General features: G+C 68.9%; 50 protein-coding genes (1 of these 50 only partly in view). 21 read left to right on the top strand and 29 right to left on the bottom strand.

From position 1 onward, the window contains the following. Positions 1-379: the beginning of an HNH endonuclease family protein gene (locus tag ACEN2M_RS03980; protein WP_441646835.1), read on the bottom strand. 479 nt of this gene lie to the left of the window's left edge; only the first 379 of its 858 coding nucleotides appear in the window; it begins with the start codon at positions 377-379; its stop codon lies off the left edge, out of view. Between the two features lie 89 nt (positions 380-468). Between ACEN2M_RS03980 and clpS the strand changes: the two genes are divergently transcribed. Both clpS and ACEN2M_RS03970 read left to right on the top strand, forming a co-directional pair. Next, the gene (gene clpS / locus ACEN2M_RS03975; protein ID WP_441646834.1) at positions 469-753 is read left to right on the top strand and encodes an ATP-dependent Clp protease adapter ClpS; all 285 of its coding nucleotides are present in this window, start codon (positions 469-471) and stop codon (positions 751-753) included. A gap of 24 nt (positions 754-777) precedes the next feature. Further along, the gene (locus ACEN2M_RS03970) at positions 778-1,329 is read left to right on the top strand and encodes a DUF2017 domain-containing protein (protein WP_441646833.1); all 552 of its coding nucleotides are present in this window, start codon (positions 778-780) and stop codon (positions 1,327-1,329) included. Between the two features lie 17 nt (positions 1,330-1,346). Here ACEN2M_RS03970 and ACEN2M_RS03965 read toward each other — a convergent pair whose 3' ends face one another. From ACEN2M_RS03965 to ACEN2M_RS03955, 3 genes are all read right to left on the bottom strand, one after another. Next, positions 1,347-2,675, bottom strand: coding sequence for a nucleotide disphospho-sugar-binding domain-containing protein (locus ACEN2M_RS03965; RefSeq protein ID WP_441646832.1), 1,329 nt, complete (start codon positions 2,673-2,675; stop codon positions 1,347-1,349). Continuing rightward, entirely contained in the window at positions 2,672-4,906 is a 2,235-nt protein-coding gene (locus ACEN2M_RS03960; protein WP_441646831.1) for a glycosyltransferase, read from the bottom strand. The genes ACEN2M_RS03965 and ACEN2M_RS03960 overlap by 4 nt, the downstream gene beginning before the upstream one ends. Positions 4,907-5,153: 247 nt before the next feature. Beyond that, complete coding sequence (locus ACEN2M_RS03955) at positions 5,154-5,909, bottom strand: SDR family NAD(P)-dependent oxidoreductase (protein WP_441646830.1); 756 nt, start codon at positions 5,907-5,909, stop codon at positions 5,154-5,156. 383 nt (positions 5,910-6,292) lie between these two features. On the opposite strand from ACEN2M_RS03955, the gene ACEN2M_RS03950 reads away from it, so the two are divergent. Beyond that, complete coding sequence (locus ACEN2M_RS03950) at positions 6,293-6,580, top strand: hypothetical protein (RefSeq protein ID WP_441646829.1); 288 nt, start codon at positions 6,293-6,295, stop codon at positions 6,578-6,580. 3 nt (positions 6,581-6,583) lie between these two features. After that, positions 6,584-10,072, top strand: coding sequence for a DNA polymerase III subunit alpha (locus tag ACEN2M_RS03945; protein WP_441646828.1), 3,489 nt, complete (start codon positions 6,584-6,586; stop codon positions 10,070-10,072). Here ACEN2M_RS03945 and ACEN2M_RS03940 read toward each other — a convergent pair. Further along, positions 10,069-12,342 carry a transglycosylase domain-containing protein gene (locus tag ACEN2M_RS03940; RefSeq protein WP_441646827.1) on the bottom strand — a complete coding sequence of 758 codons (2,274 nt, stop codon included), beginning with the start codon at positions 12,340-12,342 and terminating at the stop codon, positions 10,069-10,071. The two genes, ACEN2M_RS03945 and ACEN2M_RS03940, sit on opposite strands and share 4 nt — an antisense overlap. Before the next feature lie 177 nt (positions 12,343-12,519). On the opposite strand from ACEN2M_RS03940, the gene ACEN2M_RS03935 reads away from it, so the two are divergent. Both ACEN2M_RS03935 and ACEN2M_RS03930 read left to right on the top strand, forming a co-directional pair. Next, positions 12,520-13,053, top strand: coding sequence for a hypothetical protein (locus ACEN2M_RS03935; protein ID WP_441646826.1), 534 nt, complete (start codon positions 12,520-12,522; stop codon positions 13,051-13,053). A 10-nt stretch (positions 13,054-13,063) separates the two neighbouring features. After that, positions 13,064-13,498, top strand: a complete 435-nt coding sequence (locus ACEN2M_RS03930; RefSeq protein ID WP_441646825.1) for a VOC family protein — start codon at positions 13,064-13,066, stop codon at positions 13,496-13,498. A gap of 57 nt (positions 13,499-13,555) precedes the next feature. Here ACEN2M_RS03930 and ACEN2M_RS03925 read toward each other — a convergent pair whose 3' ends face one another. The 9 genes from ACEN2M_RS03925 to ACEN2M_RS03885 form a co-directional block, all read right to left on the bottom strand. Then, entirely contained in the window at positions 13,556-14,041 is a 486-nt protein-coding gene (locus tag ACEN2M_RS03925; protein WP_441646824.1) for an aromatic ring-opening dioxygenase LigA, read from the bottom strand. Between the two features lie 185 nt (positions 14,042-14,226). Beyond that, positions 14,227-15,117: a pyruvate formate-lyase-activating protein gene (gene pflA / locus ACEN2M_RS03920; protein WP_441646823.1), complete on the bottom strand. Its 891-nt coding sequence runs from the start codon at positions 15,115-15,117 to the stop codon at positions 14,227-14,229. A gap of 45 nt (positions 15,118-15,162) precedes the next feature. Beyond that, complete coding sequence (gene pflB, locus ACEN2M_RS03915) at positions 15,163-17,430, bottom strand: formate C-acetyltransferase (protein ID WP_441646822.1); 2,268 nt, start codon at positions 17,428-17,430, stop codon at positions 15,163-15,165. Positions 17,431-17,627: 197 nt separating this feature from the next. Next, positions 17,628-18,530 (bottom strand): sucrase ferredoxin, encoded by a 903-nt coding sequence (locus ACEN2M_RS03910; protein ID WP_441646821.1) that lies wholly within the window; start codon positions 18,528-18,530, stop codon positions 17,628-17,630. Continuing rightward, positions 18,527-19,771, bottom strand: a complete 1,245-nt coding sequence (locus tag ACEN2M_RS03905; protein ID WP_441646820.1) for a cupin domain-containing protein — start codon at positions 19,769-19,771, stop codon at positions 18,527-18,529. Before ACEN2M_RS03905 ends, ACEN2M_RS03910 begins: the two co-directional genes overlap by 4 nt. Continuing rightward, the gene (locus ACEN2M_RS03900) at positions 19,771-20,034 is read right to left on the bottom strand and encodes a BatC protein (RefSeq protein ID WP_441646819.1); all 264 of its coding nucleotides are present in this window, start codon (positions 20,032-20,034) and stop codon (positions 19,771-19,773) included. Before ACEN2M_RS03900 ends, ACEN2M_RS03905 begins: the two co-directional genes overlap by 1 nt. A 246-nt stretch (positions 20,035-20,280) precedes the next feature. Then, positions 20,281-22,107: a DUF222 domain-containing protein gene (locus ACEN2M_RS03895; RefSeq protein WP_441646818.1), complete on the bottom strand. Its 1,827-nt coding sequence runs from the start codon at positions 22,105-22,107 to the stop codon at positions 20,281-20,283. A 289-nt stretch (positions 22,108-22,396) separates the two neighbouring features. Continuing rightward, positions 22,397-23,788 (bottom strand): FAD-binding oxidoreductase, encoded by a 1,392-nt coding sequence (locus ACEN2M_RS03890; RefSeq protein ID WP_441646817.1) that lies wholly within the window; start codon positions 23,786-23,788, stop codon positions 22,397-22,399. Positions 23,789-23,994: 206 nt separating this feature from the next. After that, complete coding sequence (locus ACEN2M_RS03885; protein WP_441646816.1) at positions 23,995-24,732, bottom strand: DUF72 domain-containing protein; 738 nt, start codon at positions 24,730-24,732, stop codon at positions 23,995-23,997. 242 nt (positions 24,733-24,974) lie between these two features. Here ACEN2M_RS03885 and ACEN2M_RS03880 point away from each other — a divergent pair, with 242 nt between their 5' ends. Continuing rightward, complete coding sequence (locus ACEN2M_RS03880) at positions 24,975-25,805, top strand: hypothetical protein (RefSeq protein WP_441646815.1); 831 nt, start codon at positions 24,975-24,977, stop codon at positions 25,803-25,805. An 82-nt stretch (positions 25,806-25,887) separates the two neighbouring features. Here ACEN2M_RS03880 and ACEN2M_RS03875 read toward each other — a convergent pair whose 3' ends face one another. Then, positions 25,888-26,733, bottom strand: coding sequence for an SDR family NAD(P)-dependent oxidoreductase (locus ACEN2M_RS03875; RefSeq protein WP_441646814.1), 846 nt, complete (start codon positions 26,731-26,733; stop codon positions 25,888-25,890). Positions 26,734-26,919: 186 nt separating this feature from the next. On the opposite strand from ACEN2M_RS03875, the gene ACEN2M_RS03870 reads away from it, so the two are divergent. Together ACEN2M_RS03870 and ACEN2M_RS03865 are read left to right on the top strand one after the other, a co-directional pair. Then, the gene (locus tag ACEN2M_RS03870; protein ID WP_441646813.1) at positions 26,920-27,585 is read left to right on the top strand and encodes a GntR family transcriptional regulator; all 666 of its coding nucleotides are present in this window, start codon (positions 26,920-26,922) and stop codon (positions 27,583-27,585) included. Between the two features lie 35 nt (positions 27,586-27,620). Next, entirely contained in the window at positions 27,621-28,844 is a 1,224-nt protein-coding gene (locus tag ACEN2M_RS03865) for an MFS transporter (protein WP_441646812.1), read from the top strand. 48 nt (positions 28,845-28,892) lie between these two features. Here ACEN2M_RS03865 and ACEN2M_RS03860 read toward each other — a convergent pair whose 3' ends face one another. From ACEN2M_RS03860 to ACEN2M_RS03845, 4 genes are all read right to left on the bottom strand, one after another. Continuing rightward, positions 28,893-29,297 carry a phage holin family protein gene (locus ACEN2M_RS03860; RefSeq protein WP_441646811.1) on the bottom strand — a complete coding sequence of 135 codons (405 nt, stop codon included), beginning with the start codon at positions 29,295-29,297 and terminating at the stop codon, positions 28,893-28,895. 107 nt (positions 29,298-29,404) lie between these two features. Continuing rightward, entirely contained in the window at positions 29,405-31,291 is a 1,887-nt protein-coding gene (locus ACEN2M_RS03855) for a carbohydrate-binding domain-containing protein (protein WP_441646810.1), read from the bottom strand. A gap of 54 nt (positions 31,292-31,345) precedes the next feature. Further along, positions 31,346-32,161, bottom strand: a complete 816-nt coding sequence (locus ACEN2M_RS03850) for a polyphosphate polymerase domain-containing protein (protein ID WP_441646809.1) — start codon at positions 32,159-32,161, stop codon at positions 31,346-31,348. Further along, positions 32,158-32,775: a DUF4956 domain-containing protein gene (locus tag ACEN2M_RS03845; protein ID WP_441646808.1), complete on the bottom strand. Its 618-nt coding sequence runs from the start codon at positions 32,773-32,775 to the stop codon at positions 32,158-32,160. Before ACEN2M_RS03845 ends, ACEN2M_RS03850 begins: the two co-directional genes overlap by 4 nt. Before the next feature lie 194 nt (positions 32,776-32,969). Here ACEN2M_RS03845 and ACEN2M_RS03840 point away from each other — a divergent pair, with 194 nt between their 5' ends. Further along, the gene (locus ACEN2M_RS03840; protein ID WP_441646807.1) at positions 32,970-33,251 is read left to right on the top strand and encodes a DUF6504 family protein; all 282 of its coding nucleotides are present in this window, start codon (positions 32,970-32,972) and stop codon (positions 33,249-33,251) included. Positions 33,252-33,328: 77 nt separating this feature from the next. After that, positions 33,329-33,670, top strand: a complete 342-nt coding sequence (locus tag ACEN2M_RS03835; protein ID WP_441646806.1) for a hypothetical protein — start codon at positions 33,329-33,331, stop codon at positions 33,668-33,670. Between the two features lie 24 nt (positions 33,671-33,694). On the opposite strand, the gene ppsA is transcribed toward ACEN2M_RS03835, so the two are convergent. Further along, positions 33,695-36,115: a phosphoenolpyruvate synthase gene (ppsA, locus tag ACEN2M_RS03830; protein ID WP_441646805.1), complete on the bottom strand. Its 2,421-nt coding sequence runs from the start codon at positions 36,113-36,115 to the stop codon at positions 33,695-33,697. A 96-nt stretch (positions 36,116-36,211) separates the two neighbouring features. After that, the gene (locus ACEN2M_RS03825) at positions 36,212-37,417 is read right to left on the bottom strand and encodes a hypothetical protein (RefSeq protein ID WP_441646804.1); all 1,206 of its coding nucleotides are present in this window, start codon (positions 37,415-37,417) and stop codon (positions 36,212-36,214) included. Between the two features lie 80 nt (positions 37,418-37,497). Here ACEN2M_RS03825 and ACEN2M_RS03820 point away from each other — a divergent pair, with 80 nt between their 5' ends. Both ACEN2M_RS03820 and ACEN2M_RS03815 read left to right on the top strand, forming a co-directional pair. Then, positions 37,498-38,040: a GNAT family N-acetyltransferase gene (locus ACEN2M_RS03820; RefSeq protein ID WP_441646803.1), complete on the top strand. Its 543-nt coding sequence runs from the start codon at positions 37,498-37,500 to the stop codon at positions 38,038-38,040. A 23-nt stretch (positions 38,041-38,063) separates the two neighbouring features. Continuing rightward, positions 38,064-39,542 (top strand): maltokinase N-terminal cap-like domain-containing protein, encoded by a 1,479-nt coding sequence (locus ACEN2M_RS03815; RefSeq protein WP_441646802.1) that lies wholly within the window; start codon positions 38,064-38,066, stop codon positions 39,540-39,542. Between the two features lie 22 nt (positions 39,543-39,564). Here ACEN2M_RS03815 and ACEN2M_RS03810 read toward each other — a convergent pair whose 3' ends face one another. Beyond that, on the bottom strand, positions 39,565-41,274 hold the full coding sequence (locus ACEN2M_RS03810) for an AMP-binding protein (protein ID WP_441646801.1): 1,710 nt from the start codon (positions 41,272-41,274) through the stop codon (positions 39,565-39,567). Between the two features lie 110 nt (positions 41,275-41,384). On the opposite strand from ACEN2M_RS03810, the gene ACEN2M_RS03805 reads away from it, so the two are divergent. After that, positions 41,385-42,431: an ATP-dependent DNA ligase gene (locus ACEN2M_RS03805; protein ID WP_441646800.1), complete on the top strand. Its 1,047-nt coding sequence runs from the start codon at positions 41,385-41,387 to the stop codon at positions 42,429-42,431. Positions 42,432-42,614: 183 nt separating this feature from the next. Then, positions 42,615-43,874: an acyl-CoA dehydrogenase family protein gene (locus ACEN2M_RS03800; RefSeq protein ID WP_441646799.1), complete on the top strand. Its 1,260-nt coding sequence runs from the start codon at positions 42,615-42,617 to the stop codon at positions 43,872-43,874. Between the two features lie 90 nt (positions 43,875-43,964). Here ACEN2M_RS03800 and ACEN2M_RS03795 read toward each other — a convergent pair whose 3' ends face one another. Both ACEN2M_RS03795 and ACEN2M_RS03790 read right to left on the bottom strand, forming a co-directional pair. Beyond that, on the bottom strand, positions 43,965-44,180 hold the full coding sequence (locus ACEN2M_RS03795; RefSeq protein ID WP_441646798.1) for a PLDc N-terminal domain-containing protein: 216 nt from the start codon (positions 44,178-44,180) through the stop codon (positions 43,965-43,967). Positions 44,181-44,275: 95 nt separating this feature from the next. Further along, on the bottom strand, positions 44,276-45,241 hold the full coding sequence (locus tag ACEN2M_RS03790; protein WP_441646966.1) for a DNA topoisomerase IB: 966 nt from the start codon (positions 45,239-45,241) through the stop codon (positions 44,276-44,278). A 256-nt stretch (positions 45,242-45,497) separates the two neighbouring features. On the opposite strand from ACEN2M_RS03790, the gene ACEN2M_RS03785 reads away from it, so the two are divergent. Both ACEN2M_RS03785 and ACEN2M_RS03780 read left to right on the top strand, forming a co-directional pair. Beyond that, the gene (locus tag ACEN2M_RS03785) at positions 45,498-45,926 is read left to right on the top strand and encodes an ASCH domain-containing protein (protein WP_441646797.1); all 429 of its coding nucleotides are present in this window, start codon (positions 45,498-45,500) and stop codon (positions 45,924-45,926) included. A 416-nt stretch (positions 45,927-46,342) separates the two neighbouring features. After that, positions 46,343-47,164 (top strand): alpha/beta fold hydrolase, encoded by an 822-nt coding sequence (locus ACEN2M_RS03780; RefSeq protein ID WP_441646796.1) that lies wholly within the window; start codon positions 46,343-46,345, stop codon positions 47,162-47,164. 61 nt (positions 47,165-47,225) lie between these two features. On the opposite strand, the gene ACEN2M_RS03775 is transcribed toward ACEN2M_RS03780, so the two are convergent. Together ACEN2M_RS03775 and ACEN2M_RS03770 are read right to left on the bottom strand one after the other, a co-directional pair. After that, complete coding sequence (locus ACEN2M_RS03775; protein WP_441646795.1) at positions 47,226-47,600, bottom strand: hypothetical protein; 375 nt, start codon at positions 47,598-47,600, stop codon at positions 47,226-47,228. 20 nt (positions 47,601-47,620) lie between these two features. Further along, positions 47,621-49,264: a PspC domain-containing protein gene (locus tag ACEN2M_RS03770; RefSeq protein ID WP_441646794.1), complete on the bottom strand. Its 1,644-nt coding sequence runs from the start codon at positions 49,262-49,264 to the stop codon at positions 47,621-47,623. 114 nt (positions 49,265-49,378) lie between these two features. Here ACEN2M_RS03770 and ACEN2M_RS03765 point away from each other — a divergent pair, with 114 nt between their 5' ends. After that, complete coding sequence (locus ACEN2M_RS03765; RefSeq protein WP_441646793.1) at positions 49,379-50,686, top strand: ATP-binding protein; 1,308 nt, start codon at positions 49,379-49,381, stop codon at positions 50,684-50,686. Further along, positions 50,683-51,372 (top strand): LuxR C-terminal-related transcriptional regulator, encoded by a 690-nt coding sequence (locus ACEN2M_RS03760; RefSeq protein WP_441646792.1) that lies wholly within the window; start codon positions 50,683-50,685, stop codon positions 51,370-51,372. Before ACEN2M_RS03765 ends, ACEN2M_RS03760 begins: the two co-directional genes overlap by 4 nt. Here the strand turns inward: ACEN2M_RS03760 and ACEN2M_RS03755 are convergent. Both ACEN2M_RS03755 and ACEN2M_RS03750 read right to left on the bottom strand, forming a co-directional pair. Next, complete coding sequence (locus tag ACEN2M_RS03755) at positions 51,369-52,106, bottom strand: glutamine amidotransferase (protein ID WP_441646791.1); 738 nt, start codon at positions 52,104-52,106, stop codon at positions 51,369-51,371. The two genes, ACEN2M_RS03760 and ACEN2M_RS03755, sit on opposite strands and share 4 nt — an antisense overlap. Positions 52,107-52,267: 161 nt before the next feature. Then, positions 52,268-54,265 carry an alpha/beta hydrolase-fold protein gene (locus tag ACEN2M_RS03750; protein ID WP_441646790.1) on the bottom strand — a complete coding sequence of 666 codons (1,998 nt, stop codon included), beginning with the start codon at positions 54,263-54,265 and terminating at the stop codon, positions 52,268-52,270. A gap of 243 nt (positions 54,266-54,508) precedes the next feature. Between ACEN2M_RS03750 and ACEN2M_RS03745 the strand changes: the two genes are divergently transcribed. Further along, on the top strand, positions 54,509-55,348 hold the full coding sequence (locus ACEN2M_RS03745; RefSeq protein WP_441646789.1) for a thymidylate synthase: 840 nt from the start codon (positions 54,509-54,511) through the stop codon (positions 55,346-55,348). After that, positions 55,338-55,880 (top strand): dihydrofolate reductase, encoded by a 543-nt coding sequence (locus ACEN2M_RS03740; protein WP_441646788.1) that lies wholly within the window; start codon positions 55,338-55,340, stop codon positions 55,878-55,880. The genes ACEN2M_RS03745 and ACEN2M_RS03740 overlap by 11 nt, the downstream gene beginning before the upstream one ends. Here ACEN2M_RS03740 and ACEN2M_RS03735 read toward each other — a convergent pair. Next, a complete protein-coding gene (locus tag ACEN2M_RS03735; protein WP_441646787.1) occupies positions 55,870-56,994 on the bottom strand; it encodes a CPBP family intramembrane glutamic endopeptidase in 1,125 nt (374 codons plus the stop codon). The two genes, ACEN2M_RS03740 and ACEN2M_RS03735, sit on opposite strands and share 11 nt — an antisense overlap. Position 56,995 lies beyond the last annotated feature (1 nt).

Here is a 56,995-nt window from a genome sequence, read left to right as displayed (position 1 = left end):
GGGTCAGGATGTCGTTGCGGGTATCGCAGCCGTTCTGATCGAAATCGTAGGCCCAGGCGTCCCCGAACAGCTCCTCACGGTTGCCGGCGTAACTGCCGTCGTCGGTGTACACGGCGTCGGGCAATGCGGCGACCAACACGAGCGCCTCGGCGCTGGAGAGCCCGGTGGCCGGCACGACGGGCCCGGCCACGGGCGGCGTGCCCTCGGCGGGTTGGGCGGTGGGCTGGGAGCCGGGCTGGGCGCCCGGCCATTCCCCGGGCGAACTGCCGGAGAAGTAGTTGACGCCGGCCACCGTCGCCGCGGCCAGGATCACGATCAGCAGGAGCACCGGATGCCGCTTCCGGGTGGATCTGGATCGATAGGGCTGGCGGCGGGTCATGCTGAAGGGCTCATCTTTTGTGTCTCACGATCTCCCCATCCTGTCATGTGGTGGTGGCAGGAAAGGCCCGGGCGTGTGAGGCTTAACCGGTGCCGAAGATCGAGGAATCCACCCGAATCCGAGAGGCGGTCGCCCTGGACCGTCCCTGGGTGACCGTGGTTTGGGACGACCCGGTGAACCTGATGTCCTATGTCGCCTACGTGTTCCGGAGCTACTTCGGCGTCACGGCGGCCGAGGCCGAGCGCCTCATGCTGCAGGTGCACAACAACGGCCGGGCCATCGTGGCCACGGGCGACCGGGAGTCGATGGAACGGCACGTCGAGGCCATGCACGGCTATGGGCTCTGGGCCACCCTGGACCGCGCCGAAGAATGAGGGCCGAAGAATGAGTGCCGACGCATGATGGAATTCCGCAAGGACGAATCCGGCACGGTCTCGGCGATGTTCGAGCCCATCGAGGTCGACCTGCTCCGCAACGTCGCCTCGCAGTTGCTGCAGCTGTTGGGCGCCGTCGACACCGACGACGCGGTCATGCTCGCCCAACCCGCGATCCGCCGCCTGCTGCCGGATGCCTACCCGGACGACCCGGAGGCCGCCGCCGAGTTCCGCCGCTTCACGGCCGACGGGCTGCTCGAGGGCAAGCTCGCCAACGCCACTGCGGTGCTCGGCGCTCTCGGCGACGACGAGCGGGACACCTCGGGCGAGCCTGCCGGTTTCTCGGCGCAGGATTCGGTGCACGACCCGTTGCCGGTGCCGATTGTGCTCGACGAGCAGCAGGTGCAGTCCTGGCTCCGCACCCTCACCGACCTGCGCCTGGTCCTGGCCGATCGCCTGAACGTCGACCCCCAGGGCAGACCGCACCTCGACGACGAGGAGTCGCACGTGGTCAACGAGATCTACAACTGGCTCGGCATGGTGCAGGAGTCGCTGGTCTACGCGATCGACATCTAGCCGACAGCGCGACCGCGTCAGGCCGCCGGCTTGGCCGCGCTCGGCATCGCCTGCAGCGCGGCGTACGCCCGCCGGGGCCCGGCACCATCGGCCAACGAGGCGCTGAGCTCGCTCAGCCGGCCCCGCGGCTCGGCGCCGAGGCCCAGCAGTGCCACGGTGGCCTCCCGCAACGCATCAGCGCCTGCGGTGTTGGGGTCGAGGGAGATCGAGAAGCCGGCAGCGTCCAGTGCTGCGGCGCCGGCGAACTGGTCGGTCGAGAAGGGCAGCACGAGCAGCGGCACTCCGGCCGTCATCGCCTCGGTGACGGAGTTGTTGCCGCCGTGGGTGACCGCCAGGGCCGCGCCGTCGAGAAGCGCCACCTGGGGCAGGAACGCCCGCACCAGCCAGGAGTCCGGCACCGGTCCGAGCTCGGCGGGGTCGCTGGATCCGACCGCGATCGCGACCCTCACGTCGAGACCGCGCAGGGCCTCGGCCACCCGGCCGAGTACATCGCCGCGCACCGAGAGAAAACTGCCGAAGCTCACGTAGACCAGCGGACGGTCGTCGGCGCCGGCCAGCCAACGGGTCACCGCTGGGTCGTCGACCTCACTGCGCACCGCCGAGCCGAGGAAGGCGTGCTCGGGCAGCAGCGCCGTGCGCGCCGCCGAGTGCAGTTCGGCCGGGTAGTTGAGCAGCAGCACATCGCCGGTCTCGGTGAATGCGTCGCCACTGGGCGGAGCGGACGGGTCCAGCTGCAGCAGGGCATCGTTCCACTGCAGGGTGAAGTCGTCCCGCACCCGCTCGCAGAGCCGACGCAGCCGGGCCAGCTCGGCCGGGTCGGGTGTGAACGCGTCCGGCCAGTCCGAGGGGTAGCCGTACACCTCGTCGCCGACCGGCAGGGCGGTCGGATGCCCGAGCACCACGTCAGCGTGCCGCACGCCGGCGCTGATCAGGGCCAGCCGGGCACTGAAGGCGAGGTGGTCGACGATCACCTGGTCCGGCTGGATCTCGGCGACGAGACGCTGCACTTCGCGGGCCACGACGACGGGGTTCCAGAGCAGATCGCTGCTGCGCGCCTCGGCCTGGAACCTGAGCGTCTCGACCAGGCCGACCCTGGTGGCGTCGAAGAAGCCGCGCAGGGCGTCGTCCTCCCCGGTGGGCTGGTCTTCCGCGCGGATGGTGCCGGGGTTGGAGCCGCGGCCGAGTTGCAGGTTCACCCGTTCGAAGCCGAACTCGGCCACGATGCCGGCCGTGGCCGGTCCGCTGGCAACGACAACGCGCTCACCGGCGTCCTGCCAGGCGGTGCCGAGGGTCGCCAGCGGGAACAGGTGGGAGGCGTAGTCCGGGCTGATGATCAGGAGGGTCATGAGGCGCTCAGCGCCCAGTTGAGAGCTTCCTGAGCCTCTGCGACGGACTTGTACACGCCGGCGAGGGTGGACGCCATCGCCTGGATCGCGAAGGTGTCGGTGACCATGTCGGCGGCGCGCTGGGCGAATTCCTCGCCGAACGGGCCGCTGGCCAGGTCGAGGGCCTCGGAGATGCCGCCGGCCAGGCTTTTCGCGTCCGCGGTGTTCACCAGGAACCCCGTGGTGCCGTCTTCCACGTAGGTCGCCGGTCCGCCCGCGTCGGGTGCCACGACGGTGACCCCTGTCGCCATGGCTTCGAGCAGCGCGATGCCGAATTCTTCCTTCATGCTGGCGCACACGTACACGCCGTGCGGCGCGGCCAGGCCGGGCCGGCCGTGCCGGATCGCGGCCAGCCACCTGGCGACTGAATCGTTGGCGCGGTGGCCGGCGAGGAGCAGACCGTGGTCGGCGGCGGAGTCCAGTGGGATCGCCGTTCCGATCAGGTCGAGCTGGCCGCGTTCGTCGACCGACGGGTTGACCAGGTCCCCGCCGATGATCAACAGGTTGCAGCGTTCGCGCAGGCCAGGGTCGTCCGCCCAGGCGTGCACGAGGGTGGCCATGCCCTTCACCCTGTGCAGCCGGCCCACCGTCACCGCGAGCGGCAGGTGACGCCGGTGCGCCGGCAGGGTCTGCAGCAGGGCATCCAGGTCGGCGAAGTCGGCAGGGTCGCCCTGCACCGCGGCGGCCACGGAGCGCTGGATCACTGTGAGGTCGATGCCCTCCGCCACCACCGAGTGCCGCTCGGGATGTGCGGTGATGTCGATCCCGACGAGGTCGCGCATGTCCCGCTCCAGTTCGGGGCGGGGAAACAGCACTGTGTGCGCCGCGTCGGCAGCGATCCGCTGCACGAGCCGGGCCCGGAACCAGAAGTGCTCGACCTCGTCGACGGTGCCGAAGTTGGCCCGGGTGAGTGCCCCGGACGCATCCATGGCGTTGATGACGCTGTGCGGGTCGGGTGCGACGGTGAAGACGATCGGGATCTCGAGCTCACGGGCCACCGACGACGCGGCGAGGGTGCCGACGTCGGCCATCCGCAGGTGCATGACGTCGACGGTGCCTGCGGCGCGCAGGATGCGGCGGATGCCACGCTGCACCGCCACCCGGCGGGGCCAGGAGTCGGCGGAGGAGATCGGGTCGCCCAGGAACGGCACCGTCGCGAAGGCGTGCCCGGCGAGGGTGGAGCTCACCTCCGGCAGGCAGGCCAGCGCGGCGTCGGGACCGCCGCGCGACAGGGTGAGCACCCTGTCGACGGCGGGAGAGCGGCCGTCCAGACCGGAGCCGTCGAGGTTCATCATCGAACGGTCCAACGCCGAGCTGTCCAATGCCGAGTTGTCGATCGGCGCACCGTCCCCGTCGGCCACCAGGGCGTCACCCAGCCGCACGAGCAGGGTGGCGATGCCGCCGTTGTCGCCGGCACCCACCTGGCTGAGCTCGCGGTCGATATCCGCGTGCAGGAACAGCTGCGCCACGGTCTGGCCCCTGCTCCACGGTGCGCGCGGGTAGGTGGGCACCGTGAGGTCGAGCAGGGCGAGTCTGGCAACATCGGCGAGGTCGTCATCGCCGCGGGCGAGGTCGGTCACCACGGCGATGGCGGCATCGGTGGCGGGCCGGTCGCCGAGGGCGGCCACTGCCGCGGCCCTGGGGTCGAGGGCCTCGCCGGTGTCCCCCGCGATGCGGCGCAGCATCCGGTCCGGGATGCGTCCGGAGATCAGGCCGAGGGTCTCAACGAGGCGGGCACGGGCGGCCGGGTCGGCGACGCCGAGCATGGCGCCTTCGGTGGCCAGTGCGATGTGCTCGGGCGCTGAGGCCGCCCACTGCTCGAGCGTGCGCTGGGCGATCATGCCGGAGAATCCCCCGGTGACGACCATGCGCAGCAGGCCGGCGACGGCGTCGAAACGGGGCAGCCTGGTGCCGAAGGCCCAGGCGGCGTGTTCGCGCAGGAAGGCCGCGTCGTGCTCGAGCAGTGAGACCAGAACGTCGTCGGCTGACTCGTCGAACACCTGGGCCAGCGCGTGCACGGCGGCGATGGCGGTGAGCTGGTCGGTGGGGTCGAGCGCCGCCTGGGCGAGCAGGCGCACTGCCCGGTTGCCGCCGTCCCTGGTGGCGGCGATGGTCAGGTCGTCCGCGGAGCGGATACCGGCCAGGATGCCGTCGGCCGATCGCATCGAATCCAGAGTCGTGTGAGTGCCCACGGTGTCTCCCTCTCGGGCGGATACTCCGCCTGTCGTCCTGCGGAAACCATCCGCGCTGGTTGTGAGACACCGAAGCCGGCAACACGTCGCGATTAGCGCACGCTGCCGTCTCGCAATGACCCGCTGATACTTCGGAGCCGCACCCGGAAAGGTTTGCCCCGGAGCGATATTCTGCCACGTCGATCCGGCCCGCCGGTGACCGAAGGCGTTTGGTCAGGGCATTGGCAGGTTGACGTGATTCTGCGGGTCAGAACACCAGTCCGGCGGATGCCGTCAGCCCACCGTCGACGGCGAGAGTGGTACCGGTGACGTACGACGCGGCCGGGGAGATCAGAAAGGCGATGACCTCGGCGATCTCGGCAGGCTCAGCCAGCCGGCAGAGCGGGATGCGCCGGGAGAAGTCCCGCCCGAAGGTCTGCGCGACCGGGTTCTCGTTGGGATCGTCCGCCCGCACCAGACCGGAGGCCACGTTGTTCACCCTGATGCCCCTGGCCGCATAGGTGAGGGCCGATGAGCGCACGAGGTCGATCATGGCGATCTTCGACGCGTGGTAGGCCCAGTTGCCGGGATCGGCGAGCAGGCCGGCCACGGAGGCCGTGGCCACGATGCTGCGGTGGCCGTCGAGCGACAGTCCCTCCACTGCAGCCTGGATGCCCAGGGCGATGCTGTTCAGGTTCCGGGCGAGCAGGTGCTCGCCCTCTGCGACGGTGCCGGGCACGTTCAGGGCGCGGGACCCGCCGATGTCAGCCAGGAGCACCGCGGAGTCGAGCCTGCCGAAGGTGTTGATGGTCTGCGAGATCGCCAACCTCGAGTCGTGTTCGGTGCCCATGTCGCCCACCAACACCAGATGCTGGCCGCCGAGCAGGTCGGTGGGGTTGTCGTCGATTCCGGCGACCGCATAACCGTTCGCCAGCAGCCGGGCGATCACGGCCCGCCCCAGGGGCGAGTTGCCGCCGGTCACCATGGCCACCGGGGTTCTGGGTTTGACGGCTTCCGCGGCCACAGACGTGATCGGTCGGGAGGTCCGTGCGTGAGACTTCGCCGCCGGAGACTCTACAGCCGGAGACTCTGCTGTTGGAGATTCGAGTGTTCGGGATTCCAGGGTTTGAGAGTCGACCAGCTGCGAGTCAACGGCCTGCGAGTCAACAGCCTGAGACTCCACTTCGAGTGCCATGAGTACCTTCTATCGGGATTCGCTCAGTCAATGCGCCCCAAGGAAAATGCTACGCCCGGCCAGCCCACAAAGGCTAGATAGCCGGTCGTTCGCACACCGGGCACTCAGGCCGGGCACTCAGACCGGCGCGGGTTCCGCTGGCGTCTGTCGGAGGAGTGACGTACACTCCGAATGTCGAACAAGTGTTCGAAACGACCGGCGGAAGGCGAGCCATGCCCCAGATAATCGACACTACGGTGCAGGTCGAACTCTCCCCGGGCGGCGACCCGCGCGCGTTCGTCTGGGACCGGTTCGAACACACCATCATCGGCCAGCCCCAGGCCGTCTTCACCCGCACGCGCTGGTGGGAAGACAGCTCCGAAAAGAGCACCGGCGCCCCGATCCGCATCGACACCGAGCTGTGGCGGGTGGATGCCGCGCGAGGCGGCGAGGACCAGCACCGGTACGACCTCCGCCACGACGCCGACGGCACCTGGGTGCTCGCGCTCGACTGGGGGTGAACCATGGGATTTTCGCATCTGCACGTTGCCAGCGCCTACTCGACGCACTACGGCGTCACCCTGCCGGACGCGCTCGCCGGCCAGGCGGCCGCCGACGGCGCGACCTTCCTGGCCGTCACCGACCGCGACGGACTCTACGGTGCGGTCAAGCACGTGCGTGCCTGCGTAGCCGCAGGCATCCGGCCCGGGCTCGGCGCCGACCTCGCGGTGCACGACGATGACACCCGTGACTCGCTCGGCAGGGTCGTGGTCCTCGCGCACGGCGGCAGCGGAGAAGGCAGTGCCGGCCGCGGCTACGCCGCCCTCTGCCGGGCCGTCTCCAGCGCCCACGAGACAACGGTGCGGCTGTCCGGCCACGCGCCGAGCATCCCGCGCAGCCGCCTGGCCCAGCTGGCCGGACTGAACTCGTTGACCGTGCTGCTCGGACCGGCCTCCGATGTCGGCCGCGCCGTTCAGCGCCGGGACAACCCGTCGGCCAGGGCCGCTCTGGCCGACTGGCAACGGCTGATGCCGGCGCGGTCGCTGGCGCTCGAGGTCGTCTGCCACCTGGCCGAACCCGGCATGCCCGGCAGTGTCGCACCGGCAACCCGCATGCTCGCGCTCGCGGAGTACGCCCGGCTGCCCGCCGTGCTCAGCAACGCCGTGCGTTACGGCACCGCCGAGGAGGCGGTGACCGCCGACCTCGCCGACGCGGCGCGGTATCTCACTCCCCTGGCCCAGCTGGCTCAGCCTCACGACCCGCAGCCGCAGGCCAGACCCCTGCAGGTCAACGGTCAGGCCTGGTTGAAGCCCGCTGCCGCCATGCGGCAGGTGGCCCGCATGGTGGTGGATGCCGGGCAGCACAGCGATGGTGCGCTGGCCAGGTTGCTGCGCGACACCGACGACCTCGCCGAGCGTTGCGCTCTCGACCCCGTCGGGGACATCGGGCTCGGCCGGCCCCGCATGCCGGAGGCCCGCGTGATCGGCATCACCGGCGACCCGCTCGCCGAGCTGTGGGCGCGAGCCCGCCACGGCATCGACGATCGCTACGCCAACGCCGCCGGGTCGATGCTCACGGCTGCGCACACCAGGCTCGCCCACGAGATGGCAACCGTCGAGACTCTCGGCTTCGCCAGCTATTTCCTCACGGTGGCCAAGGTCGCCGACATCGTGCGCGACATGGGCATCCGCATCCAGGCTCGCGGCTCCGGCGTGGGCTCTGTGCTCAACTACGCCCTGCACACCTCATCGGTGGAACCCATCGAGAACGGCCTGCTCTGGGAGAGGTTCCTCTCCCCAGAGCGCCAGACCCTGCCGGACATCGATCTCGACGTGGAGTCGGCCAGACGCCACGACATCTACCGAAAGGTCTTCGAGACCTTCGGGGGCACCAGGGTTTCGCTGATGTCGATGACCAACGCCTACCGGGGCCGCGGCGCCGTGCGCGACGCCGGACTGGCGCTCGGCATGCCGGAGACCCAGGTCGCCACCATCGCCAAGCAGATGTGGCGCTTCAACGCCCGCGATTTTCGTGCGGCGCTGGCCGAGAAGCCGGAGCTGGAGGAGCTGGCCGCAGAGGTGCGGGAGTCGGCGCAGCTCGATCTGCTGGTGGATCTCACCGCCAGGCTGGACCGGCTGCCCAGACACATCTCGGTGCATCCCTGCGGCGTCATCCTCTCCAATGAGTCGCTGCTGGATCGCACCCCGGTGCAGGCGTCCGGGATGGGCCTGCCGATGTCGCAGTTCGACAAGCACGACATGGATCCGATGGGGCTGATCAAGCTCGACATCCTCGGCGTGCGCATGCAGTCGGCCATGGCCCACGCCGTGGAAGAACACCACCGGCTCACCGGCGAGCACATCGACCTGGACCGGGTGCCGCTGGACGACCCGGCCACCTTCGAACTCATCCGCTCCACGCGCACCCTGGGCATCTTCCAGATCGAGTCCCCCGGCCAGATGGAGCTGGTGGGCAAGTTGCAACCTGAGGTGTTCAACGACCTCACCGTGGAGATCTCGCTGTTCCGTCCCGGCCCGATGAAGAACAACATGCCGCTGCGCTACCTCGAGGCCAGGCACGGCGAGGTCGCCCCCGACTACATCCATCCCCGTTTCGAACCGATCCTGCGCGAGACCAACGGCGTCGTCATCTTCCACGAACAGGTGATGCGCCTCTTCGACGAACTCACCGGCTGCGGGCTCGGCCACGCCGATGTGCTGCGCCGGCACCTGGGCAAGCCCGACCAGCTCGGCATGATCGAGGCGTACGTGCGCGAGAACGCCCTCGGCCGCGGGTTCGATGCCGCCACGATCGACCGGGTCTGGACGGTGCTGGCCGGGTTCGGCAGTTTCGGCTTCGCCAAGGCGCACGGGGCGGCATTCGCCCTGCCCACCTACCAGTCCGCCTGGCTGAAGACCCACCATCCGGCGGCGTTCCTGGCCGGACTGCTCACCCACGATCCGGGGATGTGGCCCAAGGACCTGCTCGTGGCCGAGGCCCGGGTGCTCGGCGTGCCGGTGCTCGGCCTCGACGTGCAGCACAGCGCCCTCGACTACAGGGTCGAGTCCGTCGGCGCCGGTCAGGGCATCCGCATGCCGCTGCCCGAGCTGACGGGATCGAGCGACGCCGAGCGCGCCCGGATCGTGCGGCACCAGCCCTTCACGTCGCTGCAGGACTTCCGGGACCGGGTGCACCCGCGCCGGCGCACCTTCGAGGCCCTCGCCCGCGTCGGCGCGCTCGACAGCTTCATCGATCACGACCGCACCAGACGGCATGAGCTGCTCGCCCATATCCAGTCGCTGCGGGGCACGGCCATCACGATCGCCGACGACCAGCTCGCCTTCGAGGTGCCGCTGCCGGTGCAGGGCTACGAGGGTGCGCGCTTCAACGCCGTCACCTCGCTGCAGCTGCGCGGCCGCACCCAGTCCGACCTCGAGCTGCTCGACACGGGGCTGGCCGTGTCCGACCACCGGATGCGCAAGTTCTATCCGCTGTTCGCCGACCTCGGCGTCACTCCGGCGTCGCAGCTGGCCACTCTGCCCGGCGGCACCGAGGTGCTCCTGGCCGGGGTGCGCAGGGCCACGAACACCCCGCCGATGCGGAACGGGCGCCGCGTGGTGTTCGTCAGCCTCGACGACGGTACCGGGCCGGTGGCCAACGTCGTGTTCTTCCACGACGCCCAGGAACGCATCGGCGGCGGGGTGTTCCAGACCGAGCTGATGCTCGTGCGTGGCCGCACCCGGCGCTCGGGCGCCCGCGGGGTCTCGGTGACGGGTGAGGGAATGTGGGATCTGGTCACGGTGGCGAAGGAGCGGGCCAGGGCGGCGGCCAAGGCGGCCAGGGCGGCCAGGGCGGCGATCACCCTCGACGCCGTACCGTCCGGCACGGATGAGGCTGCTGCCGAGGCTGCCGCCGCCGCGGTCCGGCCGCCGATGCGGAGGGCGGGCGGGTCCGGCACCGCCCCGTTCGACCTGTGGGCTCAGAACCTGTGGGCACAGGGCACACCTGCCTAGTCGTTCTGCCCGGCCTCCTCCGCGTCGGTGAACTCCTGATCGGTGTCGTCGTCATCGAAGTCGTCATCCGGCCCGGGCTCCGGCCCGGGCTCCGGCTCGGGCTCGGGCTCGACGGGCACCCCGGGGAAGGGATCACCGCCGTATTTCGCGTTCGCCACCGACATCACTTCCGGCCACATCCGGTGCCGAGCGGTGGCGGCGGGCCCGCTCTCGAACGCGCGGGCGCGCTGATTGGCGTTGCCGGTGACGGTGACCACGCCGACGACGGTCGCCACCTTGCTGCTTGCGCCGCTCATCCAGGTGTCTTTGGCACCGTCGGTGGTGCCGGTCTTGCCGAACATCGGCACCCGCGGCACCGTGGCCGAGTGCGACTGCACGGCGGTGCCCTTTGTGAGCACCTGGCTCAGGGCCGCCACCATCTCCCGGTCGGTATCCGGGCTCACGGACTGAGCGCACCGCGAGGTGGGGATCGGCACTTCGGTGCCGTCCGAGCCGATCATCCGGTCGATCACGATCGGGCTGCAGGTCACGCCGCGGTTGGCGATGCCGGCGAATGCGACGGCCATGCTCAACGGAGCGATCTCGTTGGTGCCGATCACGGCCGCGGCGCTCTGGCTCAACGGTTCCCCGTCGGCGCGGTGCACCCCGAAGGCCTCCGCCATTTTGCGGATCCCGCACAGGTCGAGCCGTTTGGCCATGCCGATGAAACCCGTGTTGATCGATCCGATGGTGGATTCGAGCGCGCTGTAGTTGCCACCGGCTTCGTCGGCGTCGTTCTTGGGGCTCCAGCCTTCCGAATCGTAGTTCTGTGGTCCGAGGCAACTGTCGTTGAAGGTTCCCCAGCTCGATCTGGGCGCCGAGTCGACCCGCTCGTTTACCGAGTGGCCGGTGCTCAGCCATTCCGCGAGCGTGAAGACCTTGTAGGTGGAGCCGGGCTGGAAGCCCCGGGAACCGCCGGCAATGAAATCGGTGTTGTAATTCACGCTGCTCCAGTTGCTGCCGGTGGCCTGCACCTCCGGGTCCTGGCTGTAGTCCTTGTTCTGCGCCATCGCGAGCACCCGGCCGGTGCCCACCTCAACGCTCGAGATGACCCCACCAACGTCCCAGCCGGGCATCGACTTGGGCACGTTGTTGTTCATCGTCGTCACCGCGGCAAACTGCAGGTCGAGGTCGAGGGTGGTGTACACCTCGAAGCCACCGCGGCGGATGTTCTTGATGCGGGTGTCCGCGTCGGCGCCGAACGCCGGGTCGTTGGCCAGCACGTGGATGACGTAGTCGCAGAAGAACGCATCACCCCTGGCCGTCTGGCAGCCGGTGCTCGGCTCGTTGATGGTCGGTTCGATCGGGGCGGCGAGGGCCTCGGCGAACTCGGCCGCGGTGATCTTGCCGTACTTCTTCATTTCTCCGAGGATGTAGTCGCGGCGCTTCTTGTTGTCCTGGTAGCCATTGGCCGCACCATTGGTCTCGCTGCCCGGCCTGTCGAGACGGAACTTGCCCGGGTTGTTCACGATGGCCACGAGGCTCGCCGCCTGCGCCACCGTGAGATCGGCGGCCGTCTTACCGAAGTAGTAGTCGGCCGCCGCCTCGATGCCGTAGACCCGGCCGCCGAAGCCGGCGATGTTGAGGTACTGGCGCAGGATGTCGTTCTTGGCGTATTTCTTCTCCACGCCGATCGCCAGCCGCATCTCCTTGAGCTTGCGGGTGGCCGTGGTCACGGTGGCTTCCGAGTAGCAGGCCGAGATCTCCTCCTCGGTGGAGAGCATCTCGCACTTCTGCACCAGCACGTTCTTCACGTATTGCTGGGTGATCGACGACCCGCCCTGCACGTTCCCCTGCAGGGCCGTCGTAAATGCACCGCGCACGGTGCCCTGCAGGTCGACACCGCCGTGCTCGTAGAAACGAGGGTCCTCTCCGGCGACCGCCGCGTCTTTCACGTTCTGGCCGATCTCGTCCCAACCCACCTCGACCCGGTTCTGGTCGTACAGGGTCGCGAGCAGCACAGGCGTTCCGTCCGACGTCGTGGCGTAGATGTTGCTGCGTTGGGCCAGGGGCTCGATTTCCAAGTAGTCCGGGAGGGTCTCGAAGATGTTGATGGTGCTGGATGCGGTGACCCCGGTCAGCGCCACCACCGGTGCCAGGCCCACGGTGACGAGCATTCCGGCGACGGCACTGACCGCGACCAGCCCGACCAAGCCGCTGACCACGCCACCGACGGACCGCGACGGTGTCACTCCGGTTCCGTTCATGCCGTTCGTACCGTTGCTCACCATCGCTGTGAATCCACCCTTCCACCCACGGCACCCCGAATCGCGCCAGTACACATCCACTCAATGCCGCGGCCGGCGGGTTCGCTAGGGGCTTGCCGAACTGCTCGAACAGGAGCAGCGGAGCGGTCGGCGTTAGAGTTGCGTGTCACGTTCTCTGGAGGAAATATGGCCGGACCGGCAATGCCCAATGTGCCTAGCAGGCGCAACGTCAAGGTGCTCACGGATGCGATCGCGACCCTGGAATCCGGGACCGCCGTCTCGGCGATGTTCCTGACCAAGCGCTACGGGGCGTTCACCATCGACGGGACGGCCTTCATCTCGGCGTCGGTCAAGACCCTCACCGTCGGCGGTCGTTCCATCGAGCAGAACCTGAAGCCCCACAAGTCACTGCAGGCGCTGCAGACCCTCGAGCCCACCGAGCCTGTCGCCGACGACGCCGAACCGACTGCCACCCCCGACGTGCAACACGGCGACCTCATCTCGGTGCTCTTCGTCGATCCCGCCTACGGCCCGTTCACCGTCACGGGTGTCGGCGTCGCGTCCACGGTGAGCGATGTGGTGCTCGTCGGCGGCTGGTTCGTGAGCCGGGCCGGCACCACGGCTCCCCGGGTCGTGGCCGTTGAGGTGCTGGCCGCCAGCGGCAGCCACGAATATCCCCTGCCGCCGCGGATCGTGAGCTGGGGCGAAGACGCCGAAGGCACTACCGAGTACTAGGAGAAAACGCATGAGTATCCCAGCGAACTTCACCATCGTGACCCTGGGGGTCGCCGACCTCACCAGGTCGATCGCCTTTTACTCGGGCCTCGGTTGGGAGCAGCGCGGCGACCCGTCTGCCGGCATCACCTGGTTCCGCACCAGCGGCACCTGGATCGGCCTCTTCGGTTATGCCGAGCTGGCGGCAGACATCGGCGTGGCTGCCGATCTGCCGACTGGGTATCGCGGAATCACCCTCGCGCTCAATTTCGGCGCCGAGAGCGAGGTCGACGCAGCCCTGGCCGAGGCCGTCGCCGTGGGGGCCCGGTTGGTGAAGCCGGCCACTCGCGCTGTGTGGGGTGGCTACTCGGGCTACTTCGCCGATCCGGACGGCCACCTGTGGGAGGCCGCCTATGCGCCCGGTTTCCCCGTGGCGCCCGACGGCACCATCGAGATCACCGACTAGAAACGCGAAACGACCCGGCAGCCGAGGCTGCCGGGTCGTTCTGTGGAGCGGAGACGACTACGCGCGAACGCCCGTTGCCGTGGTCTTCTTGGGCCACGCCGGAGCGAGGGTCAGAAGGGCCCAGCCGAACAGGCCGGACAGGATGCCCATGCCGATGGCGAAGGCCGAGACACCGAACGAGACAACCGAGGTGAAGAGCGAGGTGCGCAGGAACGACGCGTTCATGACGGTCGCGCGCAGCGGGTCTTCCCTGTCGAGCTCGGCGTAGGTCTTGCCTTCGGCCATGTCGAGGGCGTGGTGGTTGATGATGTCGGCCTGCGCGAAAGCGGAGAACGGGCCGACGACGGGTGCGCCCGCGAGGAACGATGCGTCCTCGGCGACGGTGATCTTCTCGGCGGCGAGCTGCGAGCTCACGACGCCCCAGACCACGCCACCACCGACGATCATGACGACGGCGCCGAGAATTCCGGCCCAGCCGATGAGCTTGACGGCCTTGACCTTGGTGGCGCCCAGGGCGGTGGCCGGAACGGTTGCAGTTGACACGGTGTTGCCTTTCGTTGTGATTCTGAAGATAATCACAGTCTGCCAGCATCCGGTTTTCCCAGTCAGGGTACAAAGTCCCTGGCTTCGAATTCGTAACACTTAAGATGCTGATCAGAACCGAAAACGACCTTACGAATTTATATGCGTAAGGCCGCTATCGCCGGTGTGTCCGTGGCGGGATATCTCTAGAAGACCGTCAGGCCCCGTGACTCGAACTGCCCGCGAACGCGGTTCAGCAGTTCGTTCTCCGGCGGGTGCACACCGTGCAGCGGGTACGGGATGCTCAGGCGGTCCCACTTGTCTTCGCCCATCTGGTGGAAGGGCAGAACCTCGACGCGCTGAACGTTGGGCCACTTCTTCACGATGTCGATGACGGCCTCGACGTTGTCAACGGCGTCTGTGAGCCCGGGAACGAGCACAAAACGTACCCAGACCGGGATGTTGCGTTCGGCGAGCCGGTCGCCGAAGGCGATCGTCGGCGCGAGTTCGCGGCCGGTGACGGCCTTGTATGTCTCGGGCAGGCCCGACTTCACGTCGAGCAGCACGAGGTCGACGTTGTCAAGCAACTCGTCTGAGGCGCTCTTGCCGAGGTAGCCGGAGGTGTCCAGGGTGGTGTGCACGCCGAGGGCGTGGGCCTCCTTGAACATCCGCTTCACGAACGCGGGCTGCATCAGCGGTTCGCCGCCGGAGATGGTGAGGCCGCCGTTGGTGGCCTTGAAGACACCCAGGTAGCGCGTCATGCGGGCGATGAGCTCATCGATGGGCGTGACCAGCCCGTCGCGCATCTTCCAGGTGTCCGGGTTGTGGCAGTACTGGCAGCGCAGCAGGCAGCCAGAAAGAAAGAGGGTCATGCGGGTGCCCGGACCGTCAACAGCGGTCACGAGCTCCCAGGAATGCACACTGGCGACGGTGCCCTCGCGGATCGCCTTCATTTCCAGGGTGTGCAGTTCGGCCTTGCGGTCGGCGTCGTTGAGGGCGCTGACCCCGTCGGCCACGTCGACCGAGAGGTCGACGTGGGCGTCGAGTTCGACAACTGGACAGGCAACGCTAGGGAAGCCGAGGTTGATTGCGGTCATGGTCTCGTCCTACCTAGCGTTGCCGGTCATGTGTTGCGGATTTTTTTAGTGCGAGTGGAACGTGCGGCTGATGACATCCATCTGCTGCTCGCGGGTGAGGCGAACGAAGTTCACCGCGTAGCCGGAGACGCGAATCGTCAGCTGCGGGTAGTTCTCCGGGTGAAGCATTGCGTCTTCGAGCGTCTCTTTGTTCAGCACGTTGACGTTGAGGTGGTAACCGGTAGCCGACGTGAACGCGTCGAGCAGGCCGACCAGGCTGGTGATCTGTTCGTCCTTGGTGTGACCGAGGCCACTGGGAACGACAGTGTTGGTCAGCGAGATGCCGTCCTGCGCTTCACTGTACGGGAGCTTCGCGACGCTGAGCGCCGACGCGAGCATGCCGTGCGTGTCGCGGCCGTTCATCGGGTTGGCACCCGGTGCGAACGGCTCGCCCTTACGGCGACCATCGGGCGTGTTGCCGGTGGCCTTGCCGTAGACCACGTTGGACGTGATCGTCAGGATCGACTGGGTGTGGATCGCGTCGCGGTAGGTCGGGTGCTTGCGGATCATGGTCATGAAGCGTTCCATGACGTCGACTGCAATGACGTCGACGCGGTCGTCGTCGTTGCCGAAGGTGGGGAATTCGCCTTCGACGGTGTAGTCGACAACCAGGCCGGTCTCGTCGCGAACCGGACGGACCTTGGCGTACTTGATGGCGGACAGGGAGTCGGCAACCACGCTCAGGCCGGCGATGCCGCAGGCCAGGGTGCGGATGATTTCCTTGTCGTGCAGTGCCATTTCGAGGCGCTCGTACGCGTACTTGTCGTGCATGTAGTGGATACAGTTCAGTGCGGTGACGTAGGTCTCAGCAAGCCATTCGAGGGTCTCGAGGTAGGCCGGGAAGACGGTCTCGTAGTCGAGGATCTCGTCGGTGTTCGGCGCGGTGGCCGGGGCGATCTGCTTGCCGGACACCTCGTCCTTGCCACCGTTGATGGAGTACAAGAGCGCCTTGACAGCGTTGACGCGAGCTCCGAAGAACTGCATCTGCTTGCCGACGCGCATCGGGGAGACACAACATGCGATCGCGGCGTCGTCACCCATCTCCTCGCGGATCAGGTCGTCGGACTCGTACTGGATGGCCGACGTGTCGATCGAGACCTGGGCGCAGAAGCGCTTGAAGCCCTCGGGCAGCTTGTCGCTCCACAGCACGGTCAGGTTCGGCTCGGGTGCGGGGCCCACGTTGTACAGGGTCTGCAGGAAGCGGAACGCGGTCTTGGTGACCAGCGGGCGGCCGTCTTCACCGATGCCGGCGAGCGACTCGGTGACCCAGGTGGGGTCGCCGGCGAAGATCTCGTCGTACTCCGGGGTACGGAGGAAGCGCACGATGCGCAGCTTGATGACCAGGTCGTCGATGAGCTCCTGCGCACCGGACTCGGTCAGCGTGCCGGCCTTGAGGTCGCGCTCGATGAAGGCGTCGAGGAAGGCCGCGTTGCGGCCGAACGACATTGCTGCACCGTTCTGCTCCTTGACGGCACCGAGGTAGGCGAAGTACAGCCACTGCACGGCTTCGCGGGCTGTGGTGGCCGGCTTGGTGATGTCGGAGCCGTAGCTGGCTGCCATCTGGGCGAGTTCCTTGAGGGCCCGGATCTGCTCCGAGTTTTCCTCGCGGGCACGGATGATGTCCTCGGTCGAGGGCTCCATGTCCAGCTCGGCGCGGTCGTTCTTCTTGCCGGCGACGAGTGCGTCGATGCCGTACAGCGCCACGCGACGGTAGTCGCCGATGATACGGCCGCGGCCGTAGGCATCCGGCAGACCCGTGATCAGGTGGCTGCTGCGTGCGCGGCGGACCCCGGGAGGGTAGACGTCGAAGACGGCGGTGTTGTGGGTCTTGCGGTAGTCGGTGAAGATCGTCTCCAGCTCGGGCGAGACCGGGTATCCGTAGGTCTCGAGCGAGGTGGCGACCATGCGCCAGCCACCGAAGGGCATGATCGCGCGCTTCAGGGGCGCGTCGGTCTGGAGGCCGACGATGACCTCGTTGTCCTTGTCGATGTAGCCGGGCTTGTGCGCGGTGATGGACGAGGGCGTCGTGGCGTCGATGTCATAGACGCCCTTCTCGCGCTCGACCGGGAACATCGCGGACAGCTTGGCCCAAATGCCTGTGGTGCGCTCGGTGGCGCCTTCGAGGAAGCTTGCGTCGCCGGTGTACGGCGTGTAGTTGCGCTGGATGAAGTCGCGCAGGTTGATCGAGTCTTGCCACGGGCCGGCAACGAATTCTGCCTGGCCGGGTTCTGCGAGACCGCGCTGGTCGCTTCGGATGCCATCTGTTACGGTCATATGGATTTGCTCTCCTTGTAGGATCGAGGCTTTCCCGCTGACTGGGTGTTTATTCCAACAGCAGGCCACAAGAGCAGACCACGAGGTACCAGCTAGTGCCACGGTGCCGGTGGTTCGCCCTCTGTTCTGAACACTACCCTCCGAGGTAGCGCCGCAACCGGGACTTTGGTCCCCTATTCACCTCCAGTTGGGGGGTGTCACCTGGGCGTGACCGAGCGCAGTTCGAACTCCCGAACGGGCTGGGGATTCCCGGCCGCGCAGGTGCTCAGCAGGGGTGCCGACTTCGTCTCTGCGAGCCGCACGGTGAGGTGTTCGCCGCTGTGGTCGAAGCTCACGGTGTGCACTCCCCCTGACTCCGTCCAGGAGCGATACTCGAAGGCGTCGATGCGGTTGTCGCCGCGGTTCGCCCTGGCGAAGGCCGCCGCCGCCTGCACGACGTTGGGCAGCGAGCTGCGCCCGCGGAACCAGAGCGGTGCGATGCGGCCGTCGCGGTAGTCGTCGACGATGCCGGGGGCCTCCGCACCGGTGACCCGGCCGTAGTACAGCCCGTGCGGGAAGATGATCATGGTGGCCGCGAACCTGTCGCCGCCGAGGTGCGAGCATTCCCAGGTGCCGTCCGGGTGCGCCTGGGCGATGGCCGTGACCACGGGTCTGCCCTTCACGGCGCAGCACTGGTCGTGCCTGGCGTGGGTGCACACGCAGATGAGCGGCTCCGTCGACGCCGCGCCGGTTGACCCGTCCAACGGCACGGTCAGCAGATCGGCGGGATCGGTCACCATGCCCCAGTGCACTCGTTCGTGACCAACGCGCGCATCCACTGCTGCCCACCGCCACTCGGTCTGAGCACGACGTTGCAGCGACGTGCGACCGGTGCGGCGAATGGCGAGCGGGCGGATGCCGGCGGATTCGATGCGCGTGACCAGGGCCCGGGCGAGTCCGGGGTCGAGCGGGGACTGCAGGAAGGCGTGGGCGCCCCAGGCCCCATCGATTTCGACGAGGAACCACCGTTCGCCGAAGCCGGCCGTGCCGGTGAGTGGATCGCCGCGCTCGAGCGAGCGATCGCTGCAGGGCAGCCAGCCGGCCGCAGAGGGCTGGCTCACCGCACCACCAGCACACCCTCGCGAACCAGGCGCCTGGCCACGACCAGCGAGGATGCCGCATCCAGCCCGGTCAGGCCGCCGGCCTGCACGGTGTGCCCGGCCACGATCTGCGCCAGGGCGTCGGCCGCCTCAGCGGGAAGGGTGAGTGTCTTGGCCGGAAGCACGAGCAACACGTCGGCCGGGTTCGAACCCTGCCGGATGCCGGCGTCGAGCCCGCGCCGCAGGCTGACGGTGGTGGCCTCGTGCAGCGCCGCCGCGGCGGCCGTGGTGGCCAGGGGTGCGATCGGTTCGGCCCGGGTGGATGCCTGCACGCGCCCGGCCAGGCGCCCGCTCACGGCCTGGGCGACGCCGGGCTCTTCCCCGGTGAAGCGGGCGAGATCTGCGACGGCGTCGGCCAGCAGGGCGCGCACGGCGGCCGCATCCGTGAGGTCGATGCCCAGGGGCAGGGCTGCCCGCAGGCTGTCGTCGGCGGCCGCGTGCGCGACGGCCTCGCGCAGCACGTCGTGGCGGGTGAGCGCGGCGACGCCGATGGTGAGGTGGATCGAGGTGCCGCCGAGGGCTGTCGCCGAGTGGATCCATCCGCGGGGCAGATAGAGCACGTCGTTGGGCCGGAACACCTCGTCGATGGTGGGCTCGCCCTGGGCCTGGTTTTCGACGGCCTCGCGATAGGCGGTCCACGGCTGCTCCCGCAGCGGGTGCAGGTGCACGGGTGGGTGGATGCGCCAGTGCTTCTCCCCCGCAATCTGGATGACGAACACGTCGTGCACGTCGTAGTGCGGATCGAAGCCGCGTGCAGAAGCCGGGGTGATGTAGGCGTTCACCTGAACTGGATGCCCGATGTCGCTCATCAGTTGCCTGGCGAATTCGGCGACCGGCGGCCAGATGCGGTGCAGTCCCTGGAGCACCAGGGTGGCACCGCCGCTGAACTCGTCGAGCACCTTGTCGGCGCTGACCTGGTCGGCGATCTCGGCTCCCAGCCCTCCTGGCGCCGTGTACCGGGCGGAATCGAGCACCACGCCCTCCCGTGCCATCCGCACGAATGGGGTGCGCAGGCCCCGATGCGTGACGAGTTCGTCAACGGCGCCAGCAGAGAACAGGTCGTCGAACCGGCTGCCCAGCTCTGACGAACGAGTGAAGAGCGGCTGGCTGTCCCAGTAGTCGGTTGCGAAAGCATCCGGCGCGACCGCGAGCAAGCGCGCGAGCGCGGGACGATCCCTCGGCCCGCGCTCCTCGCTCGTCATCAGGCGGTTCCGTCAGCGCCGCCGTCGTGGCCTTCCGGGTTGGCGCCGCCGTCAGCGATGCCTTCGCTGGAGGCGGAGCCGTCTGCGCCGCCGTCGTGGCCGGCCGGGTTGGCGCCGCCGTCCGCGGTGCCTTCGCCGGCATCCGCCGTTCCGTCGGCCCCGCCGTCATGGCCACCCGGGTTGGCGCCGCCGTCGGCAGTTCCCTCGCCTGAACCCGATCCGCCTGATCCGGATGTTGTGATGTCGTCGTCGTTGATGCCCACTGCGTACCTCCGTTGCCGTAACCGAGCGCCGGCTGGCGCCCAAGCCGATAGTACGTCGCGGGCCGCGCTGATGGCAGTACCCCGCCCGAATCGGGCCGCAAAGACCTCCAGCCCGCTCCTCCGCTGGTCCACCGTTGGTGCTCCGCTGGCACTCCGCTGGTGTTCCGCTGGCACGCGTTGGTCACACCTGTCGGCGTCGTGCCGAGCTTGTCGAACTGAACCCTGTGACATGAGTGCACCCCGCTGCTACTCGTCGGTTCTTCGGGTGCGGGGGTCGTGGGCCCGGTGTTGGTTCGGTGGCCGCCAAGCGCCGGTCGGGTCGATCCAGTGTGGTGCTTTCACCTGCGGTATCCCGGCGACCATGCGGATCTTCCAGCCGCCCCCGCTGGTGATGGTGTGGTGGTGATACCAACACAGCAGCACCCCGTTGTTCACATGGGTGTCCCCGCCCAGCTGCCAGGGTGTGACGTGGTGCACTTCGGTCCATTGCGGTGGGCAGTCACAGCCCGGGATGATGCAACCGCCGTCCCGGGCTGTGATCGCTTTGCGTTGCCGCGGGGTGAAACAGCGTTCCTTCGAGCCCAAACCGAGGACGGCGCCGTTGGTGCCGAAGAACAGCGGCTGCATGCCCCCGTTGTCGATCAGCTGGGTGATCGTGGTCATCGAGATCGGTTCGTCGATGCCATCGATCCAGCCCACCCCGGCCTGGTTGAGCAGGTCGGTGGCGTTCACGTGCACCATCACCGTCGGTGGCATGCCGCCCATGGTCGGGGTGCGGGGGTCTTGGGCGACCTGCACGAGGATGCCGCGGAGTATGTCGGCGCGCTTCTCACCGCCGGTGCGCTCGTCGATCAACTCGCCGGGCACCAGCTCGCCGGCTTCGATGCGCCGCTGCTCGTCCGCGGACGGGAACGAGGGCGCGGACCGGGCGGACTGGAACGTGTTGAACAGGTTCTGCATCACCCCTTTGAGCTCCGGGGTCACCCCGCCGCGCAAGGGGTGCAGGCCGTCTTTGTAGGGGCCGAACGAGAACGTGGATTTCGCTTCGACGGTGGGCGTGTTTGGCGCGAGTCCGTCCGGGTTGAGCACGGCCTGCCAACGCACCGCCAGTTTGCGGATCTCATCGGCCGGATAGGTGAACCCGTCCGATTCACCCAGGCGGCCAATCGGCCCGGTGAACCCGCCGGCCGGCCCGCGATCACCATCAGCGTCAGCGTCGGCATCAGTGCCGGTGTCGGCATCGGCGTCCGTGGGGACAGTCTCGCCGGGAGCGGGTGTGCGGCCGTAGACGGATCCGGTGGCCTGTTCCACGAGGTCGCGTTCAGCTTTCTGAACCTGTTCCGCGTCGGCGTCGAGGCGGCCGGTTGCCGTGTAGTCGGTCAGGCCGGCGACGATGGTCTCCGCCGCGTCGATGCCCAGCTCCCCGGAGCGCAACGCGGCCGCGACCACCGGGAACACCGGCTCGAACACGGCGCCGCCCAGCACCCGGGGCGTCACTTTCTCGCCCAACGCCATCCGTCGTTTCATCTCCGGCACCGACGCCAGGGTCAGCCGGGTCAGCAACACGTTCTGGTGCGGGGCGCCCATCCGCCAGGCCATGGACTCCCGGCCCAGCATCCGCCGAGACCGATAGCCGACCACGGTCGCGGTGCTCACCCGGGCCGCGTCCACCGGCCGGCCGGCCCGCTCCACCATCTGCGTCAACGCGACCACCTCGGCGTCGCTGAGCCCGTTCACATCGATCGACGCCATTACCGCCTGCACCGTTGCCGCTGCGTCATCGAGCACCTTCAGCTTCTCGCCGAACGGCCCGGTATGCGCCCGCTGCACGGCCGGCAACTCCGACGGCTCCCGCCACGGCGGCCGCGGCTTACCCAGGGCGGGACCACTGGGCGGCGAGCCCGCGGTGTCGGTGGTGCCGCCGAGACTGGCGGCATCCGACGGGGAAGCGGTCAGCTCATCGAGCACCTCCGCCTCCGGACCGGCGAGGCCGGTGTTCCAGTCATGGAGATTCGCCCCGGCGGGAGGAGTTCCCGTCGGTGCGGTGGAGCCTGGTACCAGCTCGTCGTCCATACCCCCATTCTCTCACGCATCGAACAAAAGTGTGAGAATAGGTCAAGTTTTCCACAGGCTAATTCGTAACTTTTTTCGCCTTGATCAGCGGGGTCAAGTTCGACAGCTCAGCGGGGTCTCGACAAGCTCGACCAACGGAGCGGGTGCGCGACGAGGGTGGGTTGCGGGGTCAACTTCGACAGGACAGCACGGCGTCGACGAGCTCGACCAGCACCACGACCACCGACCACCGATCACCGATCACCGACCAACAACCAACGCCCACCGACCAGTGCCCCGACCGCCGCTCCTAGAGCTTTTTACCGGGGTTCAGGATCGAGTGGGGATCGAAGGCCGACTTCACCCTCAGCTGCAGGTCACGCAGAACGGGGCCGAGCTCGTCGTCCAGGTGCGCTCGCTTGAGCACGCCGATCCCGTGCTCCCCCGAGGCGGAGCCGTCGAGCGAGATGGCCAGGTCGATCACCCTGGCGAAGGCCGCGTGGGCGGCATCGATCTCGGCGGGCACCTCGGGGTTGTAGCCGATCACCGGGTGCAGGTTGCCGTCGCCGATATGCCCACCGGTGCTGATCGGCACGTCAAGCTCCCGGGAGATCTCCGCCAGGCCGCGCAACAGCGCGGGCAGCTGGGAGCGTGGCACGGTGATGTCTTCGTTCAGGCATCCGCCCCGCACGGCCTGCACGGCCGGGTGCAGCAGCCGTCGTGCGCTCATCAGCCGCTCGAGGGACTCGGCGTCGTGCGCCATCGTGACCTCGTCGGCTCCGGCGGCCCGCAGCAGCTCGGCGTACGCCTCGACGTCGTCGTGGGCCTGGCCGATCTGGTCCGACTGCACGAGGAGCAGGGCACCGGCCCCCGCTGGCAGGGTCGAGGCCGGATCGAACGCGTTGATGGCCGCGATGCAGGCACCGTCGAGAAACTCGACGACACTCGGCCGCCGCGCACCGGCGACGATCAGATTGGCGGCGGTCAGGGCATCCTCGACATTGGTGAACGTCGCCGCCACACCGGAGGCGCTGCCGGGTTTGGGCAGCAGGCCAACGGTGATCTCGGTGATGATGCCCAGGGTTCCTTCTGAGCCCACCAGCAGCGCGGTGAGGTTGTAGCCGGCCACGCCCTTGATGGTGCGTTGTCCGGTGTGCACGATCGACCCGTCCGCGAGTACCACCGTGAGCTGGCGCACGAAGTTGCCGGTGACGCCGTACTTCACACAGAGCATTCCGCCGGCGTTGGTGGCAACATTGCCGCCGATGGTGGAGGCGCGCCACGAGCCGGGGTCCGGCGGGTAGAACAGGTCAACGGCCTCGGCAGCCCTGGCCAGCGCGATGGTGCGCACACCGGCCTGCACCGTGGCGGTCTGGTTCGCGGCATCGACCACAAGGATCTTCTTGAGCCGGGTGGTGCTCAGCACGATGGCGCCCTCGATGGCGTTCGCCCCGCCGGCCAACCCGGTCCTGGCCCCCTGCGGCACGATCGGGATGCGGTGGGCAGCGGCGATCGTGACGACGGCGGCTACCTCTTCGGTGCTGGCCGGAAAGACCACGGCCAGCGGCTCGCCGCTCACGGTGCCCTCGGACTGGTCCCGGCGGTTGCCTTCGGTGCGGGGCCCCGTCACGATCTGCGCCGTGGAGAGCACGGCGGAGAGTTCGGTGACAACTGTGGAGAAGGCGACATCGGTCATGGTCATGAATACCTCTGCTGAATACGCACCCACGCGTGGGTGCCTCATCGGCGCGCTCACTTGCCAGACCGCGCCCGGGGCCACAATTCTAAGCTCGTGATTTCACGATGACCTGCCCTTTGGCACCCTCGACTCCGCATTGCTGAGCCCAGGTACCGGTTCACATATCTCACCCCGGGTCCTTTCCGCTAGGGGCCTTGTGCGGGCATTGGTCACACTCCCAGCTCGGCTCGCAGGGCCCAGGCGTTCCGCACGGCATTGCCGCCGCCGTCGTTGTTGAAGTAGGCGAACACCTCACGTCCCCCGGCTCGCCACTCACGGATGCGGCTTGCCCACCACCGCAGGTCGGCGTCGGAATACGACCCTGCGTAGAGGGAGTCCGCGTCCGGACCGTGCAGTCTGAGATAGACGAACGGGGCGGTGGCCCGCAGCACACAGGGCAGACCTGCCCCGCTCATCACGCAGTACGCGGCTCCGTGCCGCTCCAGCAGGGCGAAGACCGCGTCGTCGAGCCAGCTCTCGTGCCGCAGCTCCACCGCCACCCGGATCCACGGCGGGAGCGAGCCGAGAAAATAGTCCAGGCGGGCGTCGTCACGCACCTGACCGGGGCCCAGCTGCACGAGCAACACGCCGCGCTTCTCCCCCAACTCGTGCCAGCCCTCACCGATCCGGTCGGCCCACACCTCCGGCGCGTAGAGCTTCTTGGCATGGGTCAGGCCACGCGGCGCCTTCACCGACATCAGGAAGCCGGCCGGCAGCCGTCGCCGCCAGCCCGCGAAGACGGCCGTGCGAGGCCAGCGATAGAAGCTGGCGTTGAGTTCGACCGAATCGAAGTTGCCGACGTAGTAGGCCAGCCGGTTCGCCGCGGGCAGGCCGGCGGGATAGAGCACGTTCTCCCAATGGTCGTAGCTCCAGCCCGAGGTGCCGATGTGAATCAACGGAGTGCTCATCGACTGCATACTGGCGCGGAAACCGCGCATCCGCTGTACGAAACGCCGTGCGAAAAGCCGTGCCGGTCCCGGCCGTAGCGTGCCGGAAACACCCTGTCGGTAGGATTTCACCCAAGCGTCGGCGGCAGGTCGGCGTTGAACCGAGACCGGGGGGCACGTTCATGTCAGCGGATGCGCGACTCTCGACCCGTCCACGCCGCGCGCCGGCGTGGTGGCCGGCCGGCCGACGCACCAGGATCCTCGTGACCGCAGCCCTGCTCGTGCTGGTGCTGGCCGCCGTTCTCATCGTGCGGGCGGTATCCCTCGCGGCGGCGCAGGCCGAATTCGATGCCGCGGCCGCCCGCTTCCAGACCGATCAGGCCGCGGCCGTGCAGCTCGTGACCGCGGGCGAGACCGCCCTCGACGACGCCGTTTCCACCCTGGCCGCAAGCGAGGGGAAGGTTCTCACCGAGGAGCCGCGCCTGGCGCTGGCCGACGCCATCGAAGCGGCGACCACACGACTGACCCCGGCCGCCCAGGAGCTCACGGCAGCCCAGGTCACCGCCGAATCCTCGACGGCGTCAACCGCTCTCTTCGAGTTGGGAGCCGGCGTGCGCGAGAACGCCCGCACCCTCTCCGCGTTCGATTTCGGTTCCTCCAGCGGCGTCGAGGGCGTCGCCGCGGACCTCGCCGCTCCGGTTGCAGCCGTGACCGCGGCCATGGCCGAGTGGCAGACCGAACAGGACCGGATCCTGCGCGACCGGTACACCAACACGGTGCACGCCACGGGCTGGACCCCCGAGCTCGACCAGTGCATCGGGTCGGTGGATGTGACCGCGCACTACCAGAACGTGCCCACCATCGCCGAGCACTGGTCGTGCGGCGGCAAGGACTTCCCCGACGACGCCGGCACCGTGATCACCCTCACCGGCGTGCACGCAGGCACCTACCGAGTGGACGGCATCGTGGCCATGCTCAACTCCAGTCGGAACAGCACCGCCGACCTTCCTCGCGGCTACGACCTGCTCTACCAGACCTGCCAGAACGGCCAGTCCGCCACCATGTCGTTCACCGCCCTCACCAAGATCGCCTGACGCCGGGCGCAACTGTTACCGCTGCGGACTTGTGCACCCGGTGCGCCGGGTGCAGTTGTCCGCACGGGGAACAGTTGGTGGGTTAGGCGAGGCCGCCCTGCGGGAGCAGATCGGTGGCGACCATGTCGATGCTGCGTTCCCAGAGCGCTGTCGCGAGGCCGGCATCCGCAGCCTGGCGGTTCGTGGCGTGCACCCGCCGCTTCTCGTAGTACTCGCCGGACTGCCAGTCGACCCCCGCGGCCGTGCTGGCCAGCCAGACCAGGGTGTCTGCGCCCTTCTCGGGCGTGATGAGCATGCGCTTGAGCGCGGTGTGGTAGACCAGCCGCATGATGCTGGTGGAGTCGGCGGAAAAACCCGTGGCGACGACACCAGGGTGGAAAGCCGCGGTGACGATTCCGCGCGCGCCGTACCTCCGGTGCAGTTCGCGGGTGAAGAGGATGTTCGCCAGCTTGGCGTCTCCGTAGGCGTTGTTGGGCGAGTACTTCTTGTCGTTCTCAAGGTCGTCCAGGTCGATGCGGCCGAACCGGTTGGCCGTGCTCGAGGTGTTGATCACCGCTGCCCGGCTCGAGATGAGGCGGTCCATCAGCAGGGTGGTCAACAGGAACGGTGCCAGGTGGTTCACCTGGAACGTCAGTTCGTGACCGTCCTCGGTGACCACCCGATTGCCCATGATGCCGCCGGCATTGTTGGCCAGCACATCGATCCGCGGGTAGCGCTGCAGCAGTGCGGCCGCCAGGGTGCGCACCTCGGCGAGCCGGCTGAAATCGGCAACGAAATGATCGGCCTTCAGCTCGGCGGCAATGCTCGCGGTCTTCTGCGGCGAGCGCCCCACAATCACCACGCGGTCACCGGACGCGACCAGCGCTCGCGCGGCCGCCGCGCCGATTCCGTCGCTGGCGCCGGTGATCACAATGGTTCGTTCGCTCATCAGATGCTCTTCCATTCAGGCCGGGTTTGACACGCGTCGGCCGGCAGATTTTGGGGTGAGGCACCTTCGACTCACGATCCCTGCACTCTACTGCGCGGGGCGCTTGACCCCCGGAACGCCCACCCGGCGAGCACTGTTGAGGTTATTGATGCATTTATCAAGCCGTTTTCTCGCTACGCTGGGGTCATGCAGTCATCCTCAGGCTCACGCAACGCAGGCCACTCCGCGGTCGACCGCGCGTACACCCACGTCGCCGACGCCATCATCTCCGGCGCACTCGCCGCAAGTGCCCTCATCACCGAGGGCGACGTTGCCGCCACCCTCGGGCTCAGCCGCACACCGGTGCGGGAGGCCTTCCTCTCGCTGGAGTCGGCCGGGTTGCTCAGACTCTTCCCCAAGAAGGGCGCCATCGTCACCGCGGTCGACGACATCGAAACCGCCGAGCTGCTGCAGGTGCGCATCCTGCTCGAGACCAAGGCCGTGCAACTCCTCGGCGAGCGCCCCGCCCAGATCGACGCCGTCGACGCCGAACTGCGAGCCCTCATTCAGGCGCAGACGGATGCCGCTGCCGCAGGGGACCTGCTGGCCTACGCCCGTGCCGACCACCGCTTTCACGCCCGGATCGTCGATGGGACCCACAACAGTGTCATCGACGACATCTACGCCCGCCTCGGCCCCCGGCTCGAGCGCCTCGTGCACAGGGTGGCCGCCCGCGACCCCGAAAGCATCGACAGGCTGATCATCGAGCACCGGCTCCTGGCCGACCACCTGCGGGTGGGCGACACCGCCGCGTACGACGTGGCGCTGCGGGCCCACGTGGAGTCCGGCCACCGCCTGGCCCGCCTGCTCTGACCCCCTGACCGCACCCGCATCAACCGGAAAGCCCCATGACCAGCCGTCCCACCCGTCGCACTCCCCGTCGCACCCCCCGCGCCACTCCCCCGTGGCAGCTCGCCGCACCCGCCCTGTTCGTCATGGCCTGGGGCGGAAACCACTTCACCCCGTTGCTGCACATGTACGAGACCCTCGGCCACTACTCCACGGTGACCGCCGACCTCTTCCTCGGCTTCTACGTCGTTGGCCTGATCCCCGGCCTGCTGCTGGCAGGGGCTCTCTCGGACCGCTACGGTCGGAAGCCCCTCGTGGTGGCGGGTGTCCTCGTCGGCATCACGGCGAGCGTCCTGCTCGGGCTCGGGTTCACCAGCGAGGTCGTCATCTGCCTGGGCCGGTTCCTCGCCGGACTCAGCGTCGGCGTGGCGATGGCCGTCGGCACCGCCTGGATCAAGGAGCTCTCCAGCGCCCCGTACGACCTGATCGCCCGGCCTACCGCCGGCGCCCGCCGACCGGCCCTCACCCTCACCCTCGGTTTCGGCCTGGGCGCCGGAGTGTCCGGCGTGCTGGCCCAGTGGGGCCCGATGCCCACCCTGCTCCCCTACGCCGTGCACATAGTCCTGAGCCTCGTGATCCTGCCCCAGCTGCTGCGGGCACCGGAGACCGTGCCGCAGAGCCGCGCACACGGCTCGCTCTGGGTCGACCTGCAGGTGCCGCTGGCCGGACACCGCCGGTTCCTGCGCGTGGTGCTGCCCACCGCCCCCTGGGTGTTCGGCGCTGCGGGAATCGCCTACGCCATGATGCCCAAGCTCGTGGAGTCGCAGCTCGGGGAGCTCAACCTGGCCTTCGCCACCCTCCTGACCGTGGTCACCCTGGGCACCGGAGCCCTGGTGCAGCCGCAGGTATCCAGGCTCAACTCGATAACCCGGGGACGGGCGCTCGTGGTGGGCATGGGCCTGATGCTGGTGGGCGTGCTCTCCGCCGTGGCCACCGCCGTCACCCTCTCGCCGGTTCTCGCCCTGGTCACAGGCATCCTGCTCGGCGCCGCCTACGGCATCACGGTGGTCGCCGGGCTCGTCGAGATCCAGCGCATCTCCACAGCCACCGACCTCGCCGGCATCACGGGCGTCTACTACAGCCTCACCTACGTGGGCTTCCTGCTCCCCGTGGCCTTCGCCAGTCTCACCGCGTTCGCGAGCTACCCGCTGATGCTCTCGCTGCTGGCCGCGGCCTGCGCCGGCTGCCTGGCGCTGACCGCGGTGGGCCTCCGCCGCGCCTGACGGGGTCGCACCAGGTCTGACCGGCTCTGACCGGCTCTGCGCCAATCGTCACGGAGTCGGGTTCGCCGCACCCGTGCGCTTGTTCTTCGCGTCCCGCAGGAACAGCAGCGGAAGCAGCAGCGCCGCCACCGCGGTGACCAGCCAGACCACGAGCGCGGCCAGGATCCAGGTCTGCCAACCCCGGATGGTCAGGCCACCGGGAAACAGCGAGGCGATCCACAGCGCAACGAACGTGGACACCAGACCGATACCGCCCAGGACGGCAGGCGCTCCCCGCGCGACGACCGTGGCGAGGAAGGGCGAGAGCACGCTCTGGGCCACGGCGAACACCACGGCGGCGGTCACGAACCCGCTCGCGGTGACAGTGAGATCCGGCAGCACCAGCGACGCCACCCACAGCCCCAGGGCCGCCGAGAGCAGAAAGATCAGCGCACGCAGCAGGATGCGAATCATGCCGCGATGGTAGCGCCGCCCCTGGGCCCCGTCATCCCCGGCACGAACGGCGGCCCGTGGTGGGCCGGCCGTTCGGGTGCATACATCCTGGCGGTTGCCGCCTCGGCCTAGCGGGGACCGCCGCCGCCGCCCGTGGTGCCGGTCGCGGCCACCCCGGCAGTGACGCTGCCGGCGGTGGTTGCCGCGGAGTAGTCGCCGTCGGAGTAGACACCGTCGGCGATCGCACCCGACGCCGTTCCGCCGACGTACACGCTGTAGGTCTCGCCGTCGACCAGCTCGGCGGAGGAGAACACCACGGACTGGAAGTCCTTGACCGATTCGAAGGCCATCACCACGTCGCCGGCGCTGTTCACCAGCTGCACGGTGCTGCCGCCCGCCTGTGCGGAGTCCAGGGCGATGGCCACGAAGGTCTGCGCAGACCCGGCCTCTGGCGACACGGCCATCCCGGCGCTGCCGGCCGCCAGCAGCGTTCCCCCGGTGACGGTGAAGGTGCCGTTCACGTCGAGCGCGCCGTTGCCGCTGTCGGTCGGCCCGTTCACCACCAGGATGCCGCCGCTCATCGACGCAGACCCGTTGGAGTCGAAGCCGTCACCGTCGGCGTCGATCACGGTGGTGCCGCCGGTGATGGTGATGGTCTCCCCGCCGTCGGAGTCCATGCCGCCACCCTGGGCGGGGCCCTCGGCGGCACCCGCCGTCTCGGTGCCGGTGCTGCCATTGGAGGCGTTCAGGCCGTCATCGCTGGCGGTGACCGACACGGTGCCGCCGTCGATACTGATGGCCGTGCTTTCGAGGCCCTCGGTCGAGGTCGTCACCGTGGTCGTTCCGCCGGAGATGCCCAGCGCGGAGTCGGCGTGCACACCGTCGTCACCGGCCGCGAGGGTCACGTCTCCGGAGGCCACCCGCACGGTTCCGTCGGAGTGCAGCGCGTCATCCGCCGCGTCGACGGTGAGGGCGCCGCCGTCGACGACGGTCACCACCCCCGACTTCACGCCCTTCGCGGAGACGTCCTCGGCCACGGTGGCCGTGTGACCGCCGCCGGACTCGACCGTGACCTCGGCCCCGGAGAGCACGACGTCGGTGAAGGCCTGCATGCCGTCGCCGGCCGCGTTCACGTCGACGGTGCCGCCGGCGAGCGAGATGTACCCGCGGGTGACGTCCTCCTCGTTGTCAGACTTGAGGCCGTCGCCGCCGGCCGTCACCGTGAGGGCGCCGCCGTCGACCACCAGGTAGTCCTTGCCGCGGATGCCGTCATCGGCGGCGGTCACCGTCAGGGTGCCCGAGTTGATGACCAGGCCGTCGGCGCTGGTGATGCCGTCGTTGCCGTTACCGGTCACGTCGAGCGCGCCGGTGCCGGTGATGGTGAGGTCGGCCGCACTGTAGAGCGCGGCGTTGGCGTTGGCGTCGTCGTCCTCGGCATAGCCGTCGGTGTCGGCCAGGGAGTTCGTGGATCCGTCGGCGAGTACGATCATCGCCTCGTCGGCCTCGGTCACCACGAGGGCGGCCCCGGCGGAGTTGGTGACCTCGGCACCGTTCAGGATCAGTCGCACGGTGCCCTCACCGGAGGAGGCGACGACGATCTGGCCGTCATCGAGGGTGCCGCTCAGTTCGTAGGTGCCGGCCGCGGTGATCGTCACGGTGCTGCCGGCGATGGAGACGGCATCGCTGTCCGCCGCGGTGTTGTCGACTGAGCCGCTGTCGCCGTTCAGGGCGACCGGAACCACGTCGGCGTCGTCCCACTCGTCGTCGTCGGCGTCGTCGTGGGTCTCCTGGTTGGCGGCCAGAACCTCGGCGGCCGTGGTCGACTCGTCGACGGCGACCGCCGCGGTGCTTGTCGACCCGGTGGTTGCCGTGCCGCCGGTGCCGGCGGCCACGGCGGTGCAGCCGGTCAGGAGGGCAGCGGTGACGAGGAACGGCAGCACCCTGTAGGTGCAGGCCCGCATGTCGAGGCGGTGCGTGCCACCCGGCGAATCGGAGTTGGTCAGGGGATTTTTCATGGGGTACTCACAATCGATGGGGTGTCAGTCACAATGGGGCGGCGGCGCGGGCGCCTAGCGGAAGTAGCGGCGCAACACGGGCGCCCACTTGTTGTCGGGCAGGTCACTGCCCAGGGCAGCCATACCGGTGCCGTACTTCGAGATGGTGGCCGGGCGGTGGCCGTGCGCCCAGAGAATCCGGTCGACGGCGGATGCCCGCGACCCCGACTTCGTTTCCACGATCGCCAGGTTCGGCCGGTCCAGCCGGCGCTCCAGGGCGGCCGGCCTGGCTCCGCTGTGGTCGGCCAGGGTTGCCCAGGACAGGCCGGTGTCGATGGTGGCCCGGCTGCTGGACTCCGGGATGAACAGGGTGGTGCGGAGGTACCTGGTCATCAGGGTCGGCTCGAGGTGCCGGCCCCGGATGCCCGCGATGTCGGCCGCATCGAGCACGTGGTCGGCGTACCGACGACCCTCGGCGGTGAGCGTGGCCCTGTCGGCGATCGCATACGACAGCCGGTCCTTCACCGTGACGCCGCGACCGCCCCTGGTTTTCACCTCGAGGTAGCTCTGGGCGGAGTCGACATAGGTGCGGGTGCGGATCTTGAACCGGCGTCGGCGTGGATGGGCCGCCATCAGGAAGCTGGTGAGCTCGGGGGTGTCGAAGTAGACCGACTCGTAGGCGCTGGAGCGCACCCCGTCGATGTCGAGCACCCGCACGTCGGGAGCCAGGTCGCCCAGTACGGCATCCAGCCTGGCGCGGGGCAGCACGTACTTGCGGTCGATGCGGGTGAGCAGGCTCGCTCGTTCGGTGAGCTCGGCCAGGCCGATGGTGTGCAGGCCGGTGAGCGGCACGTCGAGCACGCGCGCCCCCGACAGCGCTGCGGCGCTCATCGGTTGGACTCCGCCAGCACAACGGCGCCCGTCGTGCGGGCCGCGTCCGGCAGCGGCGCCGCGGAGCGCGCCGGCCCCGTCTGGTACCGCACGTCCACGAGGGTGGTGTCGTTCACCAGGTCGAGGCTCTGCACACGCACACCGTGCACCCTGCCGCCGAGCAGGCCTTCCAGGTGCGCGATCAGGGCGGACTCGTCGGCGAACGCGGCATCCAGCACCACGGTCTGCTGCCGGTAGCGGCGGAACAGCCGGGGGTTGTCGCCGAAATAGACCACGGCGAGGATCAGGGCCATCAGCAGCACGGTGAGGACCGTGGGTTCGGCGCTCAGCCCGGCGAGCAGGCCCATAGCGAGGGCGGCGAAGTAGTAGGCCACCTCGTGCTGCTCGATCTCACTCGAGCGCAGCCGGATGATCGACAGCACGCCGAACAAACCGAGGCCGAGGCCGACGCCGACGGTGCTCGATGCGAGCACCTGGGCGACGGCGAGCACGCCGACGTTGACAACCAGGTACGCGACAACAAGGTCACGGCGCCGGTGACGCGGAAAATACAGCCCGAACGTGAGCAGGCTGATGAAGAGCAGATCGATCAGGATGATCGCGGCCTGCAGCATGGTGTCCTCCAAATGAACAATCGGTAACGCAACGATGTCCATCTAGCCCGCCTGGCCTATGAGCCGGCTATGCGCGAGTTATGAGCCGCAGGTGAGACTGTGGGAGTCGCCCCGTGGATGTGCCCCCATCTCGCATTGTCAGACCGACAGGAGTAAACTTCGAACATATGTTCTATAGGTCGAGGTGATGTGCCATGAGTCTGATTAACGAAACCGTCGCGGTCTGGGTATCGCCGGAGGGTTCTCCGGTGCGGCTGGTCTGGCGCGCCCGCCGGTTCAGGGTGACCGACACCCCCACGCCGTTGACGGCATCGGTGTCGCTGCCAGACGAGCTGGCGTACTTCCTCACCCACCTGCCCAAGCCGGTCGCCGCCTGGCGATGTCAGGGCACCGCCGATGACGGCACCTCGCTGGTGTTCGACATCCAGCACGACGACGGCGGCGGCCGCTGGCAGCTGTTGCGGGCCTACGACTGAATGCCCGCGTGCCGCCCGCGCCGTGCATTTCGTGCGGCCGGATGCGGCGCTACGCTGCCACCGACAAGGGAGGCATCGTGAGCGAGAACACCAACGAAAACAAGCAACCCGGCCGGGAGCAAGACACCCGGTGGGCGACGCGGATCACGTTCCTGCGCAGCCGGGCGGCGGTGGCCCGCGCCGAGGTGTCCGCGCTCGAGGCCATGCATCGGGATCCGGAGATTCTCGAAGACCTGCTGGCCAATGCCGCCCCCGAGGAGGTGGCGCTGGCCGAGGCCGTCGAACACCGCATCAGCGAACGTGTGGCCGCCGCCAGCCAGATCGCCGACGCGGCAGAGGCCGACTACGAACGGGCCGTGCTCGACGGCGCGGATCTGCTGAGCAACACCGACCTGCGCCTGGACGGCGACACCGAGTAGAGCGCCGAGCAGGGCGCGGAGGCTTTACGTCGTCACCCTGGAGGCCACGGGCCACGCGCCGGTCGCGTGTGCCACTTCCGCAGCCTTGATTCGGTGCACGGTCTTCAGGAACGAATCCGGATTCAGCGAGATCGAGTCGATACCCTCGCCCACCAGGAATTCGGCGAAGTCGGGGTAATTGCTCGGCCCCTGGCCGCAGATGCCGATCTTGATTCCGGCCGCGTGCGCCTTGTCGATGGCCTCGCTGATCATGCGGGTCACCGCCTCGTTGCGTTCGTCGAAGAGCGCCGCCAGGTCGCCGGAGTCCCGATCGACGCCGAGCACCAGCTGGGTCAGGTCGTTGGAGCCGATCGAGAAGCCGTCGAACCGGGTGGCGAACTGCTCGGCCAGCACCACATTGGCGGGGATCTCGCACATCATGTACACCTGCAGCCCGTTCCGGCCACGCACCAGACCGTTCTCGGCCATCACGGCGAGCACCCTGTCGGCCTCGGTGGTGGTGCGGCAGAACGGCACCATCACGATCACGTTGCTGAACCCGATCTGCTCCCGCACCCGTTTGAGCGCCCGGCATTCCAGCGCGAACCCTTCGGCGTACTTGGGGTTGTAGTACCTGGATGCACCGCGGAAGCCGAGCATCGGGTTCTCCTCGGCCTGTTCGAAGACGTCGCCGCCGATCAGGTGCGCGTATTCGTTCGACTTGAAGTCGCTCAGCCGCACGATCACCGGGTGCGGGTAGTACGGCGCCCCCAGCTTGGCGATGCCCAGGGCGAGGGTGTTCACGAAGTACTCGCCGAGGTCGTCGTAGCCGCGGGTGAGCTCGGTGATCTGACTGAGCACCGCCGGGTCGGTGACCCGCTCAGGGTGCACCAGGGCCATCGGGTGGATCTTGACGAGGTTGTTGATGATGAACTCCATCCGCGCCAGGCCCACCCCTGCGCTGGGCAGGCGCCACCATTCGAAGGCCGCGGCGGGGCTGGCGATGTTCACCATCACCTGGGTGCGGGTGATCGGCACGGCGCCCAGGTCGACCTGTTCGGTCTCGGCGGCCAGGATGCCCGCATAGACGAATCCCTCGTCGCCCTCCGCGCACGAGATGGTGATGGGGGCACCCTCGGCGAGCACCTCGGTGGCGTTCCGGGTGCCCACCACCGCCGGCACCCCGAGCTCGCGGCTGACGATGGCCGCGTGGCTGGTGGGGCCGCCGTGGTCGGTGATGATGCCCGCGGCCCTGGTCATGATGGGTACCCAGTCCGGGTCGGTCATCTCGGTGACCAGGATGGCGCCGTCCCGGAAATTCTCGATGTCGGCGGGGTCCCGGATCACGCAGGCCGTTCCGGCGGCGATGCTGTCGCCGATGGCCACACCCGAGATCAGGAGAGGCCCGGTCTCGGTCAGGCGGCTGACCGAGAACCGGGTCAGGCTCTTCTGCGAGTGCACGGTCTCCGGCCGCGCCTGCACCAGGAACAACTCCCGGGTCAAGCCGTCCTTGGCCCACTCCATGTCCATCGCCCGGCCGTAGTGCTCCTCCACGATGGCCGCCCAGCGCCCGAGCTGCACGATCTCGGCGTTGCTGAGCACAAAGGCCCGGCGTTCCCGCTCCGGCGTGTCGATCACCCGGGTGCGGGCGCTGCCGCCCTCGGCGTAGGTCATTTTGCGATCCTTCCGGCCCAGCGTCTTCTCGATGATCGGCTCGTAGTCCTCTTCGTCGAGGAGCGCCTTGAAGACCAGGTACTTGTCGGGGTCGACGGCGCCCTGCACCACGGTTTCGCCCAGGCCCCAGGCCGCGCTGATCACGGCGGCCCCGGGAAACCCGGTGTCGGTGTCGATCGAGAACATCACGCCGGAACCGGCGAGGTCGCTGCGCACCATCCGTTGCACGCCGATCGACAGCGCCACGTCGAGATGGTCGAATTTCTTCACCTCGCGGTAGCTGATCGCCCGGTCGGTGAACAGCGACGCGTAGCAGCGCCGGCAGGCGTCGAGCAGATCGCGTTCACCGCTGACGTTGAGGAAGGTCTCCTGCTGGCCGGCGAAGCTGGCGTCCGGCAGGTCTTCGGCGGTGGCGCTGCTGCGCACGGCGACGGGCACGTTGGCCATCTCGGCATCTTTGGCCAGGGTGCGGTAGTACACCCTGATGTCATCCGCGATGTCTCCGGGGAATTCGCCGGCCAGGAATGCCTCCCGCAGGTTCTGGCCGGTTTCCCGCAGGGTCGACATACCCGAGTGGTACCTGTCCAGCTGCGCGCGGATCACGGCCTCCAGGCCGTTGGCGTCGACGAAGGCGCGGTAGGCATCCGCGGTGGTGGCGAATCCGTTGGGTACCCGCACCCCGCGCGCCGCGAGTGAGCGCACCATCTCGCCCAGGGACGCATTCTTGCCGCCGACCTGAGCGATATCCGTCAGACCGATGGAATCGAACCAGACCACTTCGCGACCACGCATGACTCCTCCAGTAGGTTGCGGCACCGAACCCCCGCAGCCGCAACCTACTGCTGTGCGGCGGATGCGGCTAGAGTGCTGCGACCTGCCGGGCCGGGCTCAGCGGCATGCGCCGGCCACGGCGATCTGCTCGTCGGATGGGCGGCCGTAGGCCTGGATGCCCGAGCCAGGTACGTCGAAGCCCTGGCTGATCGACCAGGCCGTGGCCCAGGCCTCCTGGTCCTGGTTGAACGCGGCGCCCGAGAAGAGCGGCGAGCAGTTCTCCCGAAAGACCTGGGTGTGCCCCACCTCGTGGGCGACGATCGCGTGGGCGTCCGGACCGTCGTACCAGAGCTCCTCGATCGTGTAGTTGAGGCTGATGATCGACCAACCGCCGTCGGAGTCGTAGGTCTCTGCGGTGCCGGAGAGCCAGCCGGCGCCGAGCCCGGACACCTCGGGCGCCCAGACGAACTCCAGGGCCATGCCGTTGCTGAGCGAGCGGGCGTACGCCTCGATCTCCCGGCGCACCGCCCAGGCCGGATCGGCGGCCTCGGCCTGGTGGATGGCCTCCGAGGAACGCACCTGGGCCTCGGCATCCGTCATCGAAACCAGGAACGCGGCATCCCTGGCGCTGGCCATGGCTGGATCCCGTGCGTACTCGATCAGCCGGAGGAGCGGAACCTGCACCGAACGATTCGAGAGGGTGCTCTCCCCGATAGTCTGCTCCGCCCGGGTCGCCGCCGCGGTGAAATAGGCCGCCTCGGCCGCGTTGAGGTCATCCCCGCCGGTCGTCGCCGCCTGGGCCGACGCGCGCAACCGGTCCTCGGCACGCTGCGATCGCCCGGTCAGGCCCTCGAGGCGCTCCGCCTCGGACGAGACCTGCCAGGGCAGGCTGTCGTCGATGTCGATGCCGTTGTTCCGAGCCGGTTCGATCGCTTCGGCGGCGGGTTCGGATGCCTCGATGACGGGTTCGAGCTCGGCCAGGAGCTCGCGAAGCACGACGGCTTCGGCGAGTGCGTCGTCGGCGAATGCCGGCGTGGCGGTCACGGCGCGGATTCGCTCGGCGAGCCAGACCAGGTTGCGCGCTCTGGCGTCGGAGGCGTTCCTGGCGTCGGTCTCCTCGCCGATCTGGGTGGTGTGCGCCGAGGCGGCCGTCTCGTAGCGGTTCTGGGCGGCCGCGCCCCAACCCCAGAATCCGGCACCGCCCAGAGCGACGGCGAGCAGCACGGCCAGCGTCGTCAGAATGGTGCGGCGTGTTCTGGAACGGGGCGTGGGGAGGGCGGACGGTTCGCCGGGTGGCGCCGCGAGCGTCGGGTCCTGCGTCACGGCTCCCCCTCGCGTCGGCATCAGCGTAGCGCCCGGCCGCCGTGCCCGGCGACACGCGGAAGATCGATTATCGTCGGAGGATGACCGACCCACTGCCTCCGGTGTCCCTGCGTCCCCTTCTCGACACCGATTCCGCGCGTGTGCTCGAGTTGAACAGCGCCGCGGTGCCCGCGGTCAACGACCTCGGTGCCGACGACCTGGCGGCGCTGATCGCGGCGAGTCACAGCACCATCGCCGTCGTGGCGGATGCCGATCCGGACACCGTGCTCGGTTTCGCGATCCTGTTCGCGGCCGGCGCCGACTACGCCAGCGAGAACTACAGGTACTTCTCCGAGCAGGCACACACGTTCCTCTATCTGGACCGGATCGTGGTGGCTGCCGATCATCGGGGCCGGGGGCTCGGCGCACAACTGTACTCGGCGGTCTTCGACGCCGCCCGGGCGTTGCCCACCGAGGTGGTCTTCTGCGAGGTCAACCTGCAGCCGCCCAATCCCCGGTCGCTGGCCTTCCACGAACGATTGGGCTTCACCGAGATCGGGCAGCAGGCCACCAAGGACGACACCGTGGTCGTGTCGCTGTTGAGCGCATCCGTCACACGGGTTCGGTCGGCGCCTGAGCAGTAGCCGGTCCGGCTACGCTGAACGACATGAAGCACGCCAGCGCCGGCACCGGCATCGACCTCCCGCCTGTTCTCGACGGCTGGGTGGGCGAGCAGCGCTGGTTTGCCGGCAAGGCACACAGCCCCGTGCTGCAGAGCATCGGCCAGTGGGACCTGCCCACCGACGAGGTGGGGGTGCGCATCGCCTGCCACCTCGTGCTCGACACGGCCAGCAGATTCTCGACGCTGTATCAACTGCCGCTGACCGAGCGCACCGAGCCGCTGCCCGACTCGTCGGCCCTCATCGCGCAGACCACAGGGAGCGACGGGCACCCCGGTTTCGTCTACGACGCCCCGCACGACCCCGCCTACGCCGCGGCCCTGCTCAGGTTCATCGCCACGGGTGCGTCGATGACATCCGTCGACCCGGTGGGGGTCACAGCACGGGGCGAGTTGCTCCGCGCCGGGGGCGTTGCCGACGACCTGACCCGGCAGCAGGTCACGGCCAGCCGGGTCCTCACCGGCGAGCAGTCGAACACCTCCATCATCGTCGATGTCGCCGACGCCGCCGGCCGGCCCGGCCGGCCCGTCATCTGCAAGGTGTTCAGGGTGATCGCCGCCGGCGCGAATCCTGATGTGTCGGTGCAGTCCGCTCTCGCCGGAGCCGGATCCAGGTTCGTTCCCGAGCCGATCGGTGCGGTGTCCGGCGAGTGGACGAGCCCGCTCACAGGCGCACGGCACAGCGGGCATCTTGTGTTCTCGCAGGAGTTCCTGCCCGGGGTCGAAGATGCCTGGCGGGTGGCCCTGCGCGCCGCGGAGCACGGCGACGACTTCAGCGGGCCGGCGCACGCCCTGGGCGTCGCGACCGCCGCCGTGCACAGGGACCTCGACAGGGCGTTCCCCACCGTGGCGTCCAGCCCGAGTGTGGTGGAGAACCTGTGCTCGACGATGCGCGAACGGTATCGCCTGGCCGCACGGGAGATCCCGGAGCTGGCCGCGCACAGTGAGGCGGTGGAGGCCGTGTTCGCCAGGGCCCAGGCCGCATCCTGGCCGCATCTGCAGCGCATCCACGGCGACTACCACCTGGGCCAGGTGCTCGATGTGCCCGGTCGGGGATGGGTGCTGATCGACTTCGAGGGCGAACCGCTCCGCCCGCTGGCCGAACGGTCGCTGCCGGACATCCCCCTGCGCGATGTGGCCGGCATGCTCCGCTCGTTCGACTACGTGGGCGCGACCATCGCCATGCGTGCCCCGGCGGCGGGGCCGGCCGCGACCGACTGGGCCATGGATGCCAGGGCCGCCTTCCTGCGGGGTTACCACGAAGACGGCGGCGGCGCCCCGGATGGCTCCGCCGGCACCTCCCTGGCCGGGCAGGAGCACCTGTTGGCGGCCTTCGAACTCGACAAGGCGGTCTACGAGAGCGTCTACGAGGTGCGCAACCGACCGTCCTGGCTGCCGATCCCGTTGCGTGCGGTGCGACGCCTGGCCCAGGACGCCCCCGTCGGGTCCGGCCGCGCCACGGCCTAGCCAGCCGCCTCGCGGCACCAGGTCAGGAGCGCTTCTTCAGCTCCGGGAACTGGTCGTCGCGCCACTCGTCGGCCAACCGTTCGTTCGCGGCGGCGGCCTCGTTCTCGCGCGCCCGCAGCTCCACCCGGCGGATCTTGCCCGAGTTGGTCTTGGGTAGCTCGAAGAATTCCACCCGGCGCACCCGCATGTACGGCGGCAGGCCGTTGCGGGCATGCCGCAGCACGGCCAGGGCCGTCTCGGCATCCGGCGCCCAGCCGTCGGCCAGGGCCACGTAGGCCTTGGCGATGTTCAGCCTGGTGTCGTCGGGGGCCGGCACGACGGCGGCCTCCATCACGGCGGGGTGCTCGATCAGCACGCTTTCCACCTCGAACGGGGAGACCTTGTAGTCGGAGGACTTGAAGATGTCGTCGGTGCGGCCGATGAAGGTCAGATAGCCGTTCTCGTCCCGGTTGGCCACGTCTCCGGTGTGGAAGTAGCCGTCACGCAGCACCTCGGCGCTCCGCACCGTGTCGCCGTGGTAGCCGCTCATCAGGTTGACGGCCACGGCGGTGAGGTCCAGGCAGATTTCGCCCTCCTCGGTGAGCGCCCCGGTGATCGGGTCTACGAGCACCACGGCCACGCCGGGCAGCGGCAGTCCCATCGAGCCGGCCAACAGCTTCGAGCCGGGCACGTTGCCCACGATCGCTGTGGTCTCGGTCTGCCCGTAGCCGTCCCGGATGGTCAGGCCCCAGGCGCGCTGGATCTGGCTGATCACCTCGGGGTTGAGCGGCTCACCCGCCGAGAGGATTTCGCGGAGGCTCGCCGGCTTGGCGCCGACATCCGACTGGATCAGCATGCGCCACACCGTCGGCGGCGCGCAGAAGGTGGTGACGGCCGCGCGGTGCAGCTGGTGCGTCAGCGCCGCGGGATTGAACTTCGAGTAGTTGTAGATGAACACGGTGGCCTCGGCGATCCACGGCGAGAAGAAGCAGCTCCAGGCGTGCTTGCCCCAGCCGGGCGAGCTGATGGCCAGGTGCACGTCGTCGGGGCAGAGGCCCAACCAGTACATGGTGGACAGGTGCCCGACCGGGTACGACGTCTGGCTGTGCACCACCATCTTGGGCTTGCTGGTGGTGCCGGAGGTGAAGTAGATCAGCGACGGGTCGGTGGAGGACACGGGCACCTCAACCTTGCCGGTCTCGGCCTGGTGGGACTCTGCGTAGCCGGTCCAACCCGCGGTCGGCTGGCCGACGCAGATGCGCGAGAAGTCCCCGGGCACGTCGTCGAATTTGGCGGTGTCTGCGGCGTTGGCGATCACGTGCTGCACGCCGGCGCGAAGCACCCGGTCGGCCAGGTCGTGGGTGCCGAGCACCGTCGAGGTGGGCAGGATGACCGCGCCCACCTTCATGATGGCGAGCATGGTCTCCCAGAGCTCCACCTGGTTGCCGAGCATGAGCATGACGTGGTCGCCCTTGGCCACACCGTGCTGCAGGAGCCAGGTGGCGACCTGGTCGGAGCGGGTGGCCATCGCGTCGAAGCTGACCTTGAGCTCACGGCCGTCTTCCTCGACGATCCACAGCGCGGTCTTCTGATTGCCCGTGGCGATCACGTCGAACCAGTCGGTCGCCCAGTTGAAGCTGTCGCCCACATCCGGCCAGACGAAGGCGGCGGACGCACCCCGGTGATCACTGCGCAGCTCGAGGAGCTGGTCGCGGGCGCGGCGGAAGTTGGTCGTGCTGGGGCGCTCAGTCATGGTTCCATCATCCTCACCCGCGGATGCCGCCAGCGGCATGGACGGGCATCCGGCTGGGAATATGTGCACGGAGGGTGTCCGGCGGGAGCGAAGCGGGCCAGACTGCGGGCATGGCTGTCGCACCTACGCTCTCCCCCATGCTCGCCAAGGCCGTCGACACGGTTCCGGAGCCGAACAGCGTGCCAGGGGGCCTCTGCTACGAGCCCAAATGGGACGGCTTCCGCAGCATCGTCTCGTTCGACGGCACCACCAGCACCATCGCCAGCCGCGGCTCCAAGATGCTCACCCGGTACTTCCCCGAGCTCACCTTCGCGTTCGAAGACCTGCTGCCGGAGCCCTGCGTGCTCGACGGGGAGATCGTGTTGCGCACCGGCGAGCCCGGCAGCGAACACCTGTCGTGGGAGCAACTGTCACAGCGCATCCACCCGGCGGCCAGCCGGGTGCGCCGGCTCGCCGACGAGACCCCGGCCACCTTCATCGCCTTCGACCTGCTCTCCAGGGGAACGCACAGCCTGCTCGACACCCCGTTCGTCGACCGCCGCGCGGCCCTGGAAGACCTGGTCGGCACGCTGGGCGATCCGATCCACCTCACCCGCACCACCACGGATGTGGCCCTGGCCCGCCGGTGGTTGGTCGAATTCGAGGGTGCGGGCCTGGACGGCATCGTCGCCAAGCCGCTCACGGCCGTGTACACGCCGGGCAAGCGGTCGATGTTCAAGGTCAAACACCACCGCAGCGCGGATGTCGTGCTGCTCGGCTACCGCATGCACGTGAGCGGCAGCGGGGTGGGATCGCTGTTGCTCGGCCTCTACGACGCCGACGGCGAGTTGCGCAGCGTCGGCGGGGCATCCGCGTTCAGCGACGCCTGGCGGCTGCGGCTCATCGACGAGTTGGAGCCGCTCGTGCTGCACGACGACAACGGCGCAGTGGTCACCGGCGAGGGCGAACGCAACCGCTTCTCGGCGAACAAGGACACCTCATTCGTGCGGCTCAGGCCCAGCCGGGTGCTCGAAGTGCGATACGACCACATGGAGGGCGACAGGTTTCGGCACACCGTGCAATTCGAGAGGTGGCGGCCGGACCGGGACGCGCGCTCGTGCACCTTCGAGCAGCTGGAGCGGCCGATCGAGTACGACCTCGGTGACGTGCTGGACTGACCGTCCAGCGGCCGGGTGACGTAACCTCGGGTCGCATTCCGCCGGGTGGCCGGCACCGTGCCTATGGTTGCAACACCTCGAGCAATCGCTCCGGGACGATCGAAGCGGCAGCAGCAGTGCCGCTGCTTCGCCGTGCCACCGCACCCCTCGACGCATCCGCTGCCGACCACGATTGGACCACTCATGACCGACACCGCACCGACCGACACCGCACTGCTCGACACCGCACTCGACGACCGTTGGGCGACAGCGCCCGTACCCGGCACCCCGGCGGGCTGGCTCGAGCGGGCCAGGGAGGTGTCGGACATCCTCATCGTCGACGCCGTCGACCGGGACAGGGCAAACCTGGCTCCACACGCCGAGGTGCGCCTGCTCAAGGCCTCCGGCCTGGTCACCCTGCTCGGACCCCTCGCCCACGGCGGCGGCGGGCAGAGCTGGGAGACCGCCTACCAGGTGATCCGCATCGTCGCCCGCGGCGACGGCTCGATCGGCCAGTTGCTCGGTTACCACTATCTCTGGGCGTGGGCGGCCCGCCTGGTCGCCACCGACGAGCAGATCGAGGCCGTGGAGGAGCTCTACACCGCTAACAACTTCCTCTTCGGCGGGGCGGTCAACCCGCGCGATTCCGACCTCACCGTGACCGAAGACGGCGACGAGCTGGTCTTCAGCGGCCGCAAGTCGTTCTCCACCGGCGGAGCGGTGGCCGACCTCACCGTGCTCGAGGGGGTGCTTTCGGGAACCGAGACACACATCTTCGCCATCGTGCCCACCGACCAGCCAGGCATCGTCTTCGGCGGCGACTGGGACAACCTCGGCCAGCGGCTCACCGAGTCAGGCTCCGTCGAGATCCGCGACGTGCGGGTGCCGTGGGCGGCCGCCGCCGGGTTCGTCGAGAAGGTCTTCCAGCCCCTGATCTACAACACCCTCAATGTGCCGGCGATCCAGCTGGTCTTCACGAACTTCTACCTGGGCATCACGCAGGGCGCCCTCGAGACGGCGTCGGCGTACACCCGCACCTCCACCCGCGCCTGGCCGTACGGCGGCGACAACAAGGAACGCGCCACCGATGAGTGGTACCTGCTCGAGGGCTACGGCCAGCTGCAGTCCAAGCTCTGGGCCGACGAGGCGCTCACCGACCGCGCCGGCGCCGAGATCAGCCAGGTACTGCACGCGCCACGCGAGCAGCTCACCGAACGGCGCCGGGGCGAGATCGCGGTGCTGATCGCCGCCGCCAAGTTGCGCGCCATCGAGGACGGCCTGGAGACCACAAGCAAGATCTACGAGCTCACCGGCGCCCGCGCATCCGCCAACTCGGTGGGACTGGACATCTTCTGGCGCAACCTCCGCACGCACAGCCTGCACGACCCGGCCGCCTACAAGAAGCGCGAGGTGGGCCAGTACGTGCTCCTCAACGAGGTGCCGGAGCCCTCCTGGTACACCTGACCTGGCCGCGGGTTCTCGTTCGCAGACTTCCCGCCTTCATCGCGACAACGAAGGCGGGAAGTCTGCACACGACGTGGCGGGGTCCGCGGGTCAGTCCTTGCGGCCGGCGAGGAAGTAGGCGATCGGCCCGGCGAAGTTGATGGAGATCACGGCCGCCCAGACACCCTTGGGACCGTTGACCTTCTTGGCGGGCCGATGCGCGAGGTCGCTCCAGGCGAGTCCGGCCAGCACGAGCTGCACGACTCCCGCGGCCACCGTGCCGAACTTCTGGGGCCCGGCCATCTCGCTCCACTTTCGCTTAGCCATGTCACTCTCCCGTCGTCGTCGCGTTGTCGCCTCCGCTGGCGCCACGCGTTGCTCGAATCATGCCACCGAACGGTCTCGGACGACGCCCACAGGGCTCACGGGAGCAACATCCGGCGCAATTCCGATTCCGCGGATGCCACGCGGGCCGGATCGATCGTCTCACCGGCGGTGAACGCGTCCACCACCCGCGGGTCGACGTAGCTCGTGCGGGCGATGGTGGGTGTGTTGCCGAGCACCTCCGCCGCGGCCTGCATGGCCGCCGTGAGCGCCCGCGCCCTGGCCCGCTTGGTCGCTTCAGGCCCGTTCTTCGCCAGGCTGATCGCCGCCGCGATGGTGCCGCGCAAGGTGCGGAAGTCCTTGGCGGTGAAGTCCCCGCCGGTGTGCTCCTTGATGAACTCGTTCACATCGGCGGCCGACACCGTGCGCGGCTCGCCATCGTCGTCCCAGGCCAGGAACGGCGCGTCCGGGGCGTCATCCGGTGCGTCCCGCACGAACGCGGCCACGTCGGGGTCGATCAGGCTGCTCTGCCAGGATTGCCCGCTCTTGGCGGGGAAGGCGAAGTGCACGGTGTCGCCGTCGACGCTCACGTGCGAGCGCTGCAGCGTGGTGAGGCCGTGGCTGCCGTTCTCCTCGGCGTACCGGTCACTGCCGATGCGCAGGGCACCGGAATCGAGGATCCGGAAAGCGGCCGCGAGGGCGCGTTCCCTGGTGGCTCCGGGTTGGCGCAGGCACCGGGTCACGTAGCCGCGGGCCCCTGGCAGCGATTCGGCCAGCTCCAGGGCTCGGGCGAACTTCACCCTGTCCTGTTTGAGGCGCCAGTCCGGGTGATACAGGTATTGGCGCCGGCCCGCTGCATCCACCCCGGTCGCCTGGATGTGCCCGTTGGGATAGGGGGCGATCCAGACATCCCGCCACGCCGGCGGGATGGCCAGGGCGCCGAACCGGGCACGCAGCTCGGGGTCGGCGATGACGAGCCCGGCCGGGTCCAGGTAGCTGAAGCCTCGGCCGGAGCGCCGGCGGGCATACCCGGGACCGGAGGTGTTGCTGCGGCGCAACCGGATGGTGCGGGGCCGTGCCGCGCCTGGCGGGGTGGCCGCGGATTTCGGGGTCTGGGTTCGAGTTCTGGTCGCCATGACGTCCTCCGGCAGACTGTGGGTTTTTCAGCGTAAGCGTGCGCCGCGGTCCGGGCAAGCACGGAGTGCACCCCGGGCTCCGAGAACTCGGGAGGCGCGGTGGTCGGGAGCGCTCCACCCGCTATCTATACTGTTCTCACGACCCGCGGCGAGCACCCTGCGGGCTACGCGAGAGAAAGCCACCATGCTTGCCGATATCGACACCCTTCCCCCGCTCGTTTTCGGCGATCCGAGCGAGTTCCGCGAGTTGCAGGTGGCGTTGGTGATGAGCGGCGACAAGACCGGTTCGTCGCACCTCCGCGTCGCCTACGAGCTGGCGGGCGAACCGCTGCCCGTCGTGGGCACCGAGTACGCCGTGGTCGATTCCGCGAACACCCGCGTGGCCGTCGTCGAGGTGCTCGAGGTCAGTGAGCACACCGTCGCGGAGACCACCCTGGAACTGGCCGAGCACGAATCCCCCACGCTGGAAACCTGGCACGCCATGCACCGCGCCTACTGGGAGACGCTGGTGCCGGCCATCCGTAAGCACCTCGGCGAGCCCGACTGGCAGCTGACGGATGCCGAACCCGTGATCAGCAAGGTATTCCGCGTGGTGCACGCCCCCGTCATCTAAGCGGAGGCCGAGGCGGCCGCTTCCCGGGACCGGCCAGCGCGAGCAGCCTGGTGCTGATGTGCCGGCGATAATCCCGCGGTGATCCTCACCGGACCGCTCTCCCGGCCCCGCGGCGGGATCCCCGCCTGGCCGAGGTGCTCGCCGTGTTCCAGCGACCGCTCTCGGCCGTGGCCTTGGGCGAACCCGCCTCGGCGGCGGCCTGGAAGTCGAAGCCATCCTGGGGCATCATCGCAAGCGGCGACCACGCCATCAACCCGGCTGTGGAGCGGTTCAACTGCGAACGCCGGCACCACCCAGCCCGCGGACATGGATGCGCCGCACCTTGTCGCGCAGACCCACCCCAGTGATGTCGCCGACCTCATCGAGGTCGCGGCGAAGAGCACCACCCCGATCATCGACTAGAAACGGAACCCACGATGCCTTACATCACAACCACCGACGGAACCGAGATCTACTACACCGAGCAGGGCACCGGCCAGCCCGTGCTGCTCAGCCACGGCTGGCCGCTGTCGTCGGACGCCTGGCAGGTCGAGCTCAAGCTGCTCGCCGATGCGGGCTACCGCGCCATCGCGCACGACCGCCGCGGCCACGGGCGTTCGTCGAAGACCTACACGGGCAACGACATGGACACCTACGCCCAGGACCTGGCAGAGCTGGTCGAAGCCCTCGACCTCACCGACCTCGTGGTGATCGGCCACTCCACCGGTGGCGGCGAGGTGGTGCGTTACGCCGCCCAGCACGGCGCCGGCCGGGTCGTGAAGGTCATCACCGCCGGAGCCGTGCCGCCGCTGATGCTGAAGACCGCGAGCAACCAGGAGGGCACCCCGATCGAGGCGTTCGACGGTATCCGTGCCGCGGTTCTCAAGGACCGCTCGCAGTTCTGGAAGGACCTCTCCGAGGCCTTCTTCGGCGCGAACCGGGACGGCTCCTCGGTGTCGCAGGGCGCGAAGGACGACTTCTGGCGCCAGGGCATGCTGGTGAACCTCGCCGCTGCCTACGACTGCATCAAGGCATTTTCGGAGACCGATTTCACCGAGGACCTCAAGGCCCTCGATGTGCCCATTTTCATCGCCCACGGTGACGACGACCAGATCGTTCCGATCGCCGCTGCCGCGCTCAAAACAGCGGAGCTGGTCAAGGACGGCACCCTGAAGGTCTACCCGGGCGCCCCGCACGGCATTTACGGCGACTACCAGGACACCCTCGACGCCGACATCCTCGCGTTCATCGCCACGTAGCACCGGCAACGCAGGTTCAGTGAGGGTGCGGCAGCCTGCCGCCGCACCCTCACGAGGCGATCTAGCCGGCGCGGCGGGATGCCGCGGCGATGCCGGCAACGACGAGCAGCAGCCCGATGCCCACGACGGCCGTGAGCATCCAGGTGACCAGGTCAAAACCATTCGGAACCAGCTCGCGGGCGGCCAGGAAGGCCGCGAGAGCGAGCATCAGGGCGCCCCAGAGAATGGTCGCGAAGAGCGGCCGGCGCGGGGGAAGCGGCTCGGGCGCCGGCGCCGCCGGTTCTGACGCGACCCGCGTCGTGTGCGGCGGCGTCGTGTCTTGCGGAGCCGTGTACTGCGGAGCCGTGTTCTGCGGAGCCGTGTTCTCCGGAGCCGCAGGCAGCGGCGTCGTGGGTTCAGTGTTCGGGCCGGCGGTCGGGCTGGTCGGGTCGGTCATGATGATCTCCTAGCGCGCCGTTAGCGCAGTACCGGTTGGTTGATGGTGACCTGGCCGAAGAGTGTCCAGACCCGCACCGTCGTGACACCGGTGCCGCTTCCGTCTGCCACGGTTCGGGAGTCGTAGAACAGCACTCCGCCGCGGTCCAGCTCGTCCACCCCTGAGTAGTCGACTCCGCCGGCCAGGCTGCTGGCCTCCACGGCCACGGTGCGGTTGTCGGGCAGCCGCAGCTCCACATCACCGAACGCTATCCACACGTCCACGGTCTGATCGGCCCCGGCCGACGCGTTCTCGACATCCGTCAGGTCGATCACGGGGTCGCCGGCGATCATCGCGAAGCCCGAGGGGCTGCTGGTGCTGTACTGCCAGGTGGGGTCCCCGAAGGTGGCTATCTCGGTTCCCGCGGGGATGAAGGCGGTGCCGGCCACCGAAATGGCCAGCGCAATGCTGAAGAAGTTCAGCCAGCCGCCCTCCTTGCCGCGGATGCCGGCCACGATGATGCCCAGGGCGATCACGGCGAGCGCGGCGGAGGCTCCCACCAGGAAGGCACTGGTCGACCAGGCGCCATCGGCCACGAAGGAGGCAGCGACGGCGCCCGCGCTCAGGGCGAGTCCGGCGACGACGGAGATGAAGCCGGCGCCCAACTGCTTGCGGCGATGCATGGCCCGGTAACGCTGCGGGTCGAAGGAGGAGGCCTGCGCGGTCGGACGAGTGCCGGCGCCGTACGGGTCAGAACCGTACGGCGCAGGACCAGACGGGGTGGAACCGTACGGCGCGGAACCGTATGGCGCGGAACCGTACGGCGCAGTGCCGTAGGCGGCCGACCCTGACGGGGCTCCCCCGGATGGCGCAGCCCCGGCCGCGGCGGTGCGGCCGCTGCCGGTCAGGTCATCCCAGAGCGACGGCCCCGTCGGCGCGGAATTCGCTGCCGGGGGGTCTGGCACGGACGGAATGGGTGGCACGAAGGTCGAGGTCGGGGCGCTCGGCGCTGCCGAGCCCGGGTCCGTTACGGTCGGCTGGGGCGCGCCGGCTGCAGAGGACGAGCCGGATGCGGCGCCCGCGGAGCCCGAGCCAGGAGCGGTGGGAGCGGTGGGAGCGGCATAGGCAGCGCTCTGGTATCCCTCCGCTCGCTGATTGCGCGGTGACGGCACCCGCTTGGCGATGTAGATCACCAGGAGCACGATGCCCACGGTGAGCCCGATCGCCCAGCTCGTGCGCAGCAGCACCTCGAGCCAGCCGGGCATCGACCAGACCTCGGGTGGTCCCTGCCACCAGATGCCCTGCATCCAGGGCACGAAGGTGAGGAACAGGAGCACCCCGACGGCGATCATGGCCGGTTCGAAGATCTGGCGGGCGGCCTGCTCGACCAGACTGCGCCCGGTTTCGTCGGGCATCAGGGCCCAGCCGACGGCGTAGAGGAAGAAGATGGGGCCGCCGAGGATGGCGATCACCACGGCGATGCCCCGCACGACCAGCGGGTCGAGCCCGGTGCGGGTGGCGACGGCTCCGCACACCCCGGCCAGCCACCGGTCCCGGCCGCGCACGAAGCCGAGGCCGCGCACCCAGTCGAAGAACGCGGTGCCACCCGGGGGTCTGGGCTGCCTGCCGGCGTCCGGGGCGCCATACGGGGTACCTGGAGTGTGGGTGGACGGTGCATCTGTCATGGCTCCATACTGCTGCCGACCGGGCTGCCGCGGCCATGGGGGAAGACCCTGATTACACCCTGACCGTGCCGGCCAGGGTGCACCGGGCAACCCCATGGGTGCTTGGATGGTGCTGTGACCGACCTGCGCCCCACCGAATCCCGTTTCACCGGGCCCCTCGTGCGGCCACGGCTGCGCATCGTGGCCGGTGTCTGCGCGGGTTTCGCCAGGCACTCCGGCCTGCCGGTCACGTTCGTGCGCACGGTCACCTTCGTCCTCGCCCTCTGCGGTGGCGCCGGGGTGCTGCTCTACGGCTGGTTGTGGGCCACGACACCCGACGAATCCGCGGCTGCCGGCCGTGGCGACGAGAGATCCGACCGCTTGCCCAAGGCCGCGCTCACGACCTCCGGGCCTCCTCCCACCGGCGCCATCCCCACGACGCAGAACCGGGCGGCGGACGCGTCCGAGGCGGCAGCCGCCGAGCACCGGCGGGCCCCCATCACCGAGATCCTGCTCGGCCTGGCGCTGGTCGGCACGGCGGGCGCGCTGATCGCCAACCGGCTCGGCGCCGAACTGCCGCTGGATGCCATCATCCCCGCGATCGTGGCGCTGGCGGGCACCGGGCTGGCCTGGCGGCAGTTCGCGGAGCTGCGGAGCGGAGCCGGGCCCCGCAGCTCTGGCATGCTCGTGCGCGCCCTCGGGGCGCTGGTTCTGGTCGCGCTCGGCATCCTGCTGTTCTTCGTCACGAGCGAGCGCCCCAATGTCTGGACAGTGGTGGTCGCCGCCCTGTCGGTGCTCGTTGGGGTCGCCGTGGTCGTGGCCCCGTGGGCGGTGCGGCTCACGCGCGACCTCTCCGACGAGCGGGCCGCCCGGGAGCGGGAGGCCGAGCGGGCCGAGATGGCCGCCCACCTGCACGATTCGGTGCTGCAGACCCTGGCCCTCATCCAACAGAAAGCCGGCCCGCACTCGGATGCCGCCAGGCTCGCCCGCGCCCAGGAACGAGACCTGCGGGAGTGGCTGTTCACCGGCGCACCCACCGGTCCGGTCGATCTGGCCGCCGAACTGCGCGGAATCGCCACCGTGGTGGAACGCGAATTCGCCGTGCACGTCGACGTCGTCTCGGTGGGCACCACCGACCGGGAGGTGCCGGAGGCCCTGCTCGCGGCCGCGCGGGAAGCCATCCTCAACGCCGCCAGGCACGCCGGTGGCAGCGTCTCGGTGTACGTCGAATCCTCCCCCACCGCCATCGAGGTCAGCATCACCGACCGCGGACCCGGTTTCTCGGTCGGTGCGATCCCCGCGGATCGGATGGGTGTGCGCGAGTCGATCCTGGCCCGGATGCAACGCGCCGGCGGCACCGCCACCGTGCAGGCCGGCCCTGGCGGCAGCGGCACCGAGATCCGGCTCGCCCTCCCCCTCCACAGTCAGGAAGACACTCCATGACCGACCCGACCGCCAGCACCGACGACAGCGCACCCTGCGACCTCACCGTGGTGATCGTCGACGACCATTCGATCTTCAGGTCGGGCCTTCGCTCTGAGCTCGATCCTGCCCTCAGGGTTCTCGGCGAGGCAGCGACGGTCGACGAGGCCGTCGACGTCGTCGTGGCCACCCAGCCGCGCGTCGTTTTGCTCGACGTGCACCTGCCCGGCGGCACCGGCGGCGGCGGCGCCGAGGTGATCCGCGCCGCCGCGCCCCTGGCACCGGCCACCCTCTTCCTGGCGCTGAGCGTGTCGGATGCGGCAGACGACGTCGTCACCGTCATCAGGGCGGGCGCCCGCGGCTACATCACCAAGAGTTCGTCTGGGGCCGAGGTCTCGGACGCCGCCCGCCGGGTGGCCGGCGGCGACGCGGTCTTCTCGCCGCGCCTGGCCGGCTTCGTGCTCGATGCCTTCGGCGCCGTCGCCGGCGAGACCGCCGCCACCAACGACGAGCTCGACAGGCTCTCGGCCAGGGAGCAGGAGGTGATGCGGCTGATCGCCCGCGGCTATGCCTACAAGGAGGTGGCCAGCGCTCTCTTCATCTCCCCCAAGACCGTGGAGACCCACGTGTCCGCGGTGCTGCGCAAGCTGCAGCTCTCCAGCCGGCACGAGCTCACGGCTTGGGCCACTGCCCGCAAGCTGCTCTAACCGGGGGTGCCGAACCGTTCCACGAAGGCCTTCATGATGGTGGCCGGCTCGGTCACCATTGAGGCTTCGATGGCGGCGATCACGTCGTCGTAGGCATCCGGCTCGAAGTAGCCGTTGTCGTGGTAGACCCGCAGCCTGGTGAGGATGCCCGCCTGCGTGAGCTCAGGGTGGAACTGGGTGGCATAGACATTCCGGCCGATCCTGAATCCCTGCACCGGGCAGGACTCCCCTGTGGCCAGCAGCACGGCGCCGGTCGGCAGCACAGTGCAGGCCTCCTTGTGCCCCACGAAGGCCTCGAACCTCGCTGCCACCCGGCCGAACAGCTGGTCGGCGGCGCCCTCAGGGGTGAGGCTCACCACGATGGGTCCGGCCACCTCTGACCAGGTGTCGTCGACGACCCCGTCGAGGTAACTGGTGAGCAGTCCGATGCCGTAGCAGGCGCCGAGGAAGGGGAAGTCAGCTGTCAGCACCTGATCGAGCAGGCCGGCCAGTTCCCGTTCCACCCGATGCTGCACCGCGGACTTGGTTTCATCGGGGTCGCTCGCGTTGAACGGACTACCGCCCACGATCACGCCGGAGTAGTCGGCCAGGGCGATCGGCGGCATCGGTGCGGCCTCAAGACGCACCCGGTGCAGCTGCTCCGGCAGCAGTCCGCCGGCCGCCAGGAACCCCGCGTACTCGTCGTCGGCGGCCTCATCCTCGGAACGGGTCGCCAGCAGCAGAAAGGGCTTCACCGCCCCATGTTACCGATCATGTGCGTGCATCGTGGTGATCTGACAACGGGATTGCCCGGCAGCCAGAGGCGAGCCAGAGGCGCCGGGCCGCGGGCGCATCCAGGCACGACGGAGGCCGCTCCCCGGCGCGCCGGGGAGCGGCCCCGTCTGACGGGGGTGCCCTAGCGCTTCAGCGCTCGGCGTCGCCCGAGGACCAGCAGTGCTATCCCGGCCGCCACCAGGGCGAGCACGGCACCGAAGCCGCCCGACGAGTCGACTCCCGTGGCAGCCAGGGCCTGGCCGTGGTTCTTGGTGGCCGCGGCCGCAGCAGCGGGTGTCGGCGTCGGCGTGGCGGTCGCCGTCGGTGGTGTGACCGCCGGGGCGGTGGGGCTGGGGGTCGGTGCGGGCTCGGTCACCGGCTCAGGCCCGTTGTTCTCCACGAGTCCGGCCGCCCGCACGTGCTCGGAGTGCATTCCGAACGAGTCGGCGATGCGCGGAACCCAGCAGGCGTCATTGTGACGCCCCTCCGGGTACAGCGCATAGGTGTGCGGAACCCCCTTGCCGGTGAGCAGGGTGTCCAGTGACCGCGCTGCGTTGTCGAAGGCATAGTCATCGAACTCGCAGGCGTCGAAGAAGTAGTCGTTCCGCGACAACGCCTCGGTGGACAGTGCGGCCACGACCGTGAGCGGGGATGCCGACTGGCCCTCTGGTCCGCCGGGTGAGGTTACACCCACCTGCGCCGGGGCCAGGTTCAGGGCTCCCATGTGCGAGGCCATCGAGGAGAACAGGTCGGGGTAGGCCAGCCCGAGGGAATATGCACCGAACCCGCCCATCGAGACTCCGGACAGGCCGCGGTACTCGCGGGTGGCGAGCGTGCGGTACTGCTCGTCCACCTGCGGGATCATCTCCGTGATGAACATCGTTCGCCAGGGTGCGCCGCCGTCATTGTCGACGTACCAGAGCGAGTCGGCATCGGGCATGATCACGATCGATTCGGCGAGTCCTCCGGTGGTGTACAGCTCGTCGAGCTTGGTCCCGAAGTCCCGCGGCTCCCATTCCCGGCTGCCGCCGTTGAAACCGTGCAGCAAGTAGATGACGGGGAACTCACGGTCGGGCTGGGTGAAGTAGGACGGCGGCAGGTACGCGATGTACTCTCGGCGCGCGTCCTCCACCGCTGACTCCACGTAGTCGCGGAAGAACCGGGAGTGGTTTCCCTCCTCGGTTCGGGTGTCCCGGTCGAGGGTCAGGAACTCCTGGGCGGTGGGCTGGAAGCTGAACGGCTGGCCGTTCCGCATCCCGCTGATGGTGCGGTTGGTGTCGACGACGAGGCGACCGTCCGAACTCTCCACGATCTCCACGCTGGCATCGGTCAGCGTCAGGGTCCCCGACTCGGCCAACCACTGCCGCAACTCGCTCTCCCTGCGGGCACGGTCACGACCGTCGTGCACGTAGTCGTCGGAGAGCGTCGCCAGATATGCGTCGACGTCGCCGGACGCGAGGGCGCCGGCCTGTGCCGCCAGCAGGTCATTCACCCAGCCCGTGGCCGCAGGGTCGGCGAGCGGCCCCGGGATGCCGAGAACCTCCTCGCGCAGGGCGTCCTTCGAGTACAGGCCGACGGGGCCCTGATACCAACCGCCGCCGCCGGTCATGTCGTACAGGCGGACAGCCAGCGTGTTGCTCCCTCCGAACACCGGCAGAGCGGCCGGAACCGGGTAGAGCCTTTGTTCGAACCATTGGCTCTCGGCATCCGGCGGCAAGGAACCAGACCCGTTGATCCGGGTGCCGTTCAGGTAGACCTCGTCGACATCATCCATGAACCCCATGGAGGCCACCAGGTTTGTGCCTGCCGCCTCGGTGGGCAGGTCGAAGGTGAGCCGGTACCAGGCGAAGCCGTCGTAGTCGTCGAACTCGCGGCCGCCGCCCAGCTCGGGCACCGACACGGCGGACCAGGCGGAATCGTCGAAGGCCGGGTCGGCCCAGGCGAGATCGTCGCCCAAGGAGAACTGCCACTGACCGGTCAGGTCCAGGTTCACCGAGGTGCCGGTCGCGGCGGCCGACGGGGCCGCTGGTGCCAGTGCCAGCAGCGGTGCGGCCGTTATCGCCACAGCGGCAACGGAGGCGATGAGCGGGCGGCGCGCGTTGTGCCGCGCCGTCCGGGGATGGGTGTGATTGAGATCCATGCGCTCCAACTTCATTGTTGTGCCAACTTCAGTGTTGTGGGCGGGAGCGTGTATCTGTGCACGTTCCCAGGCGCGAAGAAAAAGCAGTTGACCAGCTCATCCCCGACTCAGACAGACGCTACTGTGAACGTACACAGAAATCAAGCATCCGTTCGCGGCACCGGTGGGACAACCCACTGAGACCGGTCTGGCACCCGCGAATCAATGCCCCGGCGACGGCCGGCACCGGGTAGATTTGAGCCAATGAAAAGTCAGCCGGAACCCAGCCTGAGCGACGCCAGCGCGATCGCGACCCCCTACGAAGACCTGCTGCGCCTGGTTCTGGAAACCGGGGCGAACAAGGCCGACCGCACGGGAACGGGCACCCTCAGCGTCTTCGGCGCCCAGCTGCGCTTCGACCTCAGTAAGGGATTCCCGCTGATCACCACCAAGCGGGTGCACTTCCCCTCGCTGGCCTACGAACTGCTCTGGTTCCTGCGCGGAGAGAGCAACGTGGGCTGGCTGCGCGAGCACGGCGTGCGCATCTGGAACGAGTGGGCCGACGAACAGGGCGAGCTCGGCCCGGTATACGGCGTGCAGTGGCGTTCCTGGCCCACCCCGGACGGCGGCCACATCGACCAGATCGCCCAGGTCATCGAGACCCTCAAGACCAACCCGGATTCCCGGCGCATCATCGTGTCGGCCTGGAACGTCGCGGACATCCCCGAGATGGCCCTGGCCCCCTGCCACGCCCTGTTCCAGTTCTACGTGGCCGACGGCAAGCTCTCCTGCCAGCTGTACCAGCGCAGCGCCGACCTCTTCCTCGGCGTGCCGTTCAACATCGCCAGCTATGCGCTGCTCACCCACCTCGTCGCCGCCCAGACCGGCCTCGAGGTGGGCGACTTCATCTGGACCGGCGGCGACTGCCACATCTACTCCAATCACCTCGAGCAGGTCACCGAGCAGCTCAGCCGCACTCCGTTCCCGGCACCCCAGCTGAAGATCACCACCGAACGCGACAGCATCTTCGACTACGAGTTCGAGGACCTCGAGGTCGTCGACTACGTGCACCACCCCGCGATCAAGGCCCCTGTTGCCGTCTGAGACTTCCGGGTCCGACGCGGGCGTGACGCCGGCAGCGGATGCCCAGATCGGCCTGATCTGGGCGCAAGCCGCCAACGGGGTCATCGGCGACGCCGGCAGCATCCCCTGGCACCTGCCGGAAGACCTGGCCAGGTTCAAGGAACTGACCCAGGGCGGTGCTGTCATCATGGGCCGCCGCACCTGGGATTCGCTCCCGGAGAGATTCCGTCCCCTGGTCGGACGGCACAACGTCGTCATCACCCGGCAGCAGGCCTGGGCCGCTGAGGGTGCCACCGTGGTGCATTCCCTGGCCGGGGCGCTGGCCGCCGCGGCGCCGGCATCCGTGTGGATCATCGGCGGTGGCGACATCTACCGGCAGTCGATGCCGCTGGCCGATCGTCTCGAGGTGACCGAGGTCGACCTCGACGCCGCGGGTGACACGGTGGCTCCCGGCGTCGATGCCGGCTACACGCAGACCGCTGTCACCGAGTGGCTGACCTCCCGCACCGGGCTGCGCTACCGGTTCGTGAGCTACGAGCGCATCACGGCCTAGCCGGTCGACGCTGCAGGGCCGGCTGCGTGCGGAACTGCCCGGTCAGCACCAGCACGGCGATGACCAGTGCCATCACGATCCAGGTCACCCAGCCGAGCGGGCCGGTGGATACCGGGTCGGCGGAGGTGTCGGCGGCAACCACCAGCAGCAGGAACCCGGCCGTCGCGTTGAACGCGCCGTGGGCGAACACCGCCGGCCAGACCGATCCCGTGCGCAGGCGCAACCAGCCCAGCAGCACCCCGTAGAGCACGCAGCCGCCGATCATGAGACCGACGCCCAGCAGGTTGGGCTGGCCGAAGTTGTAGCCGAGCAGGATCAGCGGGCTGTGCCAGAAGCCCCAGACCGCTCCGGAGATGAGCAGCGCCGGCCAGGTGCCGAGCGGGCGCAGGGTCGGCAGTAGCCAGCCGCGCCAGCCGATCTCTTCACCGAGGGCGAAGAGGCCGTTGAAGATCGCCGCGACGGGGATCATCAGCAGCTGGAGCAGCACGATGAGTCCAACGGGAATGGGTGACTCGACCGGGCTGGCCGCCTGCACTACCTGGGCGAAGCCGGAGAAGCTCACCAGGTCGAGCTGCACCAGGCCGAGGGCGGCGGCCAGGAACACGCCGGCAATCACCACCAGGGCGCTACCGAAGATTCCGAACACGGTCATCCAGATGGTGCGCCCCGCTGGGCGCAGCGGCCACAGACCCAGGTACTCGGTCACCGGTCGGGGCCTCGGGCGCTGCACCATGAACACCACAAACAGGGCGGCGATGCCGGGCGTGAACATGATCACCGGCAGCAGCAGGCCGGCGAACGGGTTGGCGAGGCCGCTGCCGTCCAGCCACAGGGGCAGCGCCACGAGCCAGGCCAGGCCGCAGGCCATCACGATGAAGATCGTCACGGCTGTCCAGGGCACTCGGGCCGGGATGAGGGTGTCGGTCTGGTCGGGTGCGGCGGTCCGGTCGGGTGCGGCGGTCCGGTCGGGTGCGGCGGTCCGGTCGAGTGCGGCGGTCCGGTCGGGTGCGGCGGTCCGGTCGAGTGCGGCGGTCCGGTCGAGTGCGGCGGTCCGGTCGGGTGCGGCGGTCTGGTCGGGTGCGGCGGTCTGGTCGCTCTGGATCGGTGCACTCATA

The sequence above is a fragment of the Cryobacterium sp. W22_MBD10_FK3 genome, assembly GCF_052113745.1.
GTDB lineage: Bacteria > Actinomycetota > Actinomycetes > Actinomycetales > Microbacteriaceae > Cryobacterium.
Note: the sequence above shows the minus strand (reverse complement) of the source record. Positions and strands in the feature narration are given on the sequence as shown.

Excerpts from the sequence above, each read along its gene's own strand:
- ACEN2M_RS03970 (WP_441646833.1), top strand. The coding sequence starts at position 778 with ATGATGGAATTCCGCAAGGACGAATCCGGCACGGTCTCGGCGATGTTC.
- ACEN2M_RS03965 (WP_441646832.1), bottom strand. The coding sequence starts at position 2,675 with ATGACCCTCCTGATCATCAGCCCGGACTACGCCTCCCACCTGTTCCCG.
- ACEN2M_RS03950 (WP_441646829.1), top strand. The coding sequence starts at position 6,293 with ATGCCCCAGATAATCGACACTACGGTGCAGGTCGAACTCTCCCCGGGC.
- ACEN2M_RS03945 (WP_441646828.1), top strand. The coding sequence starts at position 6,584 with ATGGGATTTTCGCATCTGCACGTTGCCAGCGCCTACTCGACGCACTAC.
- ACEN2M_RS03940 (WP_441646827.1), bottom strand. The coding sequence starts at position 12,342 with ATGGTGAGCAACGGTACGAACGGCATGAACGGAACCGGAGTGACACCG.
- ACEN2M_RS03935 (WP_441646826.1), top strand. The coding sequence starts at position 12,520 with ATGCCCAATGTGCCTAGCAGGCGCAACGTCAAGGTGCTCACGGATGCG.
- ACEN2M_RS03930 (WP_441646825.1), top strand. The coding sequence starts at position 13,064 with ATGAGTATCCCAGCGAACTTCACCATCGTGACCCTGGGGGTCGCCGAC.
- pflA (WP_441646823.1), bottom strand. The coding sequence starts at position 15,117 with ATGACCGCAATCAACCTCGGCTTCCCTAGCGTTGCCTGTCCAGTTGTC.
- pflB (WP_441646822.1), bottom strand. The coding sequence starts at position 17,430 with ATGACCGTAACAGATGGCATCCGAAGCGACCAGCGCGGTCTCGCAGAA.
- ACEN2M_RS03905 (WP_441646820.1), bottom strand. The coding sequence starts at position 19,771 with ATGACGAGCGAGGAGCGCGGGCCGAGGGATCGTCCCGCGCTCGCGCGC.
- ACEN2M_RS03895 (WP_441646818.1), bottom strand. The coding sequence starts at position 22,107 with ATGGACGACGAGCTGGTACCAGGCTCCACCGCACCGACGGGAACTCCT.
- ACEN2M_RS03890 (WP_441646817.1), bottom strand. The coding sequence starts at position 23,788 with ATGACCATGACCGATGTCGCCTTCTCCACAGTTGTCACCGAACTCTCC.
- ACEN2M_RS03885 (WP_441646816.1), bottom strand. The coding sequence starts at position 24,732 with ATGAGCACTCCGTTGATTCACATCGGCACCTCGGGCTGGAGCTACGAC.
- ACEN2M_RS03875 (WP_441646814.1), bottom strand. The coding sequence starts at position 26,733 with ATGAGCGAACGAACCATTGTGATCACCGGCGCCAGCGACGGAATCGGC.
- ACEN2M_RS03870 (WP_441646813.1), top strand. The coding sequence starts at position 26,920 with ATGCAGTCATCCTCAGGCTCACGCAACGCAGGCCACTCCGCGGTCGAC.
- ACEN2M_RS03865 (WP_441646812.1), top strand. The coding sequence starts at position 27,621 with ATGACCAGCCGTCCCACCCGTCGCACTCCCCGTCGCACCCCCCGCGCC.
- ACEN2M_RS03860 (WP_441646811.1), bottom strand. The coding sequence starts at position 29,297 with ATGATTCGCATCCTGCTGCGTGCGCTGATCTTTCTGCTCTCGGCGGCC.
- ACEN2M_RS03855 (WP_441646810.1), bottom strand. The coding sequence starts at position 31,291 with ATGAAAAATCCCCTGACCAACTCCGATTCGCCGGGTGGCACGCACCGC.
- ACEN2M_RS03850 (WP_441646809.1), bottom strand. The coding sequence starts at position 32,161 with ATGAGCGCCGCAGCGCTGTCGGGGGCGCGCGTGCTCGACGTGCCGCTC.
- ACEN2M_RS03845 (WP_441646808.1), bottom strand. The coding sequence starts at position 32,775 with ATGCTGCAGGCCGCGATCATCCTGATCGATCTGCTCTTCATCAGCCTG.
- ACEN2M_RS03840 (WP_441646807.1), top strand. The coding sequence starts at position 32,970 with ATGAGTCTGATTAACGAAACCGTCGCGGTCTGGGTATCGCCGGAGGGT.
- ppsA (WP_441646805.1), bottom strand. The coding sequence starts at position 36,115 with ATGCGTGGTCGCGAAGTGGTCTGGTTCGATTCCATCGGTCTGACGGAT.
- ACEN2M_RS03820 (WP_441646803.1), top strand. The coding sequence starts at position 37,498 with ATGACCGACCCACTGCCTCCGGTGTCCCTGCGTCCCCTTCTCGACACC.
- ACEN2M_RS03815 (WP_441646802.1), top strand. The coding sequence starts at position 38,064 with ATGAAGCACGCCAGCGCCGGCACCGGCATCGACCTCCCGCCTGTTCTC.
- ACEN2M_RS03810 (WP_441646801.1), bottom strand. The coding sequence starts at position 41,274 with ATGACTGAGCGCCCCAGCACGACCAACTTCCGCCGCGCCCGCGACCAG.
- ACEN2M_RS03805 (WP_441646800.1), top strand. The coding sequence starts at position 41,385 with ATGGCTGTCGCACCTACGCTCTCCCCCATGCTCGCCAAGGCCGTCGAC.
- ACEN2M_RS03800 (WP_441646799.1), top strand. The coding sequence starts at position 42,615 with ATGACCGACACCGCACCGACCGACACCGCACTGCTCGACACCGCACTC.
- ACEN2M_RS03795 (WP_441646798.1), bottom strand. The coding sequence starts at position 44,180 with ATGGCTAAGCGAAAGTGGAGCGAGATGGCCGGGCCCCAGAAGTTCGGC.
- ACEN2M_RS03785 (WP_441646797.1), top strand. The coding sequence starts at position 45,498 with ATGCTTGCCGATATCGACACCCTTCCCCCGCTCGTTTTCGGCGATCCG.
- ACEN2M_RS03780 (WP_441646796.1), top strand. The coding sequence starts at position 46,343 with ATGCCTTACATCACAACCACCGACGGAACCGAGATCTACTACACCGAG.
- ACEN2M_RS03775 (WP_441646795.1), bottom strand. The coding sequence starts at position 47,600 with ATGACCGACCCGACCAGCCCGACCGCCGGCCCGAACACTGAACCCACG.
- ACEN2M_RS03770 (WP_441646794.1), bottom strand. The coding sequence starts at position 49,264 with ATGACAGATGCACCGTCCACCCACACTCCAGGTACCCCGTATGGCGCC.
- ACEN2M_RS03760 (WP_441646792.1), top strand. The coding sequence starts at position 50,683 with ATGACCGACCCGACCGCCAGCACCGACGACAGCGCACCCTGCGACCTC.
- ACEN2M_RS03750 (WP_441646790.1), bottom strand. The coding sequence starts at position 54,265 with ATGGATCTCAATCACACCCATCCCCGGACGGCGCGGCACAACGCGCGC.
- ACEN2M_RS03745 (WP_441646789.1), top strand. The coding sequence starts at position 54,509 with ATGAAAAGTCAGCCGGAACCCAGCCTGAGCGACGCCAGCGCGATCGCG.
- ACEN2M_RS03735 (WP_441646787.1), bottom strand. The coding sequence starts at position 56,994 with ATGAGTGCACCGATCCAGAGCGACCAGACCGCCGCACCCGACCAGACC.